The organism is Cloacibacterium sp. Arc13 (genome assembly GCF_041431305.1).
In the GTDB taxonomy this organism is placed as follows: Bacteria; Bacteroidota; Bacteroidia; order Flavobacteriales; family Weeksellaceae; genus Cloacibacterium; species Cloacibacterium caeni_B.
The window spans coordinates 57,672-99,290 of sequence record NZ_JASMRM010000011.1; the positions used below are offsets into that span (position 1 = coordinate 57,672).

41 protein-coding genes (1 of these 41 cut by a window edge) are annotated in these 41,619 nt (G+C 33.0%); 25 read left to right on the forward strand and 16 right to left on the reverse strand.

Annotation, left to right across the window (positions count from 1 at the left end):
• Positions 1-264: the 5' portion of an aconitate hydratase gene (locus tag QO190_RS09280; RefSeq protein WP_371462748.1), read on the reverse strand. Its footprint begins 2,010 nt before the window's first position; 264 of the gene's 2,274 nt are visible here — the first part of the coding sequence; it begins with the start codon at positions 262-264; its stop codon lies beyond the left edge, outside the window.
• A 289-nt stretch (positions 265-553) separates the two neighbouring features.
• A complete protein-coding gene (locus QO190_RS09285; protein WP_371462750.1) occupies positions 554-3,337 on the reverse strand; it encodes a bifunctional aconitate hydratase 2/2-methylisocitrate dehydratase in 2,784 nt (927 codons plus the stop codon).
• Between the two features lie 259 nt (positions 3,338-3,596).
• Between QO190_RS09285 and QO190_RS09290 the strand changes: the two genes are divergently transcribed.
• From QO190_RS09290 to QO190_RS09325, 8 genes are all read left to right on the forward strand, one after another.
• The gene (locus tag QO190_RS09290) at positions 3,597-3,914 is read left to right on the forward strand and encodes a DUF2752 domain-containing protein (RefSeq protein WP_371462798.1); all 318 of its coding nucleotides are present in this window, start codon (positions 3,597-3,599) and stop codon (positions 3,912-3,914) included.
• A 161-nt stretch (positions 3,915-4,075) separates the two neighbouring features.
• Entirely contained in the window at positions 4,076-6,178 is a 2,103-nt protein-coding gene (locus QO190_RS09295; protein ID WP_371462752.1) for a TonB-dependent receptor, read from the forward strand.
• A 128-nt stretch (positions 6,179-6,306) separates the two neighbouring features.
• Positions 6,307-6,993: a hypothetical protein gene (locus QO190_RS09300; protein WP_371462754.1), complete on the forward strand. Its 687-nt coding sequence runs from the start codon at positions 6,307-6,309 to the stop codon at positions 6,991-6,993.
• A 5-nt stretch (positions 6,994-6,998) separates the two neighbouring features.
• On the forward strand, positions 6,999-7,514 hold the full coding sequence (locus QO190_RS09305) for an acyl-CoA thioesterase (protein ID WP_104792834.1): 516 nt from the start codon (positions 6,999-7,001) through the stop codon (positions 7,512-7,514).
• A 119-nt stretch (positions 7,515-7,633) separates the two neighbouring features.
• Complete coding sequence (locus QO190_RS09310) at positions 7,634-8,584, forward strand: 2-hydroxyacid dehydrogenase (protein ID WP_371462755.1); 951 nt, start codon at positions 7,634-7,636, stop codon at positions 8,582-8,584.
• Between the two features lie 81 nt (positions 8,585-8,665).
• On the forward strand, positions 8,666-9,919 hold the full coding sequence (locus tag QO190_RS09315; RefSeq protein WP_371462757.1) for a serine hydrolase domain-containing protein: 1,254 nt from the start codon (positions 8,666-8,668) through the stop codon (positions 9,917-9,919).
• A 37-nt stretch (positions 9,920-9,956) separates the two neighbouring features.
• Positions 9,957-11,576, forward strand: coding sequence for an Ig-like domain-containing protein (locus QO190_RS09320; protein WP_371462759.1), 1,620 nt, complete (start codon positions 9,957-9,959; stop codon positions 11,574-11,576).
• 43 nt (positions 11,577-11,619) lie between these two features.
• On the forward strand, positions 11,620-12,069 hold the full coding sequence (locus tag QO190_RS09325) for a heme-binding domain-containing protein (RefSeq protein WP_371462760.1): 450 nt from the start codon (positions 11,620-11,622) through the stop codon (positions 12,067-12,069).
• Between the two features lie 31 nt (positions 12,070-12,100).
• Here QO190_RS09325 and QO190_RS09330 read toward each other — a convergent pair whose 3' ends face one another.
• From QO190_RS09330 to QO190_RS09350, 5 genes are all read right to left on the reverse strand, one after another.
• Positions 12,101-12,610, reverse strand: a complete 510-nt coding sequence (locus QO190_RS09330) for an NUDIX domain-containing protein (protein WP_371462761.1) — start codon at positions 12,608-12,610, stop codon at positions 12,101-12,103.
• Entirely contained in the window at positions 12,607-13,509 is a 903-nt protein-coding gene (gene xerD / locus QO190_RS09335) for a site-specific tyrosine recombinase XerD (RefSeq protein ID WP_213190430.1), read from the reverse strand. The genes QO190_RS09330 and xerD overlap by 4 nt, the downstream gene beginning before the upstream one ends.
• Before the next feature lie 66 nt (positions 13,510-13,575).
• The gene (locus tag QO190_RS09340; RefSeq protein WP_069800257.1) at positions 13,576-14,001 is read right to left on the reverse strand and encodes a dCMP deaminase family protein; all 426 of its coding nucleotides are present in this window, start codon (positions 13,999-14,001) and stop codon (positions 13,576-13,578) included.
• Between the two features lie 43 nt (positions 14,002-14,044).
• Positions 14,045-14,812 carry an enoyl-CoA hydratase-related protein gene (locus QO190_RS09345; protein WP_371462763.1) on the reverse strand — a complete coding sequence of 256 codons (768 nt, stop codon included), beginning with the start codon at positions 14,810-14,812 and terminating at the stop codon, positions 14,045-14,047.
• Between the two features lie 123 nt (positions 14,813-14,935).
• Positions 14,936-16,423 (reverse strand): catalase, encoded by a 1,488-nt coding sequence (locus QO190_RS09350; RefSeq protein WP_371462799.1) that lies wholly within the window; start codon positions 16,421-16,423, stop codon positions 14,936-14,938.
• 191 nt (positions 16,424-16,614) lie between these two features.
• On the opposite strand from QO190_RS09350, the gene QO190_RS09355 reads away from it, so the two are divergent.
• The 6 genes from QO190_RS09355 to QO190_RS09380 all read left to right on the forward strand — a co-directional run bounded on the left by QO190_RS09355 (position 16,615) and on the right by QO190_RS09380 (position 21,302).
• Positions 16,615-17,568, forward strand: coding sequence for a hydrogen peroxide-inducible genes activator (locus QO190_RS09355; RefSeq protein ID WP_371462765.1), 954 nt, complete (start codon positions 16,615-16,617; stop codon positions 17,566-17,568).
• A gap of 219 nt (positions 17,569-17,787) precedes the next feature.
• Positions 17,788-19,065 (forward strand): methionine adenosyltransferase, encoded by a 1,278-nt coding sequence (gene metK / locus QO190_RS09360; RefSeq protein WP_104792825.1) that lies wholly within the window; start codon positions 17,788-17,790, stop codon positions 19,063-19,065.
• Between the two features lie 54 nt (positions 19,066-19,119).
• On the forward strand, positions 19,120-19,614 hold the full coding sequence (locus QO190_RS09365) for a hypothetical protein (protein WP_371462766.1): 495 nt from the start codon (positions 19,120-19,122) through the stop codon (positions 19,612-19,614).
• 175 nt (positions 19,615-19,789) lie between these two features.
• Positions 19,790-20,380, forward strand: coding sequence for an RNA polymerase sigma factor (locus tag QO190_RS09370; protein WP_213197331.1), 591 nt, complete (start codon positions 19,790-19,792; stop codon positions 20,378-20,380).
• A gap of 55 nt (positions 20,381-20,435) precedes the next feature.
• Positions 20,436-20,570 (forward strand): hypothetical protein, encoded by a 135-nt coding sequence (locus tag QO190_RS09375; protein ID WP_371462769.1) that lies wholly within the window; start codon positions 20,436-20,438, stop codon positions 20,568-20,570.
• Positions 20,571-20,603: 33 nt separating this feature from the next.
• Positions 20,604-21,302 carry a YjjG family noncanonical pyrimidine nucleotidase gene (locus QO190_RS09380; RefSeq protein WP_371462771.1) on the forward strand — a complete coding sequence of 233 codons (699 nt, stop codon included), beginning with the start codon at positions 20,604-20,606 and terminating at the stop codon, positions 21,300-21,302.
• A 56-nt stretch (positions 21,303-21,358) separates the two neighbouring features.
• Here QO190_RS09380 and trpS read toward each other — a convergent pair whose 3' ends face one another.
• The 9 genes from trpS to QO190_RS09425 all read right to left on the reverse strand — a co-directional run bounded on the left by trpS (position 21,359) and on the right by QO190_RS09425 (position 29,131).
• On the reverse strand, positions 21,359-22,327 hold the full coding sequence (gene trpS / locus QO190_RS09385) for a tryptophan--tRNA ligase (protein WP_371462773.1): 969 nt from the start codon (positions 22,325-22,327) through the stop codon (positions 21,359-21,361).
• Positions 22,328-22,417: 90 nt separating this feature from the next.
• On the reverse strand, positions 22,418-23,059 hold the full coding sequence (locus QO190_RS09390) for a vancomycin high temperature exclusion protein (protein ID WP_371462775.1): 642 nt from the start codon (positions 23,057-23,059) through the stop codon (positions 22,418-22,420).
• A 3-nt stretch (positions 23,060-23,062) separates the two neighbouring features.
• Entirely contained in the window at positions 23,063-23,686 is a 624-nt protein-coding gene (locus tag QO190_RS09395) for a lipoprotein signal peptidase (protein WP_069800243.1), read from the reverse strand.
• A complete protein-coding gene (locus QO190_RS09400) occupies positions 23,686-23,886 on the reverse strand; it encodes a DUF2683 family protein (RefSeq protein ID WP_213190439.1) in 201 nt (66 codons plus the stop codon). The genes QO190_RS09395 and QO190_RS09400 overlap by 1 nt, the downstream gene beginning before the upstream one ends.
• A 53-nt stretch (positions 23,887-23,939) precedes the next feature.
• Positions 23,940-24,182: a DUF6576 domain-containing protein gene (locus QO190_RS09405; protein ID WP_371462777.1), complete on the reverse strand. Its 243-nt coding sequence runs from the start codon at positions 24,180-24,182 to the stop codon at positions 23,940-23,942.
• 96 nt (positions 24,183-24,278) lie between these two features.
• Positions 24,279-24,659 carry a TraR/DksA C4-type zinc finger protein gene (locus tag QO190_RS09410; RefSeq protein ID WP_069800237.1) on the reverse strand — a complete coding sequence of 127 codons (381 nt, stop codon included), beginning with the start codon at positions 24,657-24,659 and terminating at the stop codon, positions 24,279-24,281.
• Positions 24,660-24,664: 5 nt separating this feature from the next.
• The gene (ileS, locus tag QO190_RS09415; RefSeq protein WP_371462778.1) at positions 24,665-28,072 is read right to left on the reverse strand and encodes an isoleucine--tRNA ligase; all 3,408 of its coding nucleotides are present in this window, start codon (positions 28,070-28,072) and stop codon (positions 24,665-24,667) included.
• A 100-nt stretch (positions 28,073-28,172) separates the two neighbouring features.
• Positions 28,173-28,658 (reverse strand): DUF2062 domain-containing protein, encoded by a 486-nt coding sequence (locus QO190_RS09420; protein WP_371462779.1) that lies wholly within the window; start codon positions 28,656-28,658, stop codon positions 28,173-28,175.
• A gap of 74 nt (positions 28,659-28,732) precedes the next feature.
• Positions 28,733-29,131, reverse strand: a complete 399-nt coding sequence (locus QO190_RS09425; protein WP_371462781.1) for a DUF4395 domain-containing protein — start codon at positions 29,129-29,131, stop codon at positions 28,733-28,735.
• 366 nt (positions 29,132-29,497) lie between these two features.
• Here QO190_RS09425 and topA point away from each other — a divergent pair, with 366 nt between their 5' ends.
• The 11 genes from topA to QO190_RS09480 all read left to right on the forward strand — a co-directional run bounded on the left by topA (position 29,498) and on the right by QO190_RS09480 (position 41,307).
• The gene (gene topA / locus QO190_RS09430; RefSeq protein WP_371462783.1) at positions 29,498-32,038 is read left to right on the forward strand and encodes a type I DNA topoisomerase; all 2,541 of its coding nucleotides are present in this window, start codon (positions 29,498-29,500) and stop codon (positions 32,036-32,038) included.
• A gap of 209 nt (positions 32,039-32,247) precedes the next feature.
• Positions 32,248-33,318: an arginase family protein gene (locus tag QO190_RS09435; protein WP_371462785.1), complete on the forward strand. Its 1,071-nt coding sequence runs from the start codon at positions 32,248-32,250 to the stop codon at positions 33,316-33,318.
• Positions 33,319-33,533: 215 nt separating this feature from the next.
• Positions 33,534-34,202 carry a DUF6089 family protein gene (locus QO190_RS09440; RefSeq protein WP_371462786.1) on the forward strand — a complete coding sequence of 223 codons (669 nt, stop codon included), beginning with the start codon at positions 33,534-33,536 and terminating at the stop codon, positions 34,200-34,202.
• Between the two features lie 10 nt (positions 34,203-34,212).
• Positions 34,213-34,959: an isoprenyl transferase gene (locus QO190_RS09445; protein WP_371462801.1), complete on the forward strand. Its 747-nt coding sequence runs from the start codon at positions 34,213-34,215 to the stop codon at positions 34,957-34,959.
• A 25-nt stretch (positions 34,960-34,984) separates the two neighbouring features.
• Positions 34,985-37,504, forward strand: coding sequence for an outer membrane protein assembly factor (locus QO190_RS09450; protein WP_371462787.1), 2,520 nt, complete (start codon positions 34,985-34,987; stop codon positions 37,502-37,504).
• Positions 37,505-37,522: 18 nt separating this feature from the next.
• Complete coding sequence (locus QO190_RS09455; protein ID WP_371462788.1) at positions 37,523-38,092, forward strand: OmpH family outer membrane protein; 570 nt, start codon at positions 37,523-37,525, stop codon at positions 38,090-38,092.
• Positions 38,093-38,126: 34 nt separating this feature from the next.
• Positions 38,127-38,627, forward strand: a complete 501-nt coding sequence (locus tag QO190_RS09460; protein WP_069800202.1) for an OmpH family outer membrane protein — start codon at positions 38,127-38,129, stop codon at positions 38,625-38,627.
• Positions 38,628-38,738: 111 nt separating this feature from the next.
• The gene (locus tag QO190_RS09465) at positions 38,739-39,218 is read left to right on the forward strand and encodes an acyl-CoA thioesterase (RefSeq protein WP_371462803.1); all 480 of its coding nucleotides are present in this window, start codon (positions 38,739-38,741) and stop codon (positions 39,216-39,218) included.
• A 1-nt stretch (position 39,219) separates the two neighbouring features.
• On the forward strand, positions 39,220-39,777 hold the full coding sequence (gene rfbC / locus QO190_RS09470; protein ID WP_371462790.1) for a dTDP-4-dehydrorhamnose 3,5-epimerase: 558 nt from the start codon (positions 39,220-39,222) through the stop codon (positions 39,775-39,777).
• Complete coding sequence (rfbD, locus tag QO190_RS09475) at positions 39,774-40,634, forward strand: dTDP-4-dehydrorhamnose reductase (RefSeq protein WP_371462792.1); 861 nt, start codon at positions 39,774-39,776, stop codon at positions 40,632-40,634. The genes rfbC and rfbD overlap by 4 nt, the downstream gene beginning before the upstream one ends.
• A 1-nt stretch (position 40,635) precedes the next feature.
• Complete coding sequence (locus QO190_RS09480) at positions 40,636-41,307, forward strand: hypothetical protein (RefSeq protein ID WP_371462794.1); 672 nt, start codon at positions 40,636-40,638, stop codon at positions 41,305-41,307.
• Positions 41,308-41,619: the final 312 nt, after the last annotated feature.

Consider the following 41,619-nt stretch of genomic DNA (forward strand, 5'->3'; position numbering starts at 1 on the left):
AACGGCAACTTTAGTTTTTCCTGCTTGCATAAACTGTAAAAGCGCCATTTGCGCAGTTGCATCTTGCATTGCAACTCTATCCGGAGCGAAATCTACATAAGAATTTCCTCTTTCGTAAGCTTCTATTGCGTTACCTTGCCAAAGGTGAGCGTAAAGAATTTTTTCAGCGAGTGTAAGAGGTTTTTGTACTACTTGTCTTGCCGCAGCAATTCTTTCAGGGTAGCGCTCGTACACTTTTTTGATCATGTTGATGTCGAATGTCATATCTATTTATTTTTTGTTTAAAGTTTGCATTTGAGAATCAAATGAAAGGATAATGATGTTATTATTCTCCATCAAATTCTATTCCTACAGGATTGATAAAATATTAAAATAGTCTATGGTTTGAATTTTTAATACCAATTAATTCACTTTTGAAATTGAATTTTATTTAAAGCTAAAATTAATATTATTTTGTGAAATGTAATATTTTATGATAAAAAAAATTGGAAGACTTCTCAAGAAATCTTCCAATTTATATTTAAAAAGTCTTTCGACTTTAGTTTACAATGTATTAAAAATGACCAACAGTTACCAGTTCTTTAATAGATGGAACGAAAGTAGTTAAGTTGATTCCTTCAACAGCTGTTTTGTACTCGTCAATACTTGGAATACGACCTAAGATTGCAGACAATACTACAACTGGAGTAGAAGCCAATAGAGATTCTCCTTTTTTACGGTCAGAATCTTCAACTACTCTTCCTTGGAAAAGACGGGTGGAAGTTGCCAAAACAGTGTCTCCTTTTTCCGCTTTTTCTTGGTTACCCATACAAAGATTACAACCTGGACGCTCTAAGTACATCATATTTTCATATTGAGTACGAGCTTCGCCTTTTGGAGCTGCATCGTTAAATTCAAAACCTGAATATTTTTCAAGTAATTCCCAGTCACCTTCAGCTTTTAATTCATCAATGATGTTATAAGTAGGAGCGGCTACAACCAATGGCGCTTGGAATTCTACTTTACCATTTTGTTTTTCAAGATTTCTCAACATTTGAGAAACGATTTTAAGGTCACCTTTGTGAACCATACAAGAACCTACGAAACCAAGGTCCACTTTTTTCTCACCTCCATAATAAGTAAGGTCTCTTATGGTATCGTGCGTATATCTTTTAGAAACGTCTTCGTTGTTTACATCTGGGTCTGCAATCATTGGTTCAACGATTTGATCTAAATCTACCACAACTTCTGCGTAATATTTAGCATTAGCATCTGGAGTTAAAGCAGGTTTGTCACCAGTTCTGATTTCCTCAATTCTCTTATTTGCTTTGTTGATTAATCCTTGTAGAACGTGATTTTTATTGTCCATTCCTTTATCAATCATAATCTGGATTCTGCTTTTTGCAATTTCCAATGATTCAATCAAAGTATCGTCTTCTGAGATACAAATTGAAGCTTTCGCTTTCATTTCTGCAGTCCAGTCTGTGAAGGTAAATGCTTGGTCGGCAGGAAGCGTTCCGATATGAACCTCAATAATTCTACCTTGGAAAACGTTTTCTCCGTCAAATTGCTTCAACATCTGAGCCTGAGTTGCATGAACTACATCACGGAAATCCATGTGCTTTTTCATTTCGCCTTTGAAAGTCACTTTTACAGATTCAGGAATTGGCATTGAAGCCTCGCCTGTTGCCAAAGCTAAAGCTACCGTTCCAGAGTCTGCTCCGAAAGCCACACCTTTAGACATTCTTGTGTGAGAATCTCCTCCGATGATGATTGCCCATTCGTCTACTGTAATATCGTTTAGTACTTTGTGAATAACGTCTGTCATTGCGTGATATTCACCTTTCGGGTCACGAGCTGTGATTACTCCGAAATCGTTCATAAATTTCATTAATTTAGGAATATTAGCCTGCGCTTTTTTATCCCAAACTGAAGCGGTGTGACAACCTGATTGATACGCTCCATCTACAATTGGAGAAATCACCGTTGCTGCCATAGATTCTAGTTCTTGAGCGGTCATTAAACCTGTAGTGTCTTGAGAACCAACGATATTTACTTCAACTCTCACATCAGAACCAGCGTGTAAAACTTTACCTTCTGGAACGCCTACTGCATTTCTGTTGAAGATTTTTTCAACAGCGGTAAGTCCTTGTCCTTCGATAGAAATTTCTTTAGAAGGTGCAAAAACCGTTGGCGCAGTAATTCCTAAAGTTTTAGCTGCAAATGTTTGGATTTTTTTACCAAAAACGATAGCATAAGAACCACCAGCTCTTATAAATTCTAATTTTTGAGGAGTAAATGATTTTGAAATATCTTTCAATTCAGTTTCTCCGTTATATAATTTCTTTTCTTTGGTATTGATGGTCAAAACAGTTCCTGTAGCAACTGAATATTTTTCTTCTAAAATGATATCACCGTTTTCATTTCTAACAGGGTTTCCGTTTTCGTCCACTTTTTTTACCCAGTTTTGAAGGTCTATTCCGATACCTCCAGTTACATCAACTGTAGTTAAGAAAATTGGAGAAATTCCATTAGTTCCAGCTACAATTGGAGCAATGTTTACGAATGGTACGTAAGGACTTGCTTGTTTCCCAGTCCAAAGCGCAACGTTGTTTACACCAGACATACGAGAAGAACCAACTCCCATTGTTCCTTTTTCTGCAATAAGCATTACACTTGCATCAGGATGTTGAGCTTGTAAAGCTTTTATTTCTTCCTGTTGAGCTGGAGACATCATACATTTTCCGTGTAATTCACGGTCAGAACGTGAGTGAGCTTGATTCCCTGGAGATAATAAATCAGTTGAAATATCACCTTCTGCAGCGATATAAGTCACAACTTTAATTTCTTCTGGAACTTCTGGAAGTTTAGTAAAAAACTCTGCTTTTGCATAGCTTTCCAAAATATCTTTAGTGATTACATTTCCCGTTTCATAAGCTTCTTTTAAACGTGCTGTATCAGCATCGTACAAGAAAACCTGAGTTTTAAGAACTTCAGCAGCTTGTTTTGCAATAGCTTCATCGTTTCCTAAAGCCAAATCAAGAAGAACTTCGATAGAAGGTCCACCTTTCATGTGAGACAAAAGTTCAAATGCAAACGTTGGAGTGATTTCTTCAACTACAGATTCACCAAGGATTATTTCCTTTAAAAACTTAGCTTTTACACCAGCAGCACTTGTTGTACCGGGTAAAGTATTATAGATGAAAAATTGTAGAGAATCAGCTCTGTGTTCGTTTGCTGAATCTTTAATTTGCTCAATGATTGCGCTTAGTAATTCTGCACTGTCAATAGGTTTTGGGTGAAGACCCTGTGCTTTTCTTTCTTCGATTTCCTGGATGTAATCCTGATAAATATTCATAATTTTTGAAGTCTTTTTAAACTTAATAATTAGATGATTTACTGTACTTTAGTAGTTAAAATTTTTATAATCATCAATCTTTTTATAATGATGCTCAAAAGTAAGAAAATTTAATTTGCAGAGGATATCTTTTTTTAAAATTTTATAGATGAAGCATATTATTTAAATCAATCTTGTAAAATATAAAGTTTAGAATTACATTTGTTTTATGTACAAGGGTGAAAAAAAATGGATTTTTGTAGTTATAATACTGGTTATAATGGGTTATTATTTTTTTCTAAATCCTTATAAACAAGAGTATTTTTTTATTTCTTGTCCTTTTTATAAGATTACGGGTTTCCAGTGTTCAGGTTGTGGTTCACAAAGAGCATTTCACGAAATTTTGCATCTGAACTTCGAAGAAGCGTTTCACCAAAATGCACTTGTATTAATCGCAATTCCATATTTTTCATTGATTTTCTTTACCATTTTTTTTCAAGAAAAATTTGCTAAGCTAAGACAAATTCTCATCGGCAAGAAAACAATACTAATTTTGTTCTTTATCGTAATTCTTTTCGGGATTTTTAGAAATTTATAAAAATTTTATACATTTGCACTCAAGAAAAAGGGGTGCTGTAAAAAGCTGAGATTATACCCAAAGAACATAGAACAGGTAATGCTGTTTATGGAAACGTCTTTGATGTATTTTTCACACGTGGCATCCTTTTATTCGATTTGTTTAATTTTTACAACATCAGAATGAAAGGATTTATTATTTTAGGGCTAGGAATGAGCTCTGTTCTCTCTGCGCAAATAGATACGGCGCAAGTAAAAGAAATTCAAGAGGTTAGCTTTACGAAAAGGCTGCCGGTTTCTAAAGAAATTATTAACGTACAAAAAGATTTAGGAGCTAAAAATCTAGGTCAGGATTTGCCTATTTTGCTCAAAAATCAAATGTCTGTAGTTGCAACTTCCGATGCTGGAAACGGAGTGGGTTACACTGGTTTCAGAATTAGAGGAAGCGCTGGAACAAGTATTAATGTAATGCTGAATGGTGTTCCGTACAATGATTCAGAAAGTCAGGGAACTTTTTTTGTGAATATTCCAGACATGGCAAGTTCGGCGTCGCAGATTGTCATCCAGAGAGGAGTAGGAACTTCTAGCAATGGAACAGCAAGTTTTGGTGCAAGTGTGAATATTTTGACCAAAAATCCAGAGGAGAAACCTTATTTTTTGACCAATCAAAGCGCAGGAAGTTTTAATACCTTTAAACATTCCTTTGAAGCAGGAACAGGAAAATTTTTGAATAATTTACTTTCGGTTTCGGCAAGATATTCTATCATTAATTCAGATGGTTACATTGATAGAGCCTTTTCTAAACTCAATTCTTACAATATCAATGTGCTCTTCGAAAAAGGGAATACTAAAATTAGATTTTTAACTTTCGGTGGAAAAGAAAAAACTTACCAAGCTTGGAACGGAATAGACAAAGCTACTTGGGAAACTAACCCTAAATTTAATTATTCTGGAGCAATTTATGATGATAACGGAAACATCACGAGTTTTTATAATAATGAAACGGATAATTATTGGCAAAATCATTATCACTTGCTTTGGGAACAAAAATTCTCTGAAAAATGGAATCTTGAAACAACTTTTCACCTTACGCATGGAGAAGGTTACTACGAAAATTACAAGCAAGACGCTAAGTTTTCTAAATATGATTTGCCAAATATTACAGAAAATGGAAATACAATTACCAGAACAGATTTCATTAGAAAAAAATGGTTAGATAATGATTTTTATGGTGTAGTTTCTAGTCTTTATGGGAATTTTGAAAATCTGAATTTGAATTTCGGAGTGGCTGCAAATCAATATTTCGGGAAACATTTTGGGAATGTATCGGGAGTGAAGTATACTGGTATTTTCGAGCATGAATATTACAGAAATAATGCTCTGAAAAATGAAGTTTCAGGTTTTGCAAAAGCCATTTACAAAATGGAAAAACTAGAATTTTTTGGAGACTTACAGCTGAGAAATATTGACTATAAAACGTATATTTTAGATGAAAATGCAGAAGAAGGAGCAGATTTAAGTCAGAAATGGACGTTTTTTAATCCAAAATTCGGGGTGAATTATCAGATAGAAAACGGGAAATTATTTTTCTCGTATGCTCATGCTCACAGAGAACCTAACCGTGATGATTTATTTGCCAATCCTAATACAAAGCCAGAGAAATTACATGATTTTGAACTCGGTTTAGAAAAAACTTTTGGTAATGTTTCTTTTACTGCAAACGCTTATTACATGAATTATGTGAATCAATTGGTTTTAAGTGGAGAAATCAATATGGTGGGAGAATTCATCAAAATTAATTCTGGAAAATCTTATAGATTAGGTTTAGAATTGGGAACTTTGGCTAAAGTTTCAGAAAAACTGAACTTATTAGGAAATATTACTTTGAGTCAGAATAAAAATGTAGATTTCAAAATTGAAGAAAATTCTACAGTAATCAATTTGGGCAATACCGACATTTCATTCTCTCCTAATATTATTGCCAATGCAGTAATTCAGTATAAGCCTATTAAAAATTTACAGTTAAATCTTAATAATCAATATATTGGAAAGCAATATTTAGACAACACAGAAACCCAATCACTACAACTGAATGATTATTTCTTGACTGATTTTAATGCACAATATGAGTTTAAAATTGCAAAACAAGAGGTGAGTTTACAATTTTTACTGAATAATATTTTTGACAAAAAGTATGTAAATAACGGTTTTGTATATGAAGGACCTTACTATTATGCACAAGCTGGAAGAAATTTTATGTTAGGATTAATGTTCAAAGTTAAATAATTGAAATTTAAAAATCTAGTGATTTTTTATAGTTAGAATTTCCTTTAAATGGATAAAAATAAAAATGACTGTTTCTTTAAGCAGTCTTTTTTATTTCAACTCAACAAAAAATATTAAATTTGTGCCAAATGAATTTAGGATTACATCTATACAATTATTTGCAAGAAAAAGGGAGTGCAGAACTTCCTGGTTTTGGCGTTTTTACCCTCAAGAAAAAATCGGCTACTTTAGATGAGCAATCCTCTAAAATCTTGCCACCTACTTATGAAATTTCTTTCGTAGAAAATAAAAATGTTTTCAATGCAGATTTTGCTAAATATATCGTTGAGAAAACGGGCGAAAATTTATTTGTAGTACAGTCTCTAATTAAAGAAGAAGTAATTTCTTGGGTAGAAGCATTACAAGCCGAACAAAAAATTACAATAGACGAAATAGGTGAATTTTCACTAGAAGAAAATGTTATAAAACTTTTAGACCAAAAAAAATACACCAATACGCCTAAATTTTTTGGACTCGAAGAAATCAGTTTAGAGCAAATTCAAAACAGTGAAAACTCTGAAAACTTACCAGAATCAGACAATCAATACGTTTTTAATAACTCTATTCTTTGGATTTTCCTATTCATTTTACCAGTAGGAGCCATCATTTATTTGGCGATTAATTATCAAGACCAAATTTTTGGGAAAAAATCTTTTGATGATGTTTCAGTGAAAACTTCTACCCATAGAATTCCCGAAAAGCCAAAGGTAAATCCTATTGTACCAAAAGATTCATTACAAACTTCAAAAACAGATTCATTAAGAATTTCTAAATAATTTCTATGGAAAAAAATGCGAAAACTCCTGCAGAAACCAGGACTATTATGACCAATATTGTACTTCCCAATGAAACCAATGCATTAGGAAATATGTTTGGTGGTGAGCTCCTTTCTAGAATGGACAGAGCGGCTGCTATTGCTGCACAAAGACATAGTGAATCTACCGTTGTTACTGCTTCTGTAAACCATGTTTCGTTTAAATATCCTATTCCAGAAGGTGGAGTGGTAGTGGTAGAAGCCAAAGTTTCTAGAGCGTTTTCTACGTCTATGGAAATTTATTGTGATGTGTGGTTAGATAACCCCATCACCAAAGAAAAAATTCATACCAACGAAGGAATTTATACTTTCGTAGCGGTAGATAAAAATAACCATCCTGTTGCAATTCCAGAGCTTATTCCGCAATCTGATGTTGAAAAAGCAAGATTTGATGCAGCGCTTCGTAGAAAAGAACTTTCTCTAATTCTTTCGGGAAAAATGAAAGCTCAAGATTCTATAGAACTTAAAAAGTTATTTGGTTAGACTATTTATTGTAAAGTCGCAGAGTCGTTAAGTTGTAAAACTGAAGTTTTAAATATTTTAAGAATTTGGCATTAAGCGATTTTACGGTTTACAAATCAACAATTTTACCATTTCAAAAAATGAAAATTCTCCTTCTTGATAGCAATCATCCATTAATTACCGAGCAACTTCTAGCAAAAGGTTTTGTTTTGGAGGAAGATTTTACTTCGTGTTATGATGAGGTTTTACAGAAAATCAATCAATATGATGGAATTATTATCAGGAGCAGAATTCCTCTCGATAAAAATTTTCTAGAAAATGCCCAAAATCTCAAATTCATTGCGAGAGTAGGAGCAGGAATGGAGAATATAGACCTAGAAACCGCCAAAAATCTAGGAATTTCTTTGATTAATTCTCCAGAAGGTAATCGAGATGCAGTAGCAGAACATGTAGTGGCGATGCTGTTGATTCTCATGAATCGTCTGTTCATCGCTTCAGAAGAAGTGAAAAACGGAATCTGGAAACGTGAGGAAAACAGAGGTGATGAATTGTTAGGGAAAACCTTTGGAATTATTGGCTATGGAAACATGGGAAAAGCTACTGCAAAAAGACTATCTGGTTTTGGCGTGGAAGTAATCTTTCATGATATTTTACCAAATTTAGAAGATGAATTTGCCAAACAAGTTTCCTTAGAAGAATTACAAAAACGCGCAGATATTCTTAGTTTGCATATTCCTTTAGATGCTTCAACGGAATTTTTAGTTGATGAGAATTTCATCTCGAAAATGAAGAAAAATTTCTATTTGGTAAATACTGCAAGAGGAAAAAACGTGAAAACTTCTGCATTGGTAGATGCGCTGAAATCCGGCAAAGTAAAAGCTGCAGCATTAGACGTTTTAGAATACGAAAAATCTTCCTTCGAAAACCTAGATACTTCTACTTCGCTCAGCGCAAGAAACAAAGAAGATTTACAATTTCTTTTGGATTCAGAGCAAGTCTTTGTTACACCGCACATTGCAGGTTGGACGCATCAAAGCAAGGAAAAACTGGCGCAATTTATCGTAGATAAAATCGTACAGCAATTCTGTTAAAAAAATCTTAATATTACCGCAATCATAAAACACTGCTTCAAAAAAATGTTAAATTGCCCCGCCTAAATAATTAATCAGAAGATGAAGCAGAAAATTGTAGTAATTCTTATCCTTTTATTGACCTTGGTTTCTTGTAAAAAAGAATTTAATTTTTTTCAACAAGAGAATGAAAATGGTTTGCCTAATTACGGAAACGTAGATGTAGAAAATGTCTTTACTGCAGAAGATTCTCAGCTTCAAGATAAACAAAATGTGGTTAATGCCATTCAGCAATACTATGATAAAGTTTGGGAAAAAGGGGATTTAAGTGGTGGTTTCCTCGTGGCAAAAGGCGATAAAATTCTCTTCGAAAGCTATAGAGGTTTTGCCAAAGAAAATAATCAAGTTCCCATCAATAAAGATGTTCCACTTCATATCGCTTCTATTTCTAAATCGCTTACTGCGATGGCAGTTCTTAAATTGGTAGAAGCTAGAAAAATAAATCTTCACGATAAAGTCACCCATTATTTTCCGAAATTCCCATACAAAGAAGTAGAAGTGATTCACTTGCTCAATCATAGAAGTGGATTGCCGAAATATGAATATTTCATTGAGAAATTAGGACTTAAACCCAAAAATAAATATTTCACCAACCAAGAAGTTCTCGATTTGCTTATTCAGTACAAACCAGATTTGGCAAGAAATACCAATACTGGCTTTATGTATTGTAATACCAATTATGCGCTTCTTGCACTGATTGTAGAAAAAGTTACAGCACATCCTTTTCCTTTGGCGATGCAGAAAATCGTTTTCAAACCATTAGGAATGGAACATACGTATATTTTTCAGCAAAAAGATTCTCTTAGAGCTGCTCAATCTTTTTATTATCAAGGAAGCAGATTGTATCCTACAGATAAATTAGATGGGATTTATGGGGACAAAAACTGCTACACCACGCCAAGAGATTTATTTAAGTTTTCAAAAGCGATGTACGCCGAAAATTTCTTAAGAAAAAGCCTTAAAGATTCTATTTTTACACCTTACAGTAATGAAAGAAGAGGCGTAAACAATTATGGAATTGGTTTTAGAATGAAAGTTTTTGACAACGGAGAAAAACTTACGTTTCATAATGGTTGGTGGCACGGAAGCAATACCGCTTTTGTTCATTTACAAAAATCTAAAGTCACGATTGTTGCTCTTGGGAACAAGTTTTCTAGAAGAGTGTATTCTGCGCTCACGCTTTCTTCATTGTTTGAAGATTTTCCTTTAGAAAGAGAGAAATTGGATAAACTCATGAATAAGGAAATAGATACTACAAAAGAGAATCACGATGCTGCGGCAGAATCTACTGAATAATTAACGCATATTTCTTAATTTTGCTCAAATTTCATCAATGAAAAAAATAATTTTTCTCCTTTTGCTTAACCTTTTGCTTTTTTCGTGTGCTAGAGTTGGCGCACCAAATGGCGGTACTAGAGATTCTCTGGCTCCTAAATTTTTAGGCTCTAATATAGATACTACTCGATTAAATGTTTCTAGAACGGTAAAGGAATTGAGGCTGGATTTTGATGAATATGTAATGCTGAAAGATTTTAATAAAAATTTCAATGTATCGCCACCGATTAAGAAAATTAAGAAAGTCATTCCTTCTAATCTGGCGAATAAATACGTTTTGATACAGTGGGAAGATACGCTTCAAGCCAATACTACTTATAATTTTAATTTTGGAAATGCCATTGTAGACAATAATGAGTCTAATCCTTTGCCTTATTTTAATTTTGCGTTTTCTACAGGAGATAAAATTGATGACCTTTTTGTGAGTGGAACCGTGAAAGATGCCATGACGCTCATTAAAGAAAATCAAACGGCAAAAGACAATAAAATGGTAGTGGGACTCTATAAAGCAGGCGAAAATCTAGACTACAAACAGAAACCGGATTATATTACCAAAGTAGACGAAGAAAATTATTTTGAACTCAATTTTTTACCAAAAGGGGAATTTGTAATTATAGCATTTGATGACGAAAATCAAAATTCTGTTTACGATGCAGGAAGAGAAAAAGTTTCTTTTTTGAAAGAAAAAATTACCTTAGACAGCACAAGTGTAAGAGGTCTAAAATTGAAACTTTACCCTTCTAAAAAAGTGGTAAAATATAAAGAAAGTAAAGCTATTAATGGCGGTTTGTTAATGACTTTTGAAGGGAATCCAGAAACGGTAGACGTAAAATCCCTTTCAGAAGAACTGAAAGATTTCAAAGTGACACATGCAAAACGTTCAGATTCTGTGAATATTTGGTTTGATGCAGAAAAGAGTAATTTGGGCGGGAATATTTCTAAGCAAGTGAAATTAAGTTATTTCACGCCTACGATTAGCGATACCATTTCCGTGAGTTATAAAGCGGTGAAAGATGAGTTTAAACTCTCTAATGAAGCCGGGAATTTAATCGCGCCAGAAAATAACTTTGTCATTAATACATCGTTGCCCATAGAAAATCTCAACACTTCTTCTTGGAAACTGGAAAGCGATAGCATTGCACAAGATTTCACGGCGAAAGTTTCAGAGAAAAATCCTTTTAAAATTCTAGTGAATTCTAGTTTTAAACCGACGAAAAAATATGTTTTAACCATACCAAAAGAAACCGTTTCTTCTTATTACAGCAGTAATGATAAGTCGTTCCAATTCCAATTTGAGATTGATAAACCAGAAAATTATGGTTCTTTCACGGCTGTGATTAAAAATAAACCTACGGCTAAATTTTGGGTAGAATTGACCAATGAAAAAGGCGAAATCTTGTATTCTCAGTTCACCAATGCCTCAGAAGTTTCCTTCAAAAATCTGAAACCAGCTACTTATATTGCCAGAATTAAAGTAGACAATAATGGAAATGGATTCTGGGACGAAGCAGATTTTGCGCAAAATATAGCTGCTGAAGACGTTTACATTTTTGAAAAAGAAATTAATGTAAGGCCACTTTGGGAAATTAAGGAAGATTGGGAACTTACCAATCGTTAAAAAGTAAAATTTTAGAATATTTTGAACTTATAAATATATTCAAATGAAAAAAGTACTCATCGGGATCGTTGTTTTCTTAGTTTTGATACAACTTATTCCTATCGACAGAACCAATAAGCCAGTAGACCCGAAACAGAATTTTGTAGAGGTGCTCAAAACTCCGAAAGATGTTACCGAAATGCTGAAAAATGCGTGTTACGATTGTCATAGCAACGAGGTGAAATATCCTAGTTATGCTTACATTGCTCCAATTTCTTGGTCGATTAAGCATCATGTAAATGAAGGAAGAGAAAATGTAAATTTCTCTGAATGGATGACGTATAACAAGGATCAAAAAGATCATATTTTAGATGAAATCATCGAAACGGTAGAGCGTAAAGAAATGCCATTTAAAGGTTATATTCCGATGCATCCAGAAGCAGACCTTACTGATGCTCAAAGAAAAATATTGATTGATTATTTTAAAGGATTACAAAAATCTGGTCAATACTAAAAACTAAAAAAGCTCCGAAAAGGAGCTTTTTTTATTGATAATTTTCTAAAAATTTTCTCTGCGAATCGAAAGCGATTTCCTCAAGATTGAGTTCTGAAATTTTCACCCAAATGGTTTCTGAAATTTCGTGAGCTTCTAGTTTTTTGATTTCTATTTTTTCTTCCACTCGATATTCAAAAAATAAATCTAAAGTATTATAGTCTACTTCTTTGTAATGATAAACATTGGGTAGACTTCCCACGAATTTTAAATTGTTGAGGTCTATTTCTATTCCTAATTCTTCTTTTAATTCTCTGGCACAAGTTTCTTCGGCGCTTTCTTTTGGGTCTGTAAAACCGCCCGCTAAATCTAGTTTCCCGATTTTAGGATTTTGATTTCTCTTGGTTAATAATAATTCGTCTTCGCATCTTATTAATACTGCAACTGCGGCGGCGATATTTTGATACATTACAAAATCACATTGTGAACAAGAAAATTTCTTTTCTCCATCAAAAATCAGTGTTTCTTGACCACACTTTGGGCAATATTTTAAGTGTTTCATTTGTTTCTTGGGTGGTATTTCAGAATTACATCATGCAATTCTTCGGTTTTTAAATGGGTGTAAATTTCTGTGGTAGTAATGCTAGAATGTCCCAGCATTTCTTGGATAAACCTTAAATCTACACCGTTTTGCAAAAGATGAGTAGCAAAAGAATGACGGAAAGTGTGCGGAGAAATACTTTTTCTGATTCCTGCTTTTTCTACCAATTCCTTGATGATGATGAATACAATCACTCTAGACATGGAAGAACCTCTGCTGTTTAGGAAAATGTGGTCTTCATATTTTTTGCCAATTTTATTATTTGCTCTTACATTATTGATGTAGTTCAAAATAAGATTTGCAGTGTAGTTAGCAAGCGGAACGTATCTCACTTTTTTACCTTTACCTTCTACTTTTATAAAGTTTTCTTTGAAATTAACATCAGAAATTTTAAGTTCTATTAATTCAGAAACTCTAAGACCGCAACCATACAATACTTCTATGATGCAGTGATTTCTCACGCCTAAATCAGTGCTTAAATCGATGGCTTTAATGATTTTTTCTACATCTTCGAAGCTTAGCGTATCAGGTAAATATAAGCCTAATTTTGGACCTTCAAGAAGTGTGGAAGGATTGTCTTCTCTGATTTCTTCTTCGATAAGATATTTAAAAAAGGATTTAATAGAAGATATTCCTCTTGCTTGAGTTCTTTCGCTTATTTTTTCTTTGGTAAGATAAAGGAGAAATTCTTGTAAGTTTTCAAAAGTTATTTTGTCGGGAGTAGTGTTGTCTAGTTTTTCCTCTGAGAAAGCTTTTAGCTTCTTCACATCTCGTATGTATGCATCTAAAGTATTGTCAGAGAAATTCCTCTCGAATTTGAGAAAATGTGAAAAATTCTCAATCGTTTCATTCCAGGTCATTTGTGTTTTTTGTTTTTATTGTGTTTTTAAGTGCAGATGAGCATGCAAATATCATGCTAAACTGTCTTATTTTAGATTTTCCTCAGAGATTTGAAGAACTTCTACTTGAGAATTTTCTAAAAATTCTAATCCTTCTGTATCTGAGTATTGGTCTATATAAACTAGCCTTTTGATGCCAGATTGTAATATAAGTTTGCTGCATTCTTTACATGGCGAAAGTGTAAGGTAAAGAGTAGCGCCTTTTGCAGACTGAGTACTAGAAGCTAATTTTAAAATGGCATTCGCTTCTGCATGAAGCACGTACCAATGCGTTTTTCCGTCTTCGTCTTCACAACAATTTTCTGCACCAGAAGGAGTTCCGTTATATCCGTCAGAAATAATCATTCTGTCTTTTACAATGAGTGCGCCTACTTTTTTTCTTTCGCAGTAAGAAAGTTTTGCCCATTCTTTAGCCATTTTAAGATAGGCCAAGTCAAATTTATTGTGATTCATTTTAAATTTTTTAAAATTAGCTTCTTACTTTTTTCTGAATTTTTTAGAAATTAGGCTTTCTTTTTTCTAAAAATGCAGAAACGCCTTCTTTTTTATCTTCCATTTCGAATAATTCTCCGAAAGATTTGATTTCTAATTCATAACCTTCAGCAGAATCTGATGCATTCACTGCAGCAATGGCTTTAGAAATTCCTTGTGGTGAATTTTTAGAAATAAGGGTTGCTAATTCTTTCGTTTTTGGTAATAATTCTTCTAAACTAAAAACTTCGTTTACCAAACCAATTTCTTTTGCTCTAATCGCCGAAATCATTTTAGCAGAGAAAATCATTTCATTCGCAAGTCCTTTTCCTACTAATTTTGGTAATCTTTGGGTGCCTCCATAACCAGGAATAAGACCTAAAGTAACTTCTGGTAAACCTAATTTTGCATTTTCTGAAGCATATCTTATGTGACAAGCCATCGCAAGTTCTAGACCACCACCTAGTGCAAAACCATTTACAGCGGCTATGACAGGTTTGCTTAGATTTTCTATTTTATTGAATAGTGAATTTTGTCCGTTTCTGGCTAATTCTTCTGCTTTGTCTTGGCCAAAATCAGAAAACTCTTTAATGTCTGCTCCTGCTACAAATGATTTTTCGCCACTTCCTGTGATGATGATGACTCTGCAATTAGAATCTTGTTCTAGCTGAGATAAAGCTTCGCTCAATTCACTGATGGTAGCGCCATTTAAAGCGTTTAAACTCTGTGGTCTATTGATGGTGATGGTAGAAATTTGACCTTCGTTTTCTAGGAGAATATTTTGGAAATTCATGGTAGGGTAGTATTAAATTACGATTTTTAGGATAATTGCAAAATAACTAATTTTTGGCCTAAAATACAAAAAAAGCCAAGCACTTATATACTTGACTCTTTTAAGTTTGGTATAAGTTTGTTCTTATTTGGCGTGGTTCATAATTCCCTCGTCTAGTTTTACTTGAAGTCCTGCCGCAATTCTCATTCCCATTTCTACACTCGCTCTGAAGAAATGACACAATTGTCTGTTGATGATTTCATCTCTTTTCGGGCCGTCAATTTTTTTCATGTGACCAATAATATTATTCACCAAATTGGTTCTGTCTTCTTGGTTCATCGCTTTGGTGTAGAGTAGGCCTGGCTGTGTATAATGGTCGTTATCATTTTCATTTCTATCGAAATGCGCTACACGATTGCTGTCTAGTTCCTCTTCAAATTTTTTGTAAGAAGGATCAGGTTTTATGTCGTCAAAACTGTTAGGATGGTAATTCGGTGCGTCTTCATAATCTCTAGAATCTGCCATAAATCCGTCTCTTTGATAATTATGAGTTGCAAAAGGACATCTGTTAACTTCTAATTGATGTGCATTTACACCCACTCTATATCTGTGAGCATCTGGATAAGAAAATAATCTTCCTTGAAGCATTTTATCAGGCGAAAAACTAATTCCATCAATCAAATTACTTGGCGAAAAAGTAGATTGTTCTACATGTGCAAAATAATTTTTTGGAATTTCATTGAGTTCCATTTCACCGACTTCAATCAGTGGAAATTCTGATTGAGGCCAAACTTTAGTAATGTCAAAAGGATTCCATTTAAATTCTCTAGATTCTTCTTCGGTCATTACTTGTATGTACATGGTCCATTTCGGAAAATCGTCATTTTCAATAGCATTGCAAAGATCTTCTTGTGCAAAATCTGGATTTTCTCCAGCCATTTGAATGGCTTCTGCATCGGTGAAGTTTTTAATCCCTTGTTTGGTTTTTAGATGAAATTTCACCCAAATTCTCTCATTTTTATCATTAATCATCGAAAAAGTATGAGAACCAAAACCGTGCATATGTCTGTAACCATAAGGAGTTCCTCTGTCGCTCATTAAAATTAAAACTTGATGTAAACTTTCTGGATTCAAACTCCAAAAATCCCACATCATGGTATGAGATTTCAAGTTGGTTTTAGGGTGTCGTTTTTGGGTATGAATAAAATCTGGGAATTTTTTAGCGTCTTTGATGAAAAACACTGGAGTGTTATTTCCTACTAAATCCCAATTTCCCTCTTCTGTATAAAATTTTAGTGCGAAACCTCTAGGATCTCTTGCTGTATCTGCACTGCCTTTTTCTCCGCCTACAGTAGAAAATCTAGCAAACATTCTACAAGTGTTTCCTACTTTCGAAAATAATTTGGCTCTGGTGTATTTTGTAATATCGTGAGTTACGGTAAATTTTCCGTAAGCGCCTGTTCCTTTTGCATGAACGATTCTTTCTGGAATTCTTTCTCTTACAAAATGCGCTAGATTTTCTTGTAGAATAAAATCTTGTAACAAAACAGGTCCTCTTGCTCCAACCGTTTGAGAATCTTGATGTTCAAAATACGGTATTCCTGATGAATTGGTTAGCTTCTTACTCATGATGGTTGTTTTTTCTGGATAACAAAGTAACGAATAAAAATTAATTTTTGGAGAGAAAAATTTCATGTCTAATTATACATAACATCAATTAAAAATTAGAATTCAACGCATGACGTCTATCATGTAGAAATATTATTTTTTCTCGCATATCTTCTCTATATTTGTAATAGAATTTATAAATAAGTACCCTACAAATGAATATTCAACAATTAGAATATCTTATCGCAGTAGATAAATATAAACACTTCGGAAAAGCAGCTCAAGCTTGTTTTATTACCCAACCTACTTTAAGTGCAATGATTCAGAAGTTCGAGGATGAAATGGAAGTAAAAATCTTTGATAGAACTACCCATCCTATTAGAACTACAGATATTGGTGCTCAAATCATAGATCAAGCAAAAGTAGTAGTAGATTCTGTAATGGAACTGAAAAACAAAGCAAGTATTTTAAACAATGTTCTTGCTGGTAGAATTAATTTAGGGATTATTCCTACCGTTTCCAGTTTTATTTTGCCAACAGAAATTTTTGATTTTCTTTCTAAAAACCCAAAAATTGAGTTGAATGTAAAAGAAATGACCACTGAAAATATTATTAAAGCACTGAAATCAGGAGAATTAGATGCAGGAATTATTTCTACGCCCTATTCTGATGCAGAAGAGTTTTTCAGCGACTTTTTGTTCAATGAAGAGTTGATGGTGTATTCTGCTGATAAAATTGCGAATGATAATAAAGATGAATTCATCTTGCCAGAAGATGTAGATGTGAATAAAGTTTGGCTTTTAGAAGAAGGAAACTGTTTGAGAACACAATTTGAGAATATCTGTAATCTTAAAGAAAACTCTCTGAAGCCTAAAAATTTAGATTTTATGGCGTCTAACATTAATACTTTGGTACAGATGGTAGATAAAGTAGGAGGTTTAACTGTTTTACCAGAATTAGCAGTGTCTCAACTTCAGGAAAATCAAAAAGATAAAATTCACCGTTTCAAAAAGCCTTTCCCAAGTAGAGAAATCAGCATGATTTATTACAAGCCCACTTACAAACAAAAAATTCTAGACGAATTGGTTAAATCTATTAAAACTTCCCTAGAACCGAAGTTGAATTATACCCAATTTCCACAAGATTTTATAAAAATAAAACCACAATAATTTTTGTCAAGAAGCTCTTCAAATTTTTGAGGAGCTTTTTTTCTAAGTATTTTGATATTAATAAAATACTCTGTAATTTTGCCCAACAAATTTTAGAGGAAAAATTTGGACTGATTGCAACCTCAATAAAAAATGCTAAAACAGATTTCTTCTTTTTAGTTCTCATAAGGTTTGCCTTCCATTTTTTTCTATTTTAATCCTTAAAAAGAAAATAATAATATGCCTTATTTATTTACATCTGAATCTGTTTCAGAAGGACATCCAGACAAAGTAGCAGATCAAATTTCTGATGCGCTTATCGATAATTTTTTAGCTTATGATAGAAATTCTAAGGTCGCTTGCGAAACCTTAGTCACTACAGGACAAGTTGTACTAGCAGGAGAAGTAAAATCAGAAGCTTATCTAGATGTACAGACCATCGCCAGAGAAGTGATCAATGGAATAGGTTATACCAAAGGTGAATATATGTTTAATGGTGATTCTTGTGGCGTAATTTCTGCAATTCACGAGCAATCTTCAGATATTAATCAAGGAGTTGATAGAAAATCTGGAGAATCTTTTGAAGAGAAAGCAAATGCTCAAGGAGCAGGAGACCAAGGAATGATGTTCGGTTATGCAACCAATGAAACCGAAAATTATATGCCACTTGCATTAGATTTAGCACATTCTATTTTAAGAGAACTTTCAGCAATAAGAAGAGAAGGAACAGAGATTAAATATCTTCGTCCAGACGCGAAGTCTCAGGTAACTATAGAATATTCAGATGATCATAAACCACAAAGAATAGACGCTATTGTAGTTTCTACACAGCATGATGATTTTGCAGAAGATGAAGAAATGCTTGCAAAAATTAGAAAAGATATCATCGAGATTCTAATGCCTAGAGTAATCGCTCAGCAAAAGCCAGAAATCCAAGCATTGTTTAATGACCAAATTAAATATCACATCAACCCAACTGGGAAATTTGTAATTGGTGGACCTCACGGTGATACTGGATTAACTGGAAGAAAAATCATCGTAGATACTTACGGCGGAAAAGGAGCTCACGGTGGTGGTGCTTTCTCTGGGAAGGATCCATCAAAAGTAGACAGAAGTGCTGCTTATGCAACAAGACATATTGCTAAAAACTTAGTTGCTGCAGGAGTTGCAGATGAAGTTTTGGTTCAAGTTTCTTACGCAATTGGGGTAGCAGAACCTTGTGGTTTGTTTATTAATACTTACGGAACTTCTAAAGTAGGAATTAATGATGGTGAATTAGCGAAAAAAGTTCAAGAATTATTTGATTTAAGACCTTACGCAATTGAGCAAAACTTGAAATTAAGAAATCCAATCTATCAAGAAACCGCAGCTTACGGACACATGGGAAGAGATTACTATGTAGGAAGCAAGACTTTCAATAAAGGTCAAAAAAATGAAATTACACTCGATAATCTAGAATTCTTTACTTGGGAAAAGCTAGACAGAGTAGAAGATATTAAGAAAGCCTTCAACTTATAATCAAGAAACCGTTCAGAAATGAACGGTTTTCTTATTTTTACAAAAATTTTCAGTATGAAAGCTCTTAAACATATATTTTTCTTCGGTATTTTCTTCATTGGATTTCGTGCGCAATCGCAGATTACAGTTCATCCAATGGTTTTTGCAGGTTACGAATATCAAAACTCAAACTTTGGAGAAGTTGGAGCTAGATTCATTTTTCTAAAGAACGATAATGTTCTTTACAGAGTTTCTGGTTCTGCTTTGATGGGAAAAGTAAACGGTGAATTTGCGGTTTTGCCTAAATTTCAAGGAGATATTTTATTGAACTTCGAAAAAAACGTAGATATACAGCATTCTTATTATTTTCTCGCAGGTACAGAAATTACACCTCAATTTGTGGCACCAAAAGCTGGAATTTCCCTTTTCGGAATTATAGATTTTACTGGCGGTTACGCATTTCAGCTAGGAAATAGCCAGTTAAATGATAGAGTAATGGAAGGACTTAATTTAAATTTCACGGTTAATATTCCGTTAGTTGTTTTCAGTAAATCAAAGAAAAATAAATAAGCAAATAACGATTTTTTTGAAAAATTATTTTGAATATTTAACATTTTTTATAAATTTGTTATACAAAACGTAAATCGAATCGCCTATTGAGCAAACTTTACTTCATTTAATAAACTGTAAAAACCAGAAATAGCTAGCTTTTGTTAGTCTGTTTCATAATAATGAAGTTAAAGTTATGGAAACACATACTGATAGTTTGCTGATTTCGAGATATCAAAAAGGTGATGAAAACGCACTTTCTATTCTTATTTCAAGACACCAAAAAGAACTTTTCTCGTTTATTTTCTATAAATTGATGGATGAAGAACTCGCTAATGATGTTTTTCAAGATACTTTTATGAAAATCATTGTTTCCCTAAAAGAAGGAAGATACAATGATGATGGTAAATTTATTCTTTGGGCAAAAAGAATTGCGCACAATCTTATTATAGACCATTATCGCCTAAAATCTAAACACATAAAAGTTTCGGAAACAACTTATGAAAACGAAGAGTTTTCTATTTTTGATTTGCTTAAAGAAACAGAGGAAAACATCGAAGAAAGGTTAATCACGAATCAAATTTATGATGACCTGATGAAAATGCTCGTTTTCTTACCCGAAAATCAACAAGAAGTCATCAAATTAAGATTTTTTGATGGATTGAGTTTCAAAGAAATTGCAGAGCAAACCAATACGAGTATCAATACTACACTAGGTAGAGTTCGTTATGCACTGATTAACATGAGAAAAATTATGGAAGAAAATCAAATAATTTTAACGAGGTAATACAATAAAGCTAAAGTTGTTTCGTTTTCATAAAAAAACACAAACATTTTAGCCTATGAAAAATAATTACTCTCTTAAAAATCCAGTTTTGAATCCTAAAAAATCAACAGTAAATTTTTTATTAAATTATTCTAAAAGTATAGCAGTTTTAACTTCAAATGAAAAGAAATTTATCATTTCTAAAAATTAAATAAACCGCTTATTTTACTTAAATTTGTGCCCTATGAAAAACATAAGGCACATTTTTTTTGACCTCGATAATACACTTTGGGATCACCGCAAAAATGCAGTTCTTACCTTGGAAGAATTGTTTCAGAGAAAAGAAATTTCAGAAAAATACAACATCCTTTTTCATGAATTTCATGCTAAATATGATGAAATCAATGAAGATTTATGGGTGAAAATTAGAGACGGAATTATTGATAAGGATTTCTTAAGAAAACATAGATTTTATGATACTTTTCTACATTTCGGGATAGATGATGAACAGTTAGCGCAATATTTCGAGAAACATTTCTTAGACGAAATCATCAATTTCAATGAATTGATTCCGCAAACCATCGAAGTTTTAGAATATTTAAAAGAGAAAGGGTATCAACTTCATGTAGTTTCTAACGGTTTCCATGAAGTGACGAACAGAAAAGTAGAAAAATCTGGACTTAAAAAGTATTTTGAAACGGTAACGAGTGCAGAAGATGCTCATGCCATGAAGCCAGACGAAAGAATTTTCGAGTATTCATTGAATTTAGCGAATGCTGAAAAAGCTGAGTCAATTTTTATAGGAGATGACTGGGTTGCAGATGTAAAAGGAGCTCAGAATTTTGGTTTAGATATTATTTTCTTTGATGCGCTTAAAGAAAATAAAACCGAAGAAGGTCTGAAAACCATTCAAAATTTGGAAGAAATTAAAAACTTTCTATAAAAATAAAAACCTTTCAGAAGTCTGAAAGGTTTTTTAATTTATGATTTCATTAGAAATTACATTCCTAAGCTTAATCTTACTCTTTTTAAAGTTTCTGCGGCAATCTTTCTGGTTTTTTCTGCACCTTCTTGCAATTTAGCGTCCAGTTCAGAAAGATTGTTCATGTAATATTCGAATTTTTCTCTTTCAGTTTTGAAATTTTCAAGAATCAGATTGAATAATTCTGTTTTAGCATGACCATAACCGTAATTTCCTGCCAAATATTTAGCACGCATTTCTGCGATTTGAGCTTCGTTTGCCAATAAAGAATAAATAGAGAAAACCTTACAAGTGTCAGGATTTTTCGGTTCTTCTAGCGGAGTAGAATCCGTTTCGATAGCCATTACTTGTTTTTTTAATTGCTTTTCTGAAAGGAAAATATTGATGATATTTCCTCTAGATTTAGACATTTTATGACCATCAATTCCTGGAACGTATTTCGTATTTTCTTGTAATTCAGCTTGTGGAAGTACGAAAATTTCTCCCATTTGATTGTTAAATCTCGCACCTACATCTCTTGCCATTTCCAAGTGCTGTAACTGGTCTTTTCCTACAGGAACGATTTCTGCGTCATACAATAAAATATCTGCCGCCATCAACATAGGATAGGTGAAAAGTCCTGCGTTTACATCTTCTAAACGGTCTGCTTTATCTTTGAAAGAATGCGCCAGTTGTAATCTAGAAAAAGGAAAGAAGCAAGATAAATACCAAGAAAGTTCACAAACTTCAGGAATATCACTTTGTCTGTAGAAATAAGTTTTTTCGGTGTCTAAACCACAAGCTAACCACGCTGCTGCGATTTCGTAAGTGTTTTGTCTCAGTTCTTCTGCATTTTTAATTTGCGTTAAAGAGTGCAAGTTTGCGATAAACAAAAACGATTCGTTTTCAGATTTTTTAGATAATTCTATGGCAGGAATGATGGCTCCCAAAAGATTTCCTAAATGTGGAGTTCCTGTTGCTTGTATTCCAGTTAAAATTCTTGACATATTTTTAGGTTGAGGTAAAGGTTAAGATTAAGAGCTGCAAATTTACGGAAAAGAAAAAACTTCAAGAAATTTCTTGAAGTTTAATATTTTTTATTTAATTAAAATTTTTTCTCCACCAAATTTAGGTTCAATCCCTAATGTAAAATCTACAAAAACTTTAACCCTAGCAAAGTATTCTCTTATTTTGGTTTTGAAACCGAAGTATTTATTCACATCTTTTGCATTAAAACCATAGGCTTCAATTCCGTATTTTCTAGCAAGAAAGATTGCTCTTTCGTTGTGGAATTTCTGTGAAATGATGATGAAAGAATTTTGTCCGAAAATTTCTTTAGCTCTCACTACAGAATCTAAAGTTCTAAAACCTGCGAAATCCAGCACGATTTTATCAGCTGGGATTCCTCTTTTTATCAATTCAGCTTGCATATCTTCTGGTTCGCTGTAATTTTTTGTAGAATTATCTCCGCTAATCAAAATATATTGTATTTTCCCTGATTTATAGAGCTGTTCGGTGGCATCTATTCTGTTGAAAAAATAGAGATTTTTCCATCCATTTTTTAAAAATTTGCCAGTTCCTAGCAGTAAGCCCACTTTTTCGTTGGGTAGTTTTTGAATATCATAAGTAACTAAATCCTTGGTTTCAGATTCTATTTTATAATTTGCCCAAAAGATAAAAAGGACTGAGATTCCGAAGAAAATCAGACCAAAATATATTATTTTTTTTAATGTTTTCATTCTTTACAATTCAAATCCATTAGGAAAAGCTTTCCTCTTGAAAATAAGTAAGAAAATGGCACCAATGGTGATTGCGGAATCGGCTACATTAAAAATGTAACTGAAAAATTCAAAATGCTTTCCAAAAAGATTGAATGAGAACATAGGAAAATGAAACATGTCTACTACACAACCTTTCATGAAATGTGAATAGCCTTTCCCGAATTCTGTAAATTGAGAAATCCCGTCATAACCAATCCATCTATCAATCGTTGAGTCATAAACCATTCCAGAATCGAAAATTAATCCGTAGAACATTCCGTCAATCAGGTTTCCGATGGCTCCTGCAAAAATCATAGACATCGGGATTAGTAAATAATTAGAAGCGCCTTCTTTAAGCCATTTTCTAAAAAGATAAATCATTCCTCCAATTAAGAAAATTCTGATGATCACAAGTGCATATTTGCCAAGTAAACCACCGAACTGCAAACCATAAGCCATTCCAGGATTTTCTACGAAAGTAAATCTCCACCAATCTTGCCCGAAAACTTCAATGCTTTCATTGAGATTAAAATGAGTTTTTACGTAAATTTTAGACAGTTGGTCGATTAATAAAACGATAAAAGTAACAAGTACGATTTTTTTCATTATAATCCTGGTTTTGGTTTTTCTTTAAAGTTTTTAGTGGCTTTTACCGCTTTTTTAGCTGAAATTTTCTTTTCTACAAAAGGGTTTGTCTTATTATTTCTGGTGTGAAATTTTTCATATTTAATTCCCATTTCTTTCATTACACTTTTCAGTGCATTGAGTTCCATTTGGTTTTTTAGGTGAACGATAAGTGATTCCATTTTTGGTTTATTTAAAAGCATTAAAACTTTACAATTTGATAACGCTTATTGATTTATTTTTTAGATAATTCTTCTAATCTTTTTCGGTCTTTTTCGCTTAAATCTGCAATTCCATTTTCTCCCATTTTGCTTAAGAGTTGGTCTATTTCTTTTTCTCTTTCGCGTTTAGCAGTGTTATATTTATCGTCTATGGTGTAGTTTTTAGTTTGGTCAGGATTTATTTTTTCTTTGATGTCTTTTCTAAAGAAAAAAATAAAAATGACTGCAATGGCAAGGACTAGAAATAAAAGTTCCATAGTTGATGGTATAAAAATATAAAATGCACAAAGTACAATGAATCTTTTTCAAAATACATTATACATTGCACATTATAAGTTGTACGAAGTATAAATTTATCTTTGCATATTTTTCGCTTCAATGCTTAATGTAGCATGAGGAACCGCCATTAATCTTTCTTTTGGGATTAATTTGCCAGTCACTCTACAAACGCCGTAAGTTTTGTTTTCAATTCTTATTAGGGCGTGTTTTAGGTCACGAATGAATTTTTCTTGTCTTCCAGCCAAAATAGAATTTTGCTCTTTGCTTAGCGTTTCTGCTCCTTCTTCGAAAGCTTTGAAGGTAGGAGAAGTGTCATCTGTACCATTATTTTGATCATTGATGAAACTTTCGTTAATGAGGGCTAAATCTTTTTCAGCCTTTGCTATTTTGTCTTGTATGATTTTCTTAAATTCTTGTAACTCAGCGTCACTATATCTTACTCTTTCTTCTGCCATCTTTGTTATATTTTTTCAATATTAACATTAAATTTAACTTCGTCAATTTCGATTTCTTCAAAATTTGCGAGTGAAATTACAAATTCTATTTTATCTGACAATACTTCTGTACAAATATATTGTTCATTGTTAGTAAGTTCTTTTCTAAATGGACAGTTTTCTTCTAAACTGATTGAAATTCTGTCTGTTAGGTCGAAATCTTTGTCTTTTCTTAAATTCTGAACTCTATTGATGAATTCTCTTGCAATTCCTTCCGCTTTTAACTCATCTGTAATGGTTAAATCAAGCGCTACCGTTGTTTTTCCTTCGCTAGCTACTGTCCAACCTGGGATATCTTTTGTAGAAATTTCTACATCTTCCAAACCAATTTCGTAACCTGCAACGGTCATTTTTCCTTCTTTTTCAATAGTGGAAATTTGCTCCGAAGTCATATTAGTAATTTCACCAGCAACTGTTTTCATATCTTTTCCTAGTCTTTGACCTAAAGATTTGAAATTCGGCTTAATTTGTTTTACAATTAAATGACTTGCTTCTTCTGCATTAATTAATTGTAATTCTTTTACATTCACTTCTTGTTTGATGAGTTCCGAAACCGCTAAAATTTGCTCTTCGGTTTTCTTGTCTAGAACAGGAATCATCACTTTTTGAAGTGGTTGACGAACCTTCACGTTTTCTTTCTTTCTCAAAGAGAATACCATAGAAGTGATGGTTTGTGCCAAATGTGTTTTTTCTACTAAATTTTGGTCGATTAAGCTTTCATCAACTTTCGGGAAATCAGTTAAGTGAACAGATTCTGCTGAATCTTTTCCAGTAACCGCGTTCAAATCTTGGTACAATTGATCCATAAAGAACGGAGCAATTGGCGCCGAAATTTTCGCCACGGTTTCCAAACAAGTATATAAAGTTTGATAAGCAGAAATCTTGTCTTCAGAATAATCTCCTTTCCAGAAACGTCTTCTGCACAATCTTACATACCAGTTACTTAAATTGTCATTCACGAAATTATTAATCGCTCTTGCTACTTTCGTAGGTTCGTAATCTTCGTAAAACTCGGTAACATCTTTTACCAAAAGATTTAATTCTGATAAAATCCATCGATCGATTTCTGGGCGATTTTCTACTTCTTTTTCAGAATAATTAAATCCATCAACATTCGCATATAAACTGAAGAAAGAATACGTGTTATAAAGTGTTCCGAAGAATTTTCTACGCACTTCATCAATTCCTTCTAAATCAAATTTTAAATTTTCCCAAGGATTGGCGTTAGAAATCATGTACCAACGCGTTGCATCGGGACCGTATTTTTGTAAAGTTTCAAACGGGTCAATTGCATTTCCGAGACGTTTAGACATTTTTTGTCCGTTTTTGTCAAGTACTAAACCGTTAGACATTACATTTTTATAAGCAATAGAATCAAAAACCGTAGTTCCAATTGCGTGAAGTGTATAAAACCAACCTCTAGTTTGGTCTACTCCTTCTGCAATAAAATCTGCAGGGAAAGCTTTTCCGCTGTCAATCATTTCCTTGTTTTCAAAAGGATAATGAAGTTGTGCATAAGGCATAGAACCAGAGTCAAACCAAACATCAATCAAATCAGATTCACGTTTCATTGGTTTTCCGCTATCTGAAACCAAAGTGATGGCATCTACAATATTTTTGTGTAAATCTATTTTTGCATAATTTTCAGCAGACATATTTCCTACTTCAAAATCTTTGAAAGGACTTTCCGTCATAAAACCAGCATCTATAGATTTTTGAATTTCATTCACCAATTCTTCTACAGAACCAATAACTTTTTGCTCTTTCAAATCTTCGCTTCTCCAGATTGGCAAAGGAATTCCCCAATATCTTGAACGAGAAAGATTCCAGTCGTTTACATTTTCTAACCAATTGGCAAATCTTCCTTCACCTGTAGATTTTGGCTTCCAATTGATGGTTTCATTGAGTTCTACCAAACGATTTCTTACTGAAGTCATTTTTACAAACCAAGAATCCAAAGGATAATACAAAACTGGTTTGTCAGTTCTCCAACAATGCGGATAACTGTGAACATATTTTTCAACTTTGAAGGCTTTGTTTTCGGTTTTTAACAAAATCGCGAGTTCTATATCCCAAGATTTTTCAGGAGCAGTTCCTTCATCGTAATATTCGTTTTTAATATATTTTCCGCTGAAAAGTTCAGGAACGTTTTCGCCTTTTAAAAATCTACCAGTTAAGTCAACTAACGGAACTAAATTATCATTTTCATCTTTCACCAACATTGGAGGGATTCCGTTTTCTTGGGCAACTCTGTTATCATCTGCCCCGAAAGTTGGCGCAATGTGAACAATCCCCGTTCCGTCTTCAGTCGTCACAAAATCTCCGATAATTACTCTAAAAGCTTTTTCAGGATTTTCTGCGGGTAAAAACCAAGGAATGAGTTGTTCGTAAGTGGTTCCTGCTAAATCTTCGCCGGTAAATTCTGCTAAGATTTGGTAAGGAATGGTTTTGCTTTCAGCAGTGTAATTTCCGAAGTCTTCATCTGTTCCTTCTACAAATTTTTTACCGAATTGTTTTTCCAATAACGGACGAGCCAAAATAATATTAATCGGCTCAAAAGTATATTGATTGAAAGTCTTAACTAAAACATATTCTATGTCTCTACCTACAGCAAGAGCTGTGTTAGAAGGCAAAGTCCAAGGAGTTGTCGTCCAAGCAAGAATGCTTAGATTTGAGATTTGAGATTTGAGATTCGAGATTATCTCTGATGCTTTTTCAGAAAGATTTTTTACAGAAAACTGCGCGACAACGGTAGTGTCAGAAACATCTCTGTAGGTTCCTGGTTGGTTCAGTTCGTGAGAAGAAAGTCCAGTTCCTGCTTTTGGAGAATACGGCTGAATGGTGTAACCTTTGTACAATAAATCTTTGTTGTACAATTGTTTTAATAGCCACCAAACTGTTTCCATGTATTTGGGTTCGTAGGTAATGTAAGGATTGTCTAAATCTACCCAATAACCAATTTTTTCTGTCAAATCATTCCAAACGTCTGTATAACGCATTACAGCATTTCTACATGCTTGGTTGTATTCTTCTACGGTAATTTTTTTACCGATGTCTTCTTTGGTAATTCCGAGTTCTTTTTCTACACCTAGTTCCACAGGTAAACCATGCGTGTCCCAACCAGCTTTACGGAAAACTTGCTTTCCGTTTTGCGTTTGATAACGGCAAAAAATATCCTTTAATGCTCTCGCCATTACGTGGTGAATTCCCGGCATTCCGTTTGCAGAAGGCGGTCCTTCGTAAAAAACGTATTCAGGTTTTCCTTCGCGTGTTTCTACGGATTTTTTAAAGGTTTGATTGGTTTTCCAAAAATTGGCAACGTTTTCTGCTACAGCATTTAGGTTAAGTTGCTTGTATTCTGTGAACTTCTTCATTATATCTCGGTTTCTACTGTTAAAATTTAAGTGTGCGAATATAATGAATTTTCGTGGATTTTTTATTAATTTTTGGTTAAAAATATTGGTTTTAAGTGAGTTAAGACGTACTTTCTTTTCGGAAAATATTTAATAAATAGAAAAATGTAAAACCAAAACTAATCGCTAACAAAGTGGCGAAAATAAAACTTCCCACGATGTATTGTAACAGGTTATGTTTTACCATTTCTAAATCCAATTCTTGATGAGAAAAATTGGTTTTCCCTTCCACGAAAAACGAACCGAAAAACATAGAAATCCCTATAATAAAGGGAATGAAAGGCGCTAAACTGATTTGAGAAAATACAAATGTAAGAAACTTATTCAGCTTAAAAACTGTTGCCAACGAAAGCGCTAAAACAGTATGAAATCCCCAAAAAGGAGAAACTCCAATAAAAATTCCTAAGGCGATAGAAAGTGCTTTACTTTTGTTGTTTCCATCACTTTCTAAGATATTTTCTTTGAAAAGTCTTTTAATACCTTTCCTGCGAAAATATCGATAGAATACTTTCTGACTTTTAATGGAATTTTGAATGAAGTTTTTCAATAAAATAAGATTTGTATTCTACAAAAATAGCAGAATTTAATACAGTTGTACCTTTTGAAAATGTTAAATAAATGCTATTTATTTTTGAAGTGATAATAAGCATTGTACACATAACATCCTACACAGAAATTGAAAAACGCCTCTAGACCTGCGCAAATCAGCAAAATTCCGCTTACAATAAGACTGTTGATTTCGAGAAGATTAAAAATCAGTAAAGTCAATGAAAAAATAAATACTACTTGTGCTGCAAATTGTTTCGGGGGAAAATAAATGGGTTTTTGTTCTAAATTAAAAATCGAAACTATTTTTTCAGCTAAAAATCCTAAAACACTCCATTTTCCATATCCAGAACCTCTCAAAGCGAAATCTATCAATAGAAAAAGAGGAATCCAAATGGAATGAGTGGTGATGTATAAAATGGTTAAGATAAATACTAAAAATGCGGTTATTCTGATTTTGTTTTCTGTGGGCATAAATGAAATTTTAATTAAATAAAAAAAAGTCCTCATTTCGAGGACTCAGTGATATATGATAACATGTGTGTTTTTTAAAAAATAAATAAGCTAATCTGTCCTCTTTCGGTTTTTAAAAGGACAACAGCAATTCATTTTTTGAAGTTTTGTAAAAGTAGATGTTGAGGTTTTCATTTTTTGATAGTGCAAAAATAAATCATTGTCAGAATTTCATCAAATTAAATGCCAAGAAAAACCAACTTCTTATTATAGAAAAAATGAATGAAACGAAGATAAAATACTTTATTTGAAGAAAAGATAACCGTAAGAAAATTGCTAAAAACGATTGTTTAAAAAAAAGTTTCTACTTTTGCAAAAATTTTGTGCATGTCAAAAAATCTAGTAATCGTAGAGTCACCAGCAAAAGCGAAGACCATTCAGAAGTATCTCGGGAAAGATTTCGAAGTGAAATCTAGCTTCGGTCATATCCGAGATTTACCCAAAAAAGGAATGGGAATAGACCTTAAAACCTTCACGCCAGATTACGAAGTTTCTGCTGATAAAAAGAAATTAGTAACTGAACTGAAAGCAGCGGTGAAAAAAGCGGAAATCGTTTGGTTGGCTTCCGATGAAGACCGTGAAGGAGAAGCTATTGCTTGGCATTTAGCACAAGAATTAAAACTCAAAGAAGAAAATACTAAGCGTATTGTTTTCCACGAAATTACCAAAAATGCAATCCTGAAAGCGATTGAAAACCCAAGAAAAATTGACCAGAATCTCGTAAATGCTCAACAAGCAAGAAGGGTTCTCGACAGAATTGTAGGTTTTGAAATGTCGCCAGTACTTTGGAAAAAAGTGAAAACAGGACTTTCGGCAGGTAGAGTACAATCTGTTGCAGTAAGATTGGTCGTAGAAAGAGAACAAGAAATTAGAAATTTCAAACCGAGTTCTACTTATAAAGTGGAAGGAACTTTCTTAAATGCAGAAAAGCAAGAAATTGCCGCAAAACTGAAAAAAGATTTTACTCAAGAAAAAGAAGCGGAAGCATTTTTAGAAAAATCTCAAAATACTGAATTCAAAGTTTTAAATGTAGAAAAAAAGCCAGGAACACGTTCTGCTTCTGCACCTTTTACTACCTCTACATTGCAGCAGGAAGCGTCTAATAGATTAGGATACAATGTAACTTCTACCATGAGAATTGCACAGCGTCTCTACGAAGAAGGGTACATTACTTATATGAGAACAGACTCAGTAAATCTTTCTCAAGATGCGATTAGTGCTGCTAAAGATTTCATCGAAAAAGAATTCGGGGCAGAATATTCTTCGCCAAGAAATTACACTACGAAATCTGCATCTGCTCAAGAAGCGCACGAAGCAATTCGTCCGACTGATTTTGGAGTGAAAACCATTGGTGATGCACAACTCAATAAATTATATCAACTCATTTATAAGAGAACTCTAGCTTCTCAGATGGCAAATGCAAAAATTGAAAAAACCGTAATTGAAATCGGGAATTCTGCTTTGCCAAGTCATTTCGAAGCACAAGGTGAGGTAATTGTTTTCGATGGTTTCCTGAAAGTCTATGGAATTTCGAAAACTGAAGAAGATGATGAGGAAAACAACGAAAAACTATTGCCAAAAGTAAATGTAGGCGAAGTTTTAAGCTATAAAAAAATTACAGCTACCGAAAAATTCACTAAACCAGCAGCAAGATATACGGAAGCTGCTTTGGTAAGAAAATTAGAAGAATTGGGAATTGGTAGACCTTCTACTTATGCACCAACGATTCAGACGATTCAGAATAGAGGATATGTTGATAAACGCGAGATTCTTCCACAAGAAAGAGAAATCGTAAAGCTTTCTCTAGGAAAATCTGGACTGAAAAAAGAAGTTTTGACGGAGAAATTTGGTGGAGATAAAAATAAATTCGTTCCTACAGATATTGGCGAAGTGGTGAATGAATTCTTAATCAATAATTTCAATGAAATTTTAGATTATGGTTTTACTGCAAAAGTAGAACAAGATTTTGACGATATTGCCAATGGTTCAGAAAAATGGAAAGAAACACTGAAACATTTCTATGATAATTTCCACCCGAAAATTGAAGATGTAGAAGAACATGCAGATAGAGCTACTGGTGAGAGATTATTAGGTGTAGATCCTAAATCTGGCAAAAATGTTTACGCTAGAATGGGAAGATATGGTGCGATGATTCAAATTGGGGAAAATGATGATGAAGAGAAACCGACTTACGCTTCACTTTTGCCAACGCAAAATATCAATACCATCAGTTTTGAAGAAGCTTTAGAATTATTTAAAATTCCTTTTGATTTAAATGAATTCCAAGGAAAACCAGTTTCTGTTGGCGTAGGAAGATTCGGGCCTTATGTAAAATGGGGAGATGCTTTTATTTCTATTGGAAGAGGAACAGATCCTTTTTCGGTAACTCAAGAGGTTGCAGAAAATTTTATTAAAGAAAAAATAGAAGCAGATGCGCCAATTGCCACTTATAAAGGTGAACCTGTGACGAAAGGAACAGGAAGATTTGGACCATTTGTAAAATACAAAGATTTATATGTAAATGTTCCTAAGAAATATGATTTTGACAATCTTTCTCAAGGAGATATTGAAGAACTCATTTCTGCCAAATTAGAGAAGGAAGCGAATCGTTATATTCAGCAATGGGAAAAAGAAAAAATTTCTATTGAAAACGGAAGATGGGGTCCTTTTATTAAATTCGGAAAAGGAATGTTCAAAATCCCTAAAAAAGAAGACGGAAGCAAGTATGAAGCAGAAGAATTGCAAACCGTTTCTCTGGATGAAGTAAAAAAATGGATTACTGATCAGGATAAAACAGCTTTTGCTGAAAAGAAAAAACCTGCGGCAAAGAAAACAGTTGCTAAAAAACCTGCAACGAAGAAGAAATAATTTTCAAAAGATTATAAAATCAATAGGAGCGGACTTTAGTCCGCTTTTTTTGTGGAGAAACTATTTGGCTTTAGCCAAAACTTAAAATTACTTCCCGCAGATTTAAAATTGAAAAAAAAGTATAAGTTTTTCTTTTAGCAGAACTTATTTTGTAAGTTTGTAGTAAAGGTTTTTAAAAGAACCGAATCAGAAAACAGTAAACTCAAAAAATGAACATAGAAGACATTATCATCTCACCCAAAAAAATAGAAACTCAACCGTGGCAATTAGGAAGTGTGATTACGAATGAAATTCCAGAAAACGGAATTTTGTTGGTTTTTTGTAGCGATTACAGAGGCGGCAAAGGAAATGCCATTGCCAAAAATTTTGATACGGTAAGAGAAGAATTTTATAAACTTTCGAAATTTGATTTTGAAATCCCGATTTGTGATTTGGGAGATCTTATTTCCGGGAAATCACTTCAAGATACGCACTATATTTTGCAGGAAATTCTTTCGTCGTGTTTGTATAAAAATACAGTTCCGATTGTTGTAGGTGGTGGAAATGATCTGTCGATTGCGATGATTCATGCGCTTAATTTTCATCAAAAAAACATCAGATATACTCAAATTAATAATAAAATTGACCTTTCCAATGAAGGCGAAGGAATTAATGAACAAAACTTTTTACAGAAAATTTTCAATTCTAAATTATTGAGCCTTAAAGATTATCATCATCTTGGTTATCAGAAGCATTTGAACGAAATAGATGCGGTGAAACTCATGAAAAGTGTAGAGTTTGATGTGATAAGATTGGCTGAAATGATGGGAAATACCGATAGAATAGAGCCGTTTTTCCGTAGAGCAGATTTGGTTACCCTGAATTGTGATGCGGTGGAAAGTTTTGCAGAAGCTTTTTCAGTAAATCCTCAAATTAATGGCTTGAACAGAAGGGAAATTTGTGCCGTGATGAAAGAAATTGGCTTAGGCGAAAATCTGAAAATGGCGGGAATTTTTAATTTCAATGCAGATGCTGAAAATGTTCTGAATCATCAATTGTTGGCACAAATGCTTTGGTATTTATTGGAGGGAATTGATATTCAAAAAACGCATCCAAAAGAACGTCATTACGATACTTTTTGGGTGTTGATAGACGATCAGGAATTTGCTTTCAAAAGAGATAGTTTTACGGGATTGTGGTATTTTGGTAGTGATGAAAATATTCAAAAATGCGTTCCTTGTTCACAGTATGAGTATGATTTGGCAAAGAATGGCGTGTTAAGTGAAAGGCTATTAAAATAGCAGTTCAAAAATCAATATTTAATTCATTTTAAAATAGCGTTTTGAGGATAATAAACAATATTTAAAACAGATTTTGGTTTAAATAAAAATATTTAAATAAAATTTATACTTTAAGTGGTGATATTTAACTAAACATTAAGATAATTCTTAATGTAAAAATATGTTATATTTGCAGATTATTATACCGCTGAAGTTGTACAATAGCAAACAGCACCATGAAGAGAAAAACATTAGTAATCATTATTCTATTCTTTTTTAGTTTTTTAGCGTACGCTCAAAGACATGAGATAGGTATACAATTAGGAACAAGTAATCTCACTGGAGATATTGGCAAGACCAAATATATTAATCCATTACCAGATGGAAATAGCTTTACAAAGGATAAGCTTCCTTTTTATGGTGCTATTATGTATAGAATGAATTTTAACCCTTATCAATCTATAAGATTTAGATTAGCTTATAATCGTATTCATTTTGATGATAGATATGCTCAAGAATTATACAGATTAAGCAGAAGAGCTAAAGGTTCTAATTCGGTTTATGAAGCTTCAGCTATTTTTGATTATAATTTTCTTCCAGTAAATGAAGAACAAAGAAGTATGATTAGCCCTTATATTTTCGGAGGGATATCAGGTTTGGTTTTTAGTACAAGATTAGATGGTAATAAACTTGCTTTTGCAATTCCTTTTGGTCTTGGTTTTAAATATAAGTTTGATTATAATTGGTCGCTTTTTACAGAACTCATGTTCCGAGCGACTAATACAGATACGCTAGATTATAGTGATGAATTTAATTTAGGAAATCTTAATTCTAAAGACTGGATGAATTCTCTTTCTCTTGGTCTTTCTTATTCTTTTGGAAGACCACCATGTTATTGTCAATAAGTAAATAATGATGCAGGATATATTAGAAAAAATTGATAAAAATAGTCTTCCAAAACATGTAGCAATAATCATGGATGGAAATGGAAGATGGGCAAAATCTAGAGGAGAAGAAAGAACCTTTGGCCATAAAAGCGGTGTCACTTCTGTAAGAAATGCAATTTCTGCATGTGATAAGGTAGGAATAGAATGTCTTACGTTATACACTTTTTCTACTGAAAATTGGAATCGTCCTTCTGATGAAGTAGATACTTTAATGAGTTTGCTTTCTGAAACTTTGCTAGAAGAAGCCGAAGAACTTTTTTCTAAAGGAATAAGGTTACATGTAATCGGGGAAATAGAGAAGTTGCCTTACTTGGTAAAAGAACAATTGCTTAATGTAGTAGATCTTACTAAAAATAATACTAAAAGTAATTTGGTTCTAGCATTAAGTTATGGCTCACAGAGAGAAATTCTGAATGCGGTAAAAGAAATTGCCCAAGAAGTAAAAGAGGGAAAAATTTCTACAGAAGATATAGATGAAGCACTATTCGAAAATCATCTTTATACTAAAAATCTACCTCCAGTAGATTTATTAATCAGAACCAGTGGAGAAGTTAGAATTAGTAATTTCTTATTGTGGCAAATTGCATATGCAGAATTACAATTTTTAGATATATTTTGGCCAGATTTTCAAGAAGAAAGCCTATATGAATGTATCATAAACTACCAAAACAAAGAAAGAAGATTTGGTAAAACCAGTGAACAAATCACTAATTAATTTTTTTTATAGAATATTATAACCAATGAGATATATTTTAATCCCAATTTTTTTATTTTTTGCGTCTGTAAATCTTTCGGCGCAGGTAACTCCTAACCAAGAAACTGCCGCTGCCCAAAATCAGCCTTCTTCTTATATTTTAAAAGATATTGTAGTAGATGGTGTAAAAAAATACTCTCCTGCTCAAATTTTGAGATTTACGGGACTTAGCAAAGGAGAAGTAGTAGATATTCCTGGACAAAAAATAAGCAGCGCTGTTAAAAAACTTTGGGAAACAGAATCATTCTCAGAAGTAGAAGTATATGTAGAAGATGTAGAAGGACAAAGCGTAGTTCTTAAATTCTACTTACAAGACCTTATGGAATTAGGCGAAGTGAAATTCGTAGGAAAAGGAGTAGGAAAATCTAAAAATGAAAAACTCATTAAAGATAATAACCTAAAACCTGGAACTAAAATTACCAATGACTTAATTTCGTCACTTAAAAATAAAGTTCCTCAAGAATATGTGAAGAAAGGTTTCGCTGATGCGAAAATCACCATTCAAGACAAAATTAATGCAAATGACCCTAACCTTGTAGACTGGACGATAGAAGTGGCTAAAGGAAAAAGAGTGAAAATTGCAAAAATAGAATTCGAAGGAAATGACCAAGTTTCTGATGCGAAACTTAGAAAAAAAGGTTTCAAAGAAACAAAACAAAAAAGATTTGGTATCAAAGGAATTCTAAAACCATCAAAATTCATTAAAGATAAATACGAAGAAGACAAAATAAATCTTATCAGTTATTATAACTCTTTAGGATTTAGAGATGCTAGAATTGTTTCTGACTCAGTTTGGAGAAATGATAAAGGATTTAATATCAATGTAAAACTAAACGAAGGAAAAAAATATTACATCGGTGATGTCAATTTCATTGGAAATACTTCTTATTCTACAGAAGTTTTACAAAAATTGTTAGGCTACAGAAAAGGAGAAATCTATGATGCAGTAGGTTTTAACAAAAAAGTAGGTGAAGATGGTGGTAAAGAAGATGATACAGATATCAAATCACTTTACTTGAATAATGGTTATTTATTTTCTAGTGTAATTCCAGTAGAAAAAGCTGTAAGAGGAGATTCTATCGATATAGAAATTAGAATTAAAGAAGGAGAAAAAGCAACTTGGAATAGAGTAACTTGGTCTGGTAACACTACTACTCATGACCATGTAATTCTTCGTTCACTTAGAACAAAACCAGGGAATTTATTCTCTAAATTAGATATCAAAAGAACGTATTTTGATTTAGCTGGAATGCAATTCTTTGACCCACAACAAATTGGTCAAGATATCCAACCGAATCAACAAGATAATACGGTAGATGTTCATTGGACTTTAGTGGAAAAAGGTTCATCACAGGTTCAGTTACAAGCTGGTTACGGTGGTAATTCATTTATCGGAACTTTAGGTTTAACTTTCAATAATTTTTCACTAAGAAATTTCTTGAAACTTAAAGATTTCAAACCAGTTCCACAAGGAGATGGACAGATGCTTTCTGTACAAGCGCAAGCTGGTCAGTATTTCAAAAACTACAGTTTATCATTTACAGAACCTTGGTTATTTGGGAACAGACCTACAGCGCTATCAGTAAGTCTTAGCCAATCTATGGTTAATTATAAAGATTATACTGGAGCTAGTCAGAAATTAAATATTTTCTCAGCAAGTGCAGGTTTGAATAGACTTTTAAATTGGCCAGATAACTATTTTTCTCTATATACAGGGATTTCATTCCAGAGTTATAATTTCAAGAATTATCCATTCCAGTTTGGTTCTACTACTGTGAGTAATGGTAATGCTAATAACTTTAGTTTCAATGTTGGTCTAAGTAGAAATTCTGCAGGTTATGACCCAATTTTCCCAACTACAGGTTCTAATATTGAAGCTACTATTAAGTTTACGCCGCCTTACTCTTTATTCCAAAATAAAGATTATTCATCTATGACTCCACAAGAGAAATACAGATGGATGGAATTCTATAAAATTAAGTTTAAAGCAGATGCTTATAACGAAGTAATTGGTAAGTTGGTTCTAAGAAGTACCGCAGAAATGGGATTCTTAGACGGATATAATAAAGATTTAGGAGCTCCACCTTTCGAAAGATTCTATGTAGGAGGTACAGGTTTATTAGGTGGTAGATTTGATGGTAGAGAATTAGTTCCGTTAAGAGGTTACGAAAATGCTTCTACAGAAGGAGGTTCGGCTACAGATATTACACCAATTGGTGGTGGAACAATCTACAGCAGATATGCAGCAGAATTAAGATATCCTATTTCTATGAATCAAACTGCAAAGATTTTTGCATTAACTTTTGCTGAAGCAGGAAACACTTGGAACAATTATTCTGCATTTAATCCGTTTCAGTTAAAAAGATCAGTAGGAGTGGGGATTAGAGTTTACATGGGTGCATTCGGTTTAATAGGATTTGATTTCGCTTATGGATTTGATAAAACTATTGGTGGCTCAGAACCTTCAGGATGGCAGACTCACTTCTTGATGAACCAGTCATTATAACACACAATCATCATTAATATGAAAAATTTAAAAGTTTTTTTAATATTTTTAATATTTTTAACTGCTAATTCTGTTACATTTGCACAAAAAATAGGAGTGGTAGATACCAATTATATTTTGAGTAAATTGCCACAGTATACAGAAGCACAAGCGAGATTAGAAGAACAAATCAAAGCTTGGGAAACAGAATTGCAAACCCTACAAGCAGAATATGATGCAAAAAAAGCCGCTTTTGAAAATGAAAAAGTACTTTTAGTAGGAGAGCAATTAAAACAAAGAGAGGCAGAAGTAAAAAATCTCGATAAAAAAATTAAAAAATTTATTGCTGAAAAATTCAGCGGCGAAGGAGAAATTAATAAATTTAGAGCCAATTTAGCAAAACCTTTTCAAGACCAAATTTGGAATGCCATCAAAACAGTTACAGAAAAAAATAGTTTGGGCATAGTTCTTGATAAAAGTAGTAATATGAGTGTTATTTTTCTTGATAAAAGATATGATTACACCGACAAAGTTTTAGACCAATTACTTAAAGGTCCTTCTAAAGAAGACACAAAAAGTAAAGACGCTAAAGCAAAAAATAAAAAATAGTAAAATAATAAACAATTTAAATTTTTAGAAAAACATGAAAAAATTAAGCGTATTATTTGCAGCAGTGATGATGTTTATGTCGTTCGGAGTTGCAAAGGCTCAGAAGATAGCTACAGTAGATGTGGCAGCTATTCTTAACATGATGCCAGAAAAAATAAAGGCTGACGAACAATTAAAAGCTTTCTCTACTGCTAAACAAGCAGAATTAGAAAAACTAGCGACTGCTTTCCAAGCAGATGTTCAGAAATATCAACAAGAAGGTGCTAAATTAACAGCTCAACAAAGAGAAGCTAAAGAAGCTGAATTGGGTAAAACTCAACAAAATCTTCAGCAAATGTCTCAGACTGCTCAAAAAGATTTATTAGACAGACAAGACGCTGCTTATGCACCAATCGAAAAAAGATTAAATGATGCTATTACCAGAGCTGCTAAAGCAAACGGTTGGGATTTCATTTTTGATTCTGCAACTAATGGATTAATCTACAAAGCTGGTCCAGATGCTACAGCTGCTGTAAAAAAAGAATTAGGAATCTAATTTATATCCTAAATATTATAAAACCACCTTACCATAAGGTGGTTTTTTTATTTATTTTTGTACCATCATTCTTTATAAGAAAATAAAGAACATTAATCTTAAATTATGAAAATGGAAAAAGAAGTTTCGAGTGTTGTAAAAATTAGATTCAGCGATTGCGACCCAATTGGTCATCTTAATAATGTAAAATATTTGGAGTACATGCTCAACGCTAGAGAAGATCATGTAGAAGAATTTTACGGTTTCACCTACGAAGATTATTTCAGAAGAACAGGTTGTACTTGGGTAGCGGTTCAGAATGAAATTGCCTATTTAAAAGAAGTAAAAGCAAATACCAAAGTTGTAATCAGCAGTAAAACCATCGAAATGTCTGACAGAATTTCTAAAGTAGAAATTCTGATGAAAGACGAAAACGAAAAAGAAGTTTTTGCAGTACTTTGGATAACGGTTATTTATTTCAATATGAAAACAAGAAGATCTGAAGCATTGCCAACAGAAACTAAAGAGCTTTTTTCTCAGTATTTGGTAGAAATTCCTCATCAAGAGTTCAAAGATAGAGTTCAATATTTTAGAATTTTAAATAAAGGATAAGATGGAGCTAGAAAAAACACCTCTTTTAGATTGTTTTATTTTAAAACCGAAAATCTGGAACGATAATCGCGGTTATTTTTTCGAAAATTATAATAAAAATATTTTCCAAAAACTTTCTGGCAAAGAAGTAGATTTTGTTCAAGATAACCTTGCGTTTTCACATTACGGAGCAATCAGAGGTTTACACATGCAACTTCCACCTTATGCGCAAGCTAAATTGGTGTATTGCGTACAAGGTAGAATTTTAGATGTTGCAGTAGATGTAAGAAAAAACTCTCCCACTTTTGGTCAGTCTTTTGCCGTGGAACTCACCGAAGAAAACAGATGGCAATTATTTGTGCCAAAAGGTTTTTTGCATGGGTATTCTGTACTTTCAGAAACAGTATTAGTGGGATATAAGTGTGATGATTTTTATAATAAAGAGTCAGAATGTGGCATTCATCCATTAGATAAAACCGTAAATATTGACTGGAGAATTCCAGCAGAGCAACAATTAATTTCCGAAAAAGATTTAAACGCTATTTCTTTTTTAGAACTTCATAAAATTATTTTAAAATGAAAAAAATTTTAGTTACTGGAGCAAACGGACAATTAGGACAATGTCTTCAGAAAATTTCTTCTCAATTTGAAGAATTCGAATTTATTTTTACAGATTCAGAAACATTAGATATTACCAATAAAGAAGAAGTAAATGATTTCTTTTGGCAAAATGCTCCTGATTTTTGTATTAATACTGCGGCTTATACTGCGGTAGATTTAGCAGAGACAGAGGTAGAAAAAGCTTTTTTGGTAAATGCAGATGGTACAGAAAACTTGGCAGAAGCATGTGCAGAAAATAATGCGCAGTTTATTCACGTTTCTACAGACTATGTTTTTGATGGCGAAAATAATTTAGCATATACTGAAGAAGACTTTACCAGTCCTTTGGGAGTTTATGGCGCATCCAAATTAGCAGGAGACGAATTGGCTTTAGAAGTAAATCCTTGTTCGGTTATTCTCAGAACTTCATGGGTGTATTCAGAATTTGGCAAAAATTTTGTTAAAACCATGTTGAATCTTTTCGCTGCCAAAGAAGAATTAAGTATTGTAGCAGACCAATTTGGTCAACCAACCAATGCCAATGATTTAGCAGAAACGATTATGAAAATCATTAAATTAGGAAAAATTACACCTGGGATTTTTAATTTTTCTAATTTGGGCAGAATTTCTTGGTTTGACTTTGCGGAAAAAATTGCAGAACTTTCAGAAGCTAAGATTAAATTAAACACAATCGAGACGTCGCAATATCCTACACCAGCAAAAAGACCAAAAAATAGCGTTCTAGATTTAGACAAAATTTCTAAAACCTATGCTATCCAATTAAAACCTTGGGAAGAAAGTCTAGAAGACTGCATTCAAATATTACAAAATAATTAAAATGAAAAAAATCTTATACATATATATAGTATTATATAGTAGTTTTTGTTTCTCTCAGAATATATTCCTTACAGAAGCCAAAGAAATTCATGCCAATAGCGATAAATTTTTGTATGCTCTCAAGGAAGAACCCAAAACAGATGCTCAATATTTAGGAAAAATAGAAGTTTCAGGATTTTCTAACGATGATTCTGCTGTTTTTTCAGAAATTTATAAAAAAGCAAAATCTATCGGTGGCAATACCTATTATATGAAGCCTGCCGAAAATATAGAAGGTAATTCTACCTTTAATCCGCATCACTATATACTATATATATATTATAAGGAAAAACAAACCATTCCTCAAAAAGAAAATACAGTCTACCTCATTAATCCAGAAAAAGAAATAGAAGTAAGGATTAATAATAAAAAAATAAAGTTGCCACAGAGAAGTTTTCTTCAGTTAGATTTATCTCAACAAGAGATTACAGATATTTCAGTGGGTAAATTTTTAGGCTCTAGAATAAAACTTCAGGCTAAAAATAACCAGCTAGAACAATATTTTCAGATTTCAGGGAAGAAAATCTCGACCAATTCAGCAGCTTCACCAGGGATAAATTATAAAACAGGAGATATTATTGCCCTCGAAAAATCATTTGCAGAGTTTCTTTTAACGATTTATGAGAAAATTTAGGAGCTATTTCCCGCTTTCCACTGCAATCTTTTTGGCTCGTCAAAGCCTCTCGCCAAAAAAGGATTTCCGTTTCAATCGGGGCTAAATGGAGATTGCTAATTGAAGTTCTCTATTTAACATAAATTAAAATTAAATTTTTCCTATTAGTTTTCAGTAAGTTGTGATTTATGTCATAAAAAACATGTAAATAAATTTGGGGATTGTGTAAAACTTCGTACTTTTGCATCACCAAAATAACGGGAAGCGCAGGAGCTAATTAAGGAAAGAGATACGAGACGAGAACATAAAAATATTTGAAAAAATATTTGGAAG

Bases quoted from the DNA above. Each gene is read 5' to 3' on its own strand.
- metK (WP_104792825.1), top strand. From the start codon at position 17,788: ATGCCTTATTTATTTACATCTGAATCTGTTTCAGAAGGACATCCAGAC.
- QO190_RS09370 (WP_213197331.1), top strand. From the start codon at position 19,790: ATGGAAACACATACTGATAGTTTGCTGATTTCGAGATATCAAAAAGGT.
- QO190_RS09290 (WP_371462798.1), top strand. From the start codon at position 3,597: ATGGGTTATTATTTTTTTCTAAATCCTTATAAACAAGAGTATTTTTTT.
- QO190_RS09480 (WP_371462794.1), top strand. From the start codon at position 40,636: ATGAAAAAAATCTTATACATATATATAGTATTATATAGTAGTTTTTGT.
- topA (WP_371462783.1), top strand. From the start codon at position 29,498: ATGTCAAAAAATCTAGTAATCGTAGAGTCACCAGCAAAAGCGAAGACC.
- QO190_RS09330 (WP_371462761.1), bottom strand. From the start codon at position 12,610: ATGAAACACTTAAAATATTGCCCAAAGTGTGGTCAAGAAACACTGATT.
- QO190_RS09375 (WP_371462769.1), top strand. From the start codon at position 20,436: ATGAAAAATAATTACTCTCTTAAAAATCCAGTTTTGAATCCTAAAAAA.
- trpS (WP_371462773.1), bottom strand. From the start codon at position 22,327: ATGTCAAGAATTTTAACTGGAATACAAGCAACAGGAACTCCACATTTA.
- QO190_RS09405 (WP_371462777.1), bottom strand. From the start codon at position 24,182: ATGGAACTTTTATTTCTAGTCCTTGCCATTGCAGTCATTTTTATTTTT.
- QO190_RS09455 (WP_371462788.1), top strand. From the start codon at position 37,523: ATGAAAAATTTAAAAGTTTTTTTAATATTTTTAATATTTTTAACTGCT.
- ileS (WP_371462778.1), bottom strand. From the start codon at position 28,072: ATGAAGAAGTTCACAGAATACAAGCAACTTAACCTAAATGCTGTAGCA.
- QO190_RS09285 (WP_371462750.1), bottom strand. From the start codon at position 3,337: ATGAATATTTATCAGGATTACATCCAGGAAATCGAAGAAAGAAAAGCA.
- QO190_RS09345 (WP_371462763.1), bottom strand. From the start codon at position 14,812: ATGAATTTCCAAAATATTCTCCTAGAAAACGAAGGTCAAATTTCTACC.
- QO190_RS09400 (WP_213190439.1), bottom strand. From the start codon at position 23,886: ATGGAATCACTTATCGTTCACCTAAAAAACCAAATGGAACTCAATGCA.
- QO190_RS09425 (WP_371462781.1), bottom strand. From the start codon at position 29,131: ATGCCCACAGAAAACAAAATCAGAATAACCGCATTTTTAGTATTTATC.
- QO190_RS09450 (WP_371462787.1), top strand. From the start codon at position 34,985: ATGAGATATATTTTAATCCCAATTTTTTTATTTTTTGCGTCTGTAAAT.
- QO190_RS09390 (WP_371462775.1), bottom strand. From the start codon at position 23,059: ATGAAAACATTAAAAAAAATAATATATTTTGGTCTGATTTTCTTCGGA.
- QO190_RS09320 (WP_371462759.1), top strand. From the start codon at position 9,957: ATGAAAAAAATAATTTTTCTCCTTTTGCTTAACCTTTTGCTTTTTTCG.
- QO190_RS09295 (WP_371462752.1), top strand. From the start codon at position 4,076: ATGAAAGGATTTATTATTTTAGGGCTAGGAATGAGCTCTGTTCTCTCT.
- QO190_RS09300 (WP_371462754.1), top strand. From the start codon at position 6,307: ATGAATTTAGGATTACATCTATACAATTATTTGCAAGAAAAAGGGAGT.
- QO190_RS09305 (WP_104792834.1), top strand. From the start codon at position 6,999: ATGGAAAAAAATGCGAAAACTCCTGCAGAAACCAGGACTATTATGACC.
- QO190_RS09410 (WP_069800237.1), bottom strand. From the start codon at position 24,659: ATGGCAGAAGAAAGAGTAAGATATAGTGACGCTGAGTTACAAGAATTT.
- QO190_RS09365 (WP_371462766.1), top strand. From the start codon at position 19,120: ATGAAAGCTCTTAAACATATATTTTTCTTCGGTATTTTCTTCATTGGA.
- QO190_RS09445 (WP_371462801.1), top strand. From the start codon at position 34,213: ATGCAGGATATATTAGAAAAAATTGATAAAAATAGTCTTCCAAAACAT.
- QO190_RS09465 (WP_371462803.1), top strand. From the start codon at position 38,739: ATGGAAAAAGAAGTTTCGAGTGTTGTAAAAATTAGATTCAGCGATTGC.
- xerD (WP_213190430.1), bottom strand. From the start codon at position 13,509: ATGACCTGGAATGAAACGATTGAGAATTTTTCACATTTTCTCAAATTC.
- QO190_RS09440 (WP_371462786.1), top strand. From the start codon at position 33,534: ATGAAGAGAAAAACATTAGTAATCATTATTCTATTCTTTTTTAGTTTT.
- QO190_RS09460 (WP_069800202.1), top strand. From the start codon at position 38,127: ATGAAAAAATTAAGCGTATTATTTGCAGCAGTGATGATGTTTATGTCG.
- rfbD (WP_371462792.1), top strand. From the start codon at position 39,774: ATGAAAAAAATTTTAGTTACTGGAGCAAACGGACAATTAGGACAATGT.
- QO190_RS09340 (WP_069800257.1), bottom strand. From the start codon at position 14,001: ATGAATCACAATAAATTTGACTTGGCCTATCTTAAAATGGCTAAAGAA.
- QO190_RS09325 (WP_371462760.1), top strand. From the start codon at position 11,620: ATGAAAAAAGTACTCATCGGGATCGTTGTTTTCTTAGTTTTGATACAA.
- rfbC (WP_371462790.1), top strand. From the start codon at position 39,220: ATGGAGCTAGAAAAAACACCTCTTTTAGATTGTTTTATTTTAAAACCG.
- QO190_RS09310 (WP_371462755.1), top strand. From the start codon at position 7,634: ATGAAAATTCTCCTTCTTGATAGCAATCATCCATTAATTACCGAGCAA.
- QO190_RS09355 (WP_371462765.1), top strand. From the start codon at position 16,615: ATGAATATTCAACAATTAGAATATCTTATCGCAGTAGATAAATATAAA.
- QO190_RS09435 (WP_371462785.1), top strand. From the start codon at position 32,248: ATGAACATAGAAGACATTATCATCTCACCCAAAAAAATAGAAACTCAA.
- QO190_RS09380 (WP_371462771.1), top strand. From the start codon at position 20,604: ATGAAAAACATAAGGCACATTTTTTTTGACCTCGATAATACACTTTGG.
- QO190_RS09395 (WP_069800243.1), bottom strand. From the start codon at position 23,686: ATGAAAAAAATCGTACTTGTTACTTTTATCGTTTTATTAATCGACCAA.
- QO190_RS09315 (WP_371462757.1), top strand. From the start codon at position 8,666: ATGAAGCAGAAAATTGTAGTAATTCTTATCCTTTTATTGACCTTGGTT.